At 67.4% G+C, this 55,697-nt stretch carries 58 protein-coding genes (2 of these 58 only partly in view); 31 read left to right on the top strand and 27 right to left on the bottom strand.

Translation table 11 applies throughout. The features are described from left to right. On the bottom strand, positions 1-1,561 hold the 5' portion of the coding sequence (locus tag ACIBH2_RS23040; protein WP_397120526.1) for a GAF domain-containing protein. Its footprint begins 161 nt before the window's first position; the window shows 1,561 of its 1,722 coding nt (coding positions 1-1,561); the start codon lies at positions 1,559-1,561; its stop codon lies beyond the left edge, outside the window. Positions 1,562-1,764: 203 nt separating this feature from the next. On the opposite strand from ACIBH2_RS23040, the gene ACIBH2_RS23045 reads away from it, so the two are divergent. Then, a complete protein-coding gene (locus ACIBH2_RS23045; RefSeq protein ID WP_397120529.1) occupies positions 1,765-2,565 on the top strand; it encodes a sigma 54 modulation/S30EA ribosomal C-terminal domain-containing protein in 801 nt (266 codons plus the stop codon). A 101-nt stretch (positions 2,566-2,666) separates the two neighbouring features. Continuing rightward, entirely contained in the window at positions 2,667-5,759 is a 3,093-nt protein-coding gene (uvrA, locus tag ACIBH2_RS23050) for an excinuclease ABC subunit UvrA (RefSeq protein WP_397120531.1), read from the top strand. A 138-nt stretch (positions 5,760-5,897) separates the two neighbouring features. Here the strand turns inward: uvrA and ACIBH2_RS23055 are convergent, their stop codons facing one another. Together ACIBH2_RS23055 and ACIBH2_RS23060 are read right to left on the bottom strand one after the other, a co-directional pair. Next, the gene (locus ACIBH2_RS23055) at positions 5,898-6,917 is read right to left on the bottom strand and encodes an Rpn family recombination-promoting nuclease/putative transposase (RefSeq protein WP_397120533.1); all 1,020 of its coding nucleotides are present in this window, start codon (positions 6,915-6,917) and stop codon (positions 5,898-5,900) included. A 127-nt stretch (positions 6,918-7,044) separates the two neighbouring features. Beyond that, positions 7,045-7,830 carry an SDR family NAD(P)-dependent oxidoreductase gene (locus tag ACIBH2_RS23060; RefSeq protein WP_397120536.1) on the bottom strand — a complete coding sequence of 262 codons (786 nt, stop codon included), beginning with the start codon at positions 7,828-7,830 and terminating at the stop codon, positions 7,045-7,047. A gap of 123 nt (positions 7,831-7,953) precedes the next feature. Here ACIBH2_RS23060 and ACIBH2_RS23065 point away from each other — a divergent pair, with 123 nt between their 5' ends. Further along, a complete protein-coding gene (locus ACIBH2_RS23065) occupies positions 7,954-8,808 on the top strand; it encodes a helix-turn-helix transcriptional regulator (RefSeq protein WP_397120539.1) in 855 nt (284 codons plus the stop codon). 61 nt (positions 8,809-8,869) lie between these two features. On the opposite strand, the gene ACIBH2_RS23070 is transcribed toward ACIBH2_RS23065, so the two are convergent. The 7 genes from ACIBH2_RS23070 to ACIBH2_RS23100 form a co-directional block, all read right to left on the bottom strand. Beyond that, positions 8,870-10,852, bottom strand: coding sequence for an ATP-binding cassette domain-containing protein (locus ACIBH2_RS23070; protein WP_397120541.1), 1,983 nt, complete (start codon positions 10,850-10,852; stop codon positions 8,870-8,872). Between the two features lie 35 nt (positions 10,853-10,887). After that, positions 10,888-12,063: a type III polyketide synthase gene (locus ACIBH2_RS23075; protein WP_397121003.1), complete on the bottom strand. Its 1,176-nt coding sequence runs from the start codon at positions 12,061-12,063 to the stop codon at positions 10,888-10,890. Positions 12,064-12,173: 110 nt separating this feature from the next. Continuing rightward, positions 12,174-13,634: a fatty acid desaturase gene (locus tag ACIBH2_RS23080; RefSeq protein WP_397120544.1), complete on the bottom strand. Its 1,461-nt coding sequence runs from the start codon at positions 13,632-13,634 to the stop codon at positions 12,174-12,176. A gap of 412 nt (positions 13,635-14,046) precedes the next feature. Next, positions 14,047-14,865 carry an LppX_LprAFG lipoprotein gene (locus ACIBH2_RS23085; protein WP_397120546.1) on the bottom strand — a complete coding sequence of 273 codons (819 nt, stop codon included), beginning with the start codon at positions 14,863-14,865 and terminating at the stop codon, positions 14,047-14,049. Positions 14,866-15,151: 286 nt separating this feature from the next. Further along, positions 15,152-15,874: an alpha/beta fold hydrolase gene (locus tag ACIBH2_RS23090; RefSeq protein ID WP_397120549.1), complete on the bottom strand. Its 723-nt coding sequence runs from the start codon at positions 15,872-15,874 to the stop codon at positions 15,152-15,154. Positions 15,875-15,981: 107 nt separating this feature from the next. Then, complete coding sequence (locus ACIBH2_RS23095; RefSeq protein ID WP_397120551.1) at positions 15,982-16,131, bottom strand: hypothetical protein; 150 nt, start codon at positions 16,129-16,131, stop codon at positions 15,982-15,984. Between the two features lie 166 nt (positions 16,132-16,297). Next, entirely contained in the window at positions 16,298-16,666 is a 369-nt protein-coding gene (locus tag ACIBH2_RS23100; RefSeq protein WP_397120554.1) for a DUF1844 domain-containing protein, read from the bottom strand. Between the two features lie 317 nt (positions 16,667-16,983). Between ACIBH2_RS23100 and infC the strand changes: the two genes are divergently transcribed. From infC to ACIBH2_RS23120, 4 genes are all read left to right on the top strand, one after another. Continuing rightward, a complete protein-coding gene (infC, locus tag ACIBH2_RS23105) occupies positions 16,984-17,667 on the top strand; it encodes a translation initiation factor IF-3 (RefSeq protein WP_397121005.1) in 684 nt (227 codons plus the stop codon). 71 nt (positions 17,668-17,738) lie between these two features. Beyond that, positions 17,739-17,933 (top strand): 50S ribosomal protein L35, encoded by a 195-nt coding sequence (gene rpmI / locus ACIBH2_RS23110; RefSeq protein ID WP_397120556.1) that lies wholly within the window; start codon positions 17,739-17,741, stop codon positions 17,931-17,933. A 97-nt stretch (positions 17,934-18,030) separates the two neighbouring features. Next, the gene (rplT, locus tag ACIBH2_RS23115; RefSeq protein ID WP_397120558.1) at positions 18,031-18,411 is read left to right on the top strand and encodes a 50S ribosomal protein L20; all 381 of its coding nucleotides are present in this window, start codon (positions 18,031-18,033) and stop codon (positions 18,409-18,411) included. A 34-nt stretch (positions 18,412-18,445) separates the two neighbouring features. Continuing rightward, positions 18,446-19,240: a TrmH family RNA methyltransferase gene (locus tag ACIBH2_RS23120; protein WP_397120560.1), complete on the top strand. Its 795-nt coding sequence runs from the start codon at positions 18,446-18,448 to the stop codon at positions 19,238-19,240. A gap of 12 nt (positions 19,241-19,252) precedes the next feature. Here ACIBH2_RS23120 and ACIBH2_RS23125 read toward each other — a convergent pair whose 3' ends face one another. Beyond that, positions 19,253-19,822, bottom strand: a complete 570-nt coding sequence (locus tag ACIBH2_RS23125; protein WP_397120562.1) for a TetR/AcrR family transcriptional regulator — start codon at positions 19,820-19,822, stop codon at positions 19,253-19,255. A gap of 102 nt (positions 19,823-19,924) precedes the next feature. On the opposite strand from ACIBH2_RS23125, the gene ACIBH2_RS23130 reads away from it, so the two are divergent. Both ACIBH2_RS23130 and ACIBH2_RS23135 read left to right on the top strand, forming a co-directional pair. Then, entirely contained in the window at positions 19,925-21,358 is a 1,434-nt protein-coding gene (locus ACIBH2_RS23130; RefSeq protein WP_397120564.1) for an MFS transporter, read from the top strand. A 21-nt stretch (positions 21,359-21,379) separates the two neighbouring features. Next, positions 21,380-21,895 carry a hypothetical protein gene (locus ACIBH2_RS23135; protein WP_397120566.1) on the top strand — a complete coding sequence of 172 codons (516 nt, stop codon included), beginning with the start codon at positions 21,380-21,382 and terminating at the stop codon, positions 21,893-21,895. Here ACIBH2_RS23135 and ACIBH2_RS23140 read toward each other — a convergent pair. Then, positions 21,858-22,235, bottom strand: a complete 378-nt coding sequence (locus tag ACIBH2_RS23140; RefSeq protein ID WP_397120568.1) for a winged helix-turn-helix transcriptional regulator — start codon at positions 22,233-22,235, stop codon at positions 21,858-21,860. The genes ACIBH2_RS23135 and ACIBH2_RS23140 overlap by 38 nt on opposite strands. A gap of 69 nt (positions 22,236-22,304) precedes the next feature. Here ACIBH2_RS23140 and ACIBH2_RS23145 point away from each other — a divergent pair, with 69 nt between their 5' ends. Then, on the top strand, positions 22,305-22,949 hold the full coding sequence (locus tag ACIBH2_RS23145; protein WP_397120570.1) for a nitroreductase family protein: 645 nt from the start codon (positions 22,305-22,307) through the stop codon (positions 22,947-22,949). Between the two features lie 39 nt (positions 22,950-22,988). On the opposite strand, the gene ACIBH2_RS23150 is transcribed toward ACIBH2_RS23145, so the two are convergent. The 6 genes from ACIBH2_RS23150 to ACIBH2_RS23175 are packed head-to-tail and all read right to left on the bottom strand — an operon-like array spanning position 22,989 to position 26,090. Beyond that, positions 22,989-23,375, bottom strand: coding sequence for a VOC family protein (locus ACIBH2_RS23150; protein WP_397120572.1), 387 nt, complete (start codon positions 23,373-23,375; stop codon positions 22,989-22,991). Further along, the gene (locus ACIBH2_RS23155) at positions 23,372-23,647 is read right to left on the bottom strand and encodes an ArsR/SmtB family transcription factor (RefSeq protein WP_397120574.1); all 276 of its coding nucleotides are present in this window, start codon (positions 23,645-23,647) and stop codon (positions 23,372-23,374) included. Before ACIBH2_RS23155 ends, ACIBH2_RS23150 begins: the two co-directional genes overlap by 4 nt. Before the next feature lie 45 nt (positions 23,648-23,692). Beyond that, on the bottom strand, positions 23,693-23,974 hold the full coding sequence (locus tag ACIBH2_RS23160; RefSeq protein ID WP_397120576.1) for a hypothetical protein: 282 nt from the start codon (positions 23,972-23,974) through the stop codon (positions 23,693-23,695). A 9-nt stretch (positions 23,975-23,983) separates the two neighbouring features. Continuing rightward, the gene (locus ACIBH2_RS23165) at positions 23,984-24,286 is read right to left on the bottom strand and encodes a hypothetical protein (RefSeq protein ID WP_397120578.1); all 303 of its coding nucleotides are present in this window, start codon (positions 24,284-24,286) and stop codon (positions 23,984-23,986) included. Continuing rightward, complete coding sequence (locus ACIBH2_RS23170) at positions 24,286-25,779, bottom strand: WXG100 family type VII secretion target (protein ID WP_397120580.1); 1,494 nt, start codon at positions 25,777-25,779, stop codon at positions 24,286-24,288. The genes ACIBH2_RS23165 and ACIBH2_RS23170 overlap by 1 nt, the downstream gene beginning before the upstream one ends. Continuing rightward, positions 25,779-26,090, bottom strand: a complete 312-nt coding sequence (locus tag ACIBH2_RS23175) for a hypothetical protein (RefSeq protein ID WP_397120582.1) — start codon at positions 26,088-26,090, stop codon at positions 25,779-25,781. The genes ACIBH2_RS23170 and ACIBH2_RS23175 overlap by 1 nt, the downstream gene beginning before the upstream one ends. A 254-nt stretch (positions 26,091-26,344) precedes the next feature. Here ACIBH2_RS23175 and pheS point away from each other — a divergent pair, with 254 nt between their 5' ends. The 4 genes from pheS to ACIBH2_RS23195 all read left to right on the top strand — a co-directional run bounded on the left by pheS (position 26,345) and on the right by ACIBH2_RS23195 (position 32,142). Next, positions 26,345-27,406, top strand: coding sequence for a phenylalanine--tRNA ligase subunit alpha (gene pheS, locus ACIBH2_RS23180; protein ID WP_397120584.1), 1,062 nt, complete (start codon positions 26,345-26,347; stop codon positions 27,404-27,406). A gap of 31 nt (positions 27,407-27,437) precedes the next feature. Further along, entirely contained in the window at positions 27,438-29,939 is a 2,502-nt protein-coding gene (gene pheT / locus ACIBH2_RS23185; protein WP_397120587.1) for a phenylalanine--tRNA ligase subunit beta, read from the top strand. A gap of 93 nt (positions 29,940-30,032) precedes the next feature. Then, the gene (locus tag ACIBH2_RS23190; RefSeq protein WP_397120589.1) at positions 30,033-31,337 is read left to right on the top strand and encodes an MFS transporter; all 1,305 of its coding nucleotides are present in this window, start codon (positions 30,033-30,035) and stop codon (positions 31,335-31,337) included. A gap of 13 nt (positions 31,338-31,350) precedes the next feature. Continuing rightward, entirely contained in the window at positions 31,351-32,142 is a 792-nt protein-coding gene (locus ACIBH2_RS23195) for an alpha/beta hydrolase (RefSeq protein ID WP_397120591.1), read from the top strand. A 50-nt stretch (positions 32,143-32,192) separates the two neighbouring features. On the opposite strand, the gene ACIBH2_RS23200 is transcribed toward ACIBH2_RS23195, so the two are convergent. From ACIBH2_RS23200 to ACIBH2_RS23210, 3 genes are read right to left on the bottom strand one after another with little or no spacing between them, the layout of a single operon-like run. Continuing rightward, on the bottom strand, positions 32,193-32,600 hold the full coding sequence (locus ACIBH2_RS23200) for a RidA family protein (protein WP_397120593.1): 408 nt from the start codon (positions 32,598-32,600) through the stop codon (positions 32,193-32,195). 17 nt (positions 32,601-32,617) lie between these two features. Then, a complete protein-coding gene (locus ACIBH2_RS23205; RefSeq protein ID WP_397120595.1) occupies positions 32,618-33,367 on the bottom strand; it encodes an IclR family transcriptional regulator in 750 nt (249 codons plus the stop codon). After that, entirely contained in the window at positions 33,364-34,389 is a 1,026-nt protein-coding gene (locus tag ACIBH2_RS23210; RefSeq protein WP_397120597.1) for a sugar kinase, read from the bottom strand. The genes ACIBH2_RS23205 and ACIBH2_RS23210 overlap by 4 nt, the downstream gene beginning before the upstream one ends. 159 nt (positions 34,390-34,548) lie before the next feature. On the opposite strand from ACIBH2_RS23210, the gene ACIBH2_RS23215 reads away from it, so the two are divergent. From ACIBH2_RS23215 to ACIBH2_RS23250, 8 genes are all read left to right on the top strand, one after another. Beyond that, positions 34,549-35,853, top strand: coding sequence for an amino acid deaminase (locus ACIBH2_RS23215; protein WP_397120599.1), 1,305 nt, complete (start codon positions 34,549-34,551; stop codon positions 35,851-35,853). Between the two features lie 11 nt (positions 35,854-35,864). Next, positions 35,865-37,472: an amidohydrolase family protein gene (locus ACIBH2_RS23220; RefSeq protein WP_397120601.1), complete on the top strand. Its 1,608-nt coding sequence runs from the start codon at positions 35,865-35,867 to the stop codon at positions 37,470-37,472. Positions 37,473-37,480: 8 nt separating this feature from the next. Next, entirely contained in the window at positions 37,481-38,089 is a 609-nt protein-coding gene (locus tag ACIBH2_RS23225) for a bifunctional 4-hydroxy-2-oxoglutarate aldolase/2-dehydro-3-deoxy-phosphogluconate aldolase (protein ID WP_397121007.1), read from the top strand. A 10-nt stretch (positions 38,090-38,099) separates the two neighbouring features. Continuing rightward, the gene (locus ACIBH2_RS23230; protein ID WP_397120603.1) at positions 38,100-39,536 is read left to right on the top strand and encodes a GntP family permease; all 1,437 of its coding nucleotides are present in this window, start codon (positions 38,100-38,102) and stop codon (positions 39,534-39,536) included. A 95-nt stretch (positions 39,537-39,631) separates the two neighbouring features. Continuing rightward, complete coding sequence (locus tag ACIBH2_RS23235; protein WP_397120605.1) at positions 39,632-40,138, top strand: hypothetical protein; 507 nt, start codon at positions 39,632-39,634, stop codon at positions 40,136-40,138. 42 nt (positions 40,139-40,180) lie between these two features. Continuing rightward, entirely contained in the window at positions 40,181-41,218 is a 1,038-nt protein-coding gene (locus ACIBH2_RS23240; protein ID WP_397120607.1) for a hypothetical protein, read from the top strand. A 124-nt stretch (positions 41,219-41,342) separates the two neighbouring features. Beyond that, positions 41,343-41,702, top strand: coding sequence for a DUF6188 family protein (locus ACIBH2_RS23245; protein WP_397120609.1), 360 nt, complete (start codon positions 41,343-41,345; stop codon positions 41,700-41,702). A 41-nt stretch (positions 41,703-41,743) separates the two neighbouring features. Further along, positions 41,744-42,493, top strand: a complete 750-nt coding sequence (locus ACIBH2_RS23250; RefSeq protein ID WP_397120611.1) for a hypothetical protein — start codon at positions 41,744-41,746, stop codon at positions 42,491-42,493. Between the two features lie 38 nt (positions 42,494-42,531). Here the strand turns inward: ACIBH2_RS23250 and ACIBH2_RS23255 are convergent, their stop codons facing one another. From ACIBH2_RS23255 to ACIBH2_RS23270, 4 genes are all read right to left on the bottom strand, one after another. Next, entirely contained in the window at positions 42,532-43,026 is a 495-nt protein-coding gene (locus ACIBH2_RS23255; protein ID WP_397120613.1) for a nitroreductase/quinone reductase family protein, read from the bottom strand. A gap of 24 nt (positions 43,027-43,050) precedes the next feature. Then, on the bottom strand, positions 43,051-43,479 hold the full coding sequence (locus ACIBH2_RS23260; RefSeq protein WP_397120615.1) for a hypothetical protein: 429 nt from the start codon (positions 43,477-43,479) through the stop codon (positions 43,051-43,053). A gap of 100 nt (positions 43,480-43,579) precedes the next feature. Further along, positions 43,580-44,248 (bottom strand): YdcF family protein, encoded by a 669-nt coding sequence (locus ACIBH2_RS23265; protein WP_397120617.1) that lies wholly within the window; start codon positions 44,246-44,248, stop codon positions 43,580-43,582. Between the two features lie 13 nt (positions 44,249-44,261). Beyond that, positions 44,262-44,528, bottom strand: coding sequence for a UTRA domain-containing protein (locus tag ACIBH2_RS23270; protein WP_397120619.1), 267 nt, complete (start codon positions 44,526-44,528; stop codon positions 44,262-44,264). Between the two features lie 97 nt (positions 44,529-44,625). On the opposite strand from ACIBH2_RS23270, the gene ACIBH2_RS23275 reads away from it, so the two are divergent. The 8 genes from ACIBH2_RS23275 (at position 44,626) to ACIBH2_RS23310 (ending at position 52,586) form a co-directional block, all read left to right on the top strand. Further along, positions 44,626-45,780 (top strand): alkaline phosphatase family protein, encoded by a 1,155-nt coding sequence (locus ACIBH2_RS23275; protein ID WP_397120621.1) that lies wholly within the window; start codon positions 44,626-44,628, stop codon positions 45,778-45,780. A 57-nt stretch (positions 45,781-45,837) separates the two neighbouring features. Continuing rightward, complete coding sequence (gene argC / locus ACIBH2_RS23280) at positions 45,838-46,896, top strand: N-acetyl-gamma-glutamyl-phosphate reductase (protein WP_397120623.1); 1,059 nt, start codon at positions 45,838-45,840, stop codon at positions 46,894-46,896. Next, positions 46,893-48,110 carry a bifunctional glutamate N-acetyltransferase/amino-acid acetyltransferase ArgJ gene (gene argJ, locus ACIBH2_RS23285; protein ID WP_397120625.1) on the top strand — a complete coding sequence of 406 codons (1,218 nt, stop codon included), beginning with the start codon at positions 46,893-46,895 and terminating at the stop codon, positions 48,108-48,110. Before argC ends, argJ begins: the two co-directional genes overlap by 4 nt. Continuing rightward, a complete protein-coding gene (argB, locus tag ACIBH2_RS23290; RefSeq protein ID WP_397120627.1) occupies positions 48,107-49,009 on the top strand; it encodes an acetylglutamate kinase in 903 nt (300 codons plus the stop codon). The genes argJ and argB overlap by 4 nt, the downstream gene beginning before the upstream one ends. Further along, positions 49,006-50,211 (top strand): acetylornithine transaminase, encoded by a 1,206-nt coding sequence (locus tag ACIBH2_RS23295; RefSeq protein WP_397120629.1) that lies wholly within the window; start codon positions 49,006-49,008, stop codon positions 50,209-50,211. Before argB ends, ACIBH2_RS23295 begins: the two co-directional genes overlap by 4 nt. After that, positions 50,208-51,155: an ornithine carbamoyltransferase gene (argF, locus tag ACIBH2_RS23300; protein WP_397120631.1), complete on the top strand. Its 948-nt coding sequence runs from the start codon at positions 50,208-50,210 to the stop codon at positions 51,153-51,155. The genes ACIBH2_RS23295 and argF overlap by 4 nt, the downstream gene beginning before the upstream one ends. After that, positions 51,145-51,666 carry an arginine repressor gene (locus tag ACIBH2_RS23305; protein WP_397120633.1) on the top strand — a complete coding sequence of 174 codons (522 nt, stop codon included), beginning with the start codon at positions 51,145-51,147 and terminating at the stop codon, positions 51,664-51,666. Before argF ends, ACIBH2_RS23305 begins: the two co-directional genes overlap by 11 nt. A 116-nt stretch (positions 51,667-51,782) precedes the next feature. Continuing rightward, positions 51,783-52,586 carry a maleylpyruvate isomerase family mycothiol-dependent enzyme gene (locus ACIBH2_RS23310; RefSeq protein ID WP_397120635.1) on the top strand — a complete coding sequence of 268 codons (804 nt, stop codon included), beginning with the start codon at positions 51,783-51,785 and terminating at the stop codon, positions 52,584-52,586. A gap of 76 nt (positions 52,587-52,662) precedes the next feature. Here ACIBH2_RS23310 and ACIBH2_RS23315 read toward each other — a convergent pair whose 3' ends face one another. Beyond that, on the bottom strand, positions 52,663-53,247 hold the full coding sequence (locus ACIBH2_RS23315; RefSeq protein ID WP_397120637.1) for a TetR/AcrR family transcriptional regulator: 585 nt from the start codon (positions 53,245-53,247) through the stop codon (positions 52,663-52,665). Positions 53,248-53,360: 113 nt separating this feature from the next. On the opposite strand from ACIBH2_RS23315, the gene ACIBH2_RS23320 reads away from it, so the two are divergent. Then, a complete protein-coding gene (locus ACIBH2_RS23320; RefSeq protein ID WP_397120639.1) occupies positions 53,361-54,647 on the top strand; it encodes a hypothetical protein in 1,287 nt (428 codons plus the stop codon). Between the two features lie 5 nt (positions 54,648-54,652). Here the strand turns inward: ACIBH2_RS23320 and ACIBH2_RS23325 are convergent, their stop codons facing one another. Next, on the bottom strand, positions 54,653-55,697 hold the final stretch of the coding sequence (locus ACIBH2_RS23325; RefSeq protein ID WP_397120641.1) for a VIT domain-containing protein. Its footprint extends 1,307 nt past the window's final position; the window shows 1,045 of its 2,352 coding nt (coding positions 1,308-2,352); the start codon falls outside the window, past its right edge; the stop codon is at positions 54,653-54,655.

A 55,697-nucleotide genomic window follows, 5' to 3' on the forward strand; every position in this document is an offset into this window, starting at 1 on the left:
CGATGGTGAGATCGTCGGCGACCCCGATATCGATGGTGATGGTGTCGCCGCCGGAGTGTCGCACCGCATTGCTCACCGCCTCGCGCACAACGGCTTCCGCGTGATCGGCCAGGGCGGGCTCCACCACCGACAGCGGTCCGGTGATGTGCATCATGGCGCGAATCGGGGTGTCGGCCGTCTGCTGTTTCACCGCGCGCTCGATGCGCTGGCGTAGTCGGGTGCTGTGCCCGTTGCCGCCGTGCAGGTCGAAGATCGACGTGCGAATCTCCTCCACCACATCCTGGAGATCGTTGATGGCGTCCGAAAGTCGTTGCCGCACTTCGGCCACCTGCGCCCTGGGCACGGTGCCCTGCAGCGACAGGCCGATGGCGAACAGTCGCTGGATGACGTGGTCGTGCAGATCGCGGGCGATGCGGTCGCGGTCGGTGAGAATGTCGAGCTCGCGCATGCGCCGCTGCGCCACCGCCAATTGCATGGCCAGCGCGGCCTGATCGGTGAAGGCCGCGATGAGCTCCACCAATTCGTCGGTGTAGGGCGCGGATTCGGCCGCGCGCAGCGTGATCAACACTCCCAGTGTGGAATCCGGCGTGTGCAACGGCAGTACCAGCGCGGGTCCGACATCGGTGACCGGGGTGCCGAGGTCGACGTGGCGGGCGTCGTCGAAGCGCAGGGGAGTGCGGGTGCTGAGCACCTCGCCGATGGCCGTGCCGAGGGTGCGCACGGTCGGGCTGCCCAGCGCGCCGCCGGGCCCGGACCATTGCGCCACAACGAGTTCGGTGTCCTCCTCCGGCACCGCCTCCGGATCGGTGACGATGGCCAGCACCGCGCGATCGGAGACGGTCAGCTCCCGCGCGTGCTCCACCACCTGCGCCAGCACCTGCCCGGGTTCGGTTCCGGCCAGGAACTCGGTGGCGATATCGCGGGTGGCCTCGATCCACGCCTGTCGGGTGCGCGCGGATTCGTAGAGCCGGGCGTTGTCCACGGCGATACCGGCCGCGGCGGCCAGGGCCTGCAACAGCACCTCGTCGTCCTCGTTGAACGCGTGGCCGTTGGCCTTCTCGGTGAGATAGAGGTTGCCGAATACCTCCCCGCGAATGCGCACCGGCACCCCGAGGAAGGTGCGCATGGGCGGATGGTGCGCCGGGAAGCCGACCGAGGCCGGATGGTGCGCCAGATTCTCCAGGCGAATGGGTTCGGGTTGGCTCAGCAGCAGGCCCAGCACCCCGTGGCCCTCGGGCAGATCGCCGATGAGCACGCGGGTGCGCTCATCGATGCCGCGATAGACGAATTGGGTGAGTTGATGATCGTGCCCGCGCACGCCGAGCGCGCCGTAGCGGGCGTCCACCAGACTGGTAGCCGCGTGCACGATGGTGCGCAGGGTGTCGTCGAGATCGAGTCCCGCGGTGACCGCGAGCATGGCCTCGACCAGTCCGTCGATGCGGTCGCGGGCATCGATGATCTGCTCGACCCGATCCTTCACCTCGGCGAGAAGTTCCCGTAATCGCAACTGCGACAGGGTATCTCGGACCGAGTAGGGAGTGGATCGGGCGGTGTCCGGCATGAGCAGTCCTACGGTCGCGAGCGCGCGTTATGGCGGAGCTTACGCGCGCTCGCGGGCGGGCTCGGGCGATCGCCACGGTTTTGCAGGAGATTTTTACCGAAATATGACCGAGAGGGGACTTTGGACCCTTACCGACCGTCTGGCCGCGTGTTGCCATTGAGGAGGGTTGCCGGGTCGAGATCACGAAGAAGGCGGGGTCGGCGATGGGCGAGTTCGAGGTGTGGTCGAGTGGAATCGATCCGGATTTCGTGGTGGCCACCCGTGGACCCGCTCCCGCCACCGAGGTGACCAGGGTGGTGCGCGGTCTGGACCGGATCCTGCGCAGGCATGGCGTCGAGGGCGCGGTGCGGGCGCGGTTGGAGTGGTCGGAATCGGACGAGGCGCCCACCCTGGTGCAGATAGCGGTACGCCCGGTAGGTCGGGTGTTCCGCGTTCAGGTCGCGGGTCCGGGAAGGTTCGCGGTGACCTTCGCGCTCGAACGACTCGATCTGCGACTCGGCTGCGCGCCGGAGGAGGCCTCGCGACCATGGCCCGATCCGGCGCGCCCCACCCTCGCCCTGGTGAGCGAGCCGCGCCCGATCGTGCGCCGCAAGGACCGTCGGCTCCAGATGCTCTCGGCCGCGGCGGCCGCGCGGGTGCTCGACGCCATGGACTACGACGCGCACCTGTTCACCGACGCGGAGACCCGCGCCGACGCGGTGGTGTGCTGGACCGGGCCGCTCGGCGTGCGGACCCTGCACCAGCACCGCGACGCCGTGCCCACGCTCACCGATGAGGAAGCGGCAGCCCGTTTGTGCCTGGGCGGGCTGCCGTACCTCTTCTTCACCGACCCCGACACCCAGCGCGGACGGCTGCTCTACCGCCGCTTCGACGGGGACCTCGGCCTGGTCGCGCCCGAGGGGCCTACCCTGGAGGAACCCCTGCGGGAGCGCATTGCCGCGCCACGGGTTGCCTCCTGTGTGCGGCGGTCGCTGCCGAGCGCGGTCGGAGTCCCCGGAACCTAGTGTGACCAGCGTTCCAGGCGCGCCAACGAAACTTGTCGGTGGGCGCGCCTAGCATGGCGTCGGGGGTAAGTCTGGATGCCGAAACGTTGGAAGGATGGCCGGTGGCGGATCGCCTGACGGTGCGTGGAGCGCGGGAACACAATCTCAAAGGGGTCGATCTCGACCTACCCCGCGACAGCCTCATCGTATTCACCGGCTTGTCCGGTTCCGGCAAGTCGTCGCTGGCGTTCGACACCATCTTCGCCGAGGGACAGCGGCGGTACGTGGAATCGCTGTCGGCGTACGCGCGCCAGTTCCTCGGTCAGATGGACAAGCCGGATGTGGACTTCATCGAGGGTCTGTCCCCGGCGGTCTCCATCGACCAGAAGTCGACCAACCGCAATCCGCGCTCCACGGTCGGCACCATCACCGAGGTCTACGACTACCTGCGCCTGCTCTACGCCCGCGCGGGCACCCCGCACTGCCCGGTCTGCGGGGAGCACATTCAGAAGCAGACGCCGCAGCAGATCGTGGACCAGGTGCTCGCCATGGACGAGGGCACCAAGTTCCAGGTGCTCGCACCGGTGGTGCGCACCCGCAAGGGCGAGTTCGTGGATTTGTTCGAATCGCTGAATTCCCAAGGCTATTCGCGTGTTCGCGTCGATGGCGTGGTGTACCCGCTCACCGATCCGCCCAAGCTGAAGAAGCAAGAGAAGCACGATGTCGAGGTGGTGGTCGACCGCCTCGCCGTGAAGCCCAGCTCCAAACAGCGGCTCACCGATTCCATCGAGACCGCGCTGCGGTTGGCCGATGGCATCGTGGTGCTCGACTTCGTGGATCGCGACGAGCACGCGCACGATCGTGAGCGCCGGTTCTCCGAGCGGCTCGCCTGCCCGAACGGCCACCCCCTCGATATCGAGGACCTCGAACCGAGGTCGTTCTCCTTCAACTCGCCCTACGGCGCGTGCCCGGACTGCACCGGCCTCGGAATCCGCAAGGAGGTGGACCCGGATCTGGTGGTGCCCGATCCGGAGCTGAGCCTCAACGAGGGCGCCATCGCGCCGTGGTCGCGCGGGCAGACCGCCGAATACTTCACCCGCCTGCTGTCGGGTCTGGCCTCGGCGCTCGGTTTCTCCATGGACACCGCCTGGCAGGATCTGCCGCTCAAGGCGCGCAAGGCCGTGCTGGAGGGCAGTTCCGAGCAGGTACACGTCTCCTATACGAATCGGTACGGCCGAAAGCGTTCGTACTACGCCGATTTCGAAGGTGTCATGCCGTTCCTGCAGCGGCGGATGGAGAACACCGAATCCGAGCAGATGAAGGAGCACTACGACGGGTACATGCGCGACGTGCCGTGCCCCGTCTGTGACGGCGCTCGACTGCGGCCGGAGATTCTCGCGGTCACGCTGAACTCCTCGGCGGGCCGCAAATCCATTGCCGAGCTGTCGGATCTGTCCATCGGTGACGCGGCGCGGTTCCTCAATTCGCTGCGCCTCGACGAGCGGCAGGCGGCCATCGCGGCGCAGGTGCTCAAGGAGATTCAGGCGCGGCTGGGCTTCCTGCTCGATGTCGGTCTGGAGTATCTGACGCTGTCGCGCGCGGCGGCCACCCTCTCCGGCGGTGAGGCACAGCGTATTCGGCTGGCCACACAGATCGGTTCCGGGCTCGTCGGCGTGCTGTACGTGCTCGACGAACCCTCCATCGGCCTGCATCAGCGCGACAACCGCCGCCTCATCGAAACCCTCACGCGGCTGCGGAATCTCGGCAATACGTTGATCGTGGTCGAGCACGACGAGGACACCATCCACTCCTCGGACTGGGTGGTCGACATCGGTCCGCTCGCCGGTGAGCACGGCGGCAAGGTGGTGTACTCCGGCCCGTATCCGGGTCTGCTGGAGGATCCGAATTCGCTGACGGGCGCGTACCTTTCGGGCCGTGAGCGCATCGAGGTGCCGATGGTGCGGCGGCCCGTCGACAAGAAGAAGCAGCTGACCGTCGTCGGCGCCACCGAGCACAATCTGCGCGGCATCGACGTGAGTTTCCCGTTGGGCGTGCTGACCTCGGTCACCGGCGTCTCCGGTTCCGGTAAGTCCACGCTGGTCAACGACATTCTCGCCACCGTGCTGGCCAACAAGCTCAATGGCGCGCGGCAGGTGCCCGGCCGTCACCAGCGCGTGAACGGACTCGACCACCTGGACAAGCTGGTGCAGGTGGACCAGTCGCCGATCGGCCGCACCCCGCGCTCCAATCCGGCGACCTACACCGGTGTCTTCGACAAGATCCGCACCCTGTTCGCCGCCACCACCGAGGCCAAGGTGCGTGGCTACCAGCCGGGCCGGTTCTCCTTCAATGTGAAGGGCGGGCGCTGCGAGGCGTGCTCGGGCGACGGCACGTTGAAGATCGAGATGAACTTCCTGCCGGACGTGTACGTCCCGTGCGAGGTCTGCCACGGTGCGCGCTACAACCGCGAAACCCTCGAGGTGCACTACAAGGGCAAGACCATCGCCGAGGTCCTCGATATGCCCATCGACGAGGCCGCCGAGTTCTTCGAACCGGTGACCTCCATCCACCGCTACCTCAAAACCCTCGTCGATGTCGGCCTCGGCTATGTCCGGCTCGGCCAGTCCGCGCCGACGCTGTCGGGTGGTGAGGCGCAGCGCGTGAAGCTCTCCGCCGAACTCCAGAAGCGCTCCACCGGCCGCACCGTCTACATCCTCGACGAGCCGACCACCGGTCTGCACTTCGAGGACATCCGCAAACTGCTCGGTGTCATCAACGGCCTCGTCGACAAGGGCAATACCGTCATCGTCATCGAGCACAACCTGGACGTCATCAAGACCTCCGACTGGGTCATCGACATGGGCCCCGAAGGCGGCTCCGGCGGCGGCATGGTCATCGCCCAGGGCACCCCCGAAGACGTTGCCGCCGTAGCGGAGAGCTACACCGGCCAATTCCTCCGCGAGGCCCTGGACGCCCCACCCCCCACCGCCCCGAAACGCGGCACCCCCGCGACCAACGGCGCGGCCACCAAGAAGTCCACCGCGAAATCGTCGACGGCCAAGGCGAAGTCGACCACGGAGGACGCCCCGGCAGCCAAAAAGTCCACCGCCAAAAAGGCACCGGCGAAATCCACCACCGCCAAGGCGACTCCGGAACAGCAGGCCGCCGCCAAGAAGGCCGCCGCCGCCCGCCGCAAGGCCGCCGCCCTACGCTGACCCCGATACGGCCGGTGACGCTTATTCGCGTCACCGGCCGTGGGTTGTCCCGCTCTGGAGGGCCCGTGCGACCGGCATACCTCTCGGCGTCGCCTTAGGTGCCGGGTCGTTCTGAGGTTGTCCTTCGAATTGGGTCCGTCATGCCTGGTCGACTTGGGGTTCGAAGACCTCGTCGAGACTGTTGGCGGTAAGCACTCGCGTGGACCACAGTCGCAGCTGTGAGGTGTCCGCAGAGTGGAGGGTGTCGGTGATCTCGGTGGGCAGCGGTCCGAACTTCGTTGTCAGCTGTTCGAGCAGGGTCGAGGCGCGGCCCTGTGCTTCGCCTTCCGCGCGCCCTCGGGCCTCACCACGCGCTTCGCCTTCAGCGCGGAGTCGTTCGGCTGTCGTCAAGATGACCTCCTTGGCTTGCGGACCGAGCCGGTCGAGGACACGTTCGAGATCGGTTTCGTTGGTTTCGCCGACAGTAAGAATGTACGTCACCAGGCACTCCAGGTCACGGGTGCCGCCGGGGGCGGCGAGTAGGGCTTGTAGGTCGTCCAACAGGGAGAGCAGGGCCGTATCAAGATGGTTGTTACCTGGGGCGACTTTCAGAAGTATCAGCATCAATCGCGTGGCGGGGGCCAGGGCTCGAGCGCGCAGGGTCGGGATGTCGTGGCTGGTCAGATCGTCCAGCAGGAATTGAAATCTGGGGAGGTGCTTGCCGAGTGCCTCTCGGGTGGCCGGGTCGATGTCGATCAGTTCTGCGAGTTCGGTGGGCGCGTTCCAGCCGCGGCCGTGCGGGCTGGCGTGTATGACCACAGGGACCACAGCGGGGAGGACGGTGGTGTCGGGGTGCTCGCGTACGTACCGGCTCCAGATGCCCGCCAGGTATTCGAGCATGCGCATCGGCATGAGTGGGTCGGGGCGGCTCTGGTGTTCGATCAGTAGGTAGATGTAGGCGTCGTGGCCGTCGATGCGGGCGCGGAAGAGTAGGTCGCTGTAGCGGGAGCGGAGTTGCGGGGAGAAGAAGCTGCACGACTGTGGGGCGAGGGTACTCCAATCCACCCGGGTGGCAACGGCTTTCGGTAGGACGGCGCGCAGCTCACCGGTGACTTCGGCGGGGCGGGACAGCACTTGGCGGAAGTAGGCGTCGTGCGGGTTCGATGGCGAGGGGGCCATGGATGGGCAACGTACCCGCAGAAAGGTTGTGACACGCAGGAATTCGTTGTTCCGGCTGCCACGACACGGGCGGCAGCCGGAACAGTGTGGGTAGGTTTGGATCCCTCGATGTAGCGATGTCGTGCGTTCAGACCATGGCGGCGGGGATGGCGGCGACCAAGCCGCCGTCGATGACGAGGTCTTGGCCGTTGATGTAGGAGGCTTCGTCGGAGGCCAGGTAGGCGACTGCTGTGGCGACCTCGTCGGGGGTGCCGGTGCGTCCGGCGGCTACTGCCGTGACGACGTTGGAGGCCGCTTCGGGGGTGACGTTGGCGTGGTACATGGGGGTTTCGATGTAGCCGGGGCTTACGGAGTTGACGCGGATTCCCTTGGGGGCCAGGTCGGCTGCGAGGGTGCGGGACAGGTTGTGGACGGCGGCCTTGGTGGCGGCGTAGAGCGCTCCGCCGGGCATGCCGCGGTGCAGGGTCCAGGAAGCGTTGATGACGATGGCCGCGCCGGGGGAGAGCAGCGGCAGGGCGCGTTGGATCGTGAAGAACACTCCCTTGAAGTTGATGTCCACCACGCGATCGAATTCGGCTTCGGTGATCTCCTCGGCGGGCTGGAACGAGGCGACACCGGCATTGGCGAAGACCACGTCGAGGCGGCCGTAGCGGGTGCGGATCGTCTCCACCAGGGCGTCGATATCGCCGAGGTCGGCGACGTCGCCGGGGACCGCGAGCAGGCGGTCGTCGAATTCGCCCGCCGCGCCGCGCAGTTCGGCGACGGCGGCGTCCAGGCGCGACTTGTCCCGGCCGGTGATGACCACGTGTGCGCCCTCGGTGAGCAGTCGTCGCGCGGTGGCCAGGCCCATACCGCTGCCGCCGCCGGTGACGAGGGCGATCTTGTTCTCGAATCGGAAGTTGCTGTGCGTCATGGAAACGAGTCTCGCGACGCGGCGCGGTCGCAAACAGTGCGCGCGCAACCTGGGTTTGTCAGCACCAGGCTGGGTGCCCGCGCCGCCAGGAGTAGCGGTGCGCTCAGTAGTGTTGTCACCGATATGGTCAGCGAATCCACGGCAGTGAAAGAGCAGCGGCGGGCACAGTTGCGCGACTTTCTGCGCACCCGACGGGCCCGCATCACCCCCGGTGACGTCGGCCTGATCACATCGGGACGGCGTCGCACCCCGGGGCTGCGCCGCGAAGAGGTGGCGCAGCTCGCCGGAGTCGGAGTGTCCTGGTACACCTGGCTCGAACAGGGTCGCGATATCAATGTCTCCGGCGAGGTCCTCGACGCCGTCAGCCGGGCCCTGCGGTTGACCGAGCCCGAACGCGCGCACCTGCATGTGCTGGCCGGGCTGCTGCCGCCCCGCGCACACGGCCCCGCCGCCGCGACGGTCGGCCCGGAATTGCGCCGACTCCTCGACTCGTGGACCCCGCGCCCGGCGATCCTGCGCGACCGGTACTGGAATATCTTGGGTATCAACGACGGAACCCGCGCGGTGTTCGGCTACGACGACGCCGACCACAATTGCCTGGTCACCTTCTTCACCAATTCCCGCTACCGCGATCTGCACACCGCCTGGACGGCGATCGCCCCCGATGTGGTGGCTGCCTACCGCGCCGACGCCGCCCACGCCCCCGGCGATCCGGGTTTCCACCGCGTGATCGACGAACTCGCCACCGCCAGTACCGAATTCGCCGAACTGTGGGCCCGCCACGATGTCGCCGCCCCCATGCAGTCGATCAAGGCCGTCCAACATCCACAGGTCGGCGAACTGACCTTCGACAAGACCACGCTGTCGGTCATCGACCACCCGGACTGGTATCTGGAGTTCTACAACCCTCGCCCAGCTACCGGCACCGAGCAGCGCCTGGCCACTCTGATGCGCGAAACCACCCTGTCTTCCGTCTGAACGACAGCGAAAACAGCTGCGCCCCAGGGGGATACCCTGGGGCGCAACGCGAGGGCTTCGCCTACTCCGCGGCCACCGCCGCCGGAGTCGACACCTCCACCACTCGACCGAAGTCCAGCTTCACCAGCTGATCGGCGAGATCGAAGTACCGGTCGTCGTGGGTGATGACGATGACCGTCTTGCCGCGCTCCTTGAGCTTGGCCAGGATCTCGCGGTAGAACACATCGCGGAACTTCGGCTCCTGATCAGCGGCCCACTCGTCGAACAGGTAGATCGCGCGGTCCTCGAGCAGAGCGGTCAACAGCGCCAACCGCTTTCGCTGACCCTGGGACAGGTCGATGGTGGACAGCCGCCCGTTCTCGACCGTCACCTTGTGCGCGATGCGCAGCTCCTCGAGGTAGTGGCGCACCTCGTCGTCGATGCCGGGGCGATCGAAGCCGAGATAGTCCTCGAACAGGTGGAAGTCGGTGAAGATGGCCGAGGAGTTCTGCCGGAACCACTCGATGTTCTCGTGGTTGATCTGCTCACCGTTGAGTTCCAGGAACCCCGTGCGCGGCACGTAGAGTCCCGTGATCAGTTTGGCGAGAGTCGATTTGCCACTGCCGTTACCACCCACGATGAAGGTGATCTGTCCCGGCTCGAAGACCAGGTCCACCGGGCCGAGGCTGAAACCGGAACCGTTGTCACCCTCGGGCGCGGGCGGCGGCATGTCGTCGAGGGGCATCGGCCGACCGTCGCCGCCGTGGGTGATTCGCTTGTTGCCGTTGACATCCGGCCGCAGGCCACCCCGATGCGCACCCGGCCCGCCGCCCAGCGGACCCGGCCCACCGGCGTGCGGACCGCCACCGGGCGGCGGACCACCCGGCGGGGGACCGGCGGGACGCTCACCGGGCGCACCCATGCGCGGGGCTCCCGGACGACCCGGCACCGGGCCGCCGCCCGGAATCGCGGGATGCCCACCGGGAGAAGCCTTTCCGCCCGGAGGCGGCGGCCCGTCCGCGCCCGGCGTCGGGAACAGCGGCGGCCGCTCGGCCACATAGCTGTAGCCCACGTTCACCAGCTCGAGCCGCGCCTCGGTGACGGGCGGACGGTCCGTGAACGGCAGATTCTCCTCGTTGTGCATGGTCTCCATGGACAGGTTCATGGAGCGGATCTTGGCCAGCGCCACATCACCGCGCAGCAGATCCGGAATCCGGTGCATGAAGTTCTGCATGGGCATGGACAGGAAGGTCGTCACCAGCACGTACCCGACCATGACATCCTGCGGCAGCTTCAGCGCCGAGGCCAGCACGAACAGGATCAGCGCCATGGTGCCGAGCTGCAAGGTCTGCCCGAGCCCCTGTGCGAGCGTGAATTTCGCGCCCGCGTCGACATTCTGGTCCCGCAGTGACCCCGCGGTGCCGAGCAGGTGCCGGTCCATGAAGTCCTTGCGCCGACCGCGGTGCAGCTTCAGCTCCTTGATACCCAGGGTCACCGCCTGGAAGGAGCGCAGCAGCGCGTCCTCGTTCTCGCGGGCCTCGCGGTAGATGGTGCGCACCCGCTTGAGGAAGGTCTCCACCGACGCGATACCGAGCAGCGTGCCCGCCACCGTCACCGCGAAGATCGGACCCGACACGATGAACAGGAAGATGAAGCAGCCGACAATGGTCGCGATATCGATGCAGATGCTCGGGATCGCGGTGACCGCCTGCGACAGTGAGCGCACATCCTCGGTGAGCGTCGCCATCAGGCGGTGCATGCCGAGGCGTTCCAGGTGCTCCAGCGGAGCGGCGACAATGCCGCCGCTCAGCTGCGCACGCAGTCGGTAGATGGCCTCTTGGGCGAGGCGGATCAGCAGCACCTGCGACAGCACGCCACTGACCAGAATGACCAGTCCGGTGGCCACGAAGGCCTGGACGGTGACTCCCGGATGCGGTTCCGGTGACACGACCCCCCGGATCAATGTCACCAGGTACGTATTGGCCGCGCCGCAGACGAGTCCGGCGGCGATGACGGCCGCGATCCGCATCCACGAGATCGAGATGAGGAATCTGATGAGTTGCATGGTGTTGCTGCGCTCTCTGAAAGGTGGCCGCCGCGTTACCGGCGAACGATGTCGAAGATGATGCCTTCGAGCGTGACCCCCGGCGCGAACGAGAACGCCACACCCGTCGAGATCGGCTTGTCGGACTCGGCCCGCTGAATCATCTGCTCCAGCACGAAGATCAGCGAAACACTCAGCATATTGCCGTGCTGGGCAAGGACTTCCCAGCTCAGCGCCGCCCGCTCCACCGGAATCCCCAGCGACTGCGCGGACTGCTCGATGATCTTCGGACCACCCGGGTGGATCGCCCACAGATCGATATCCGATTTGCGAAGGCCATTGCGCCCCAGCACTTCCGTCACCACGGGATCGACCCCGCGCAGAATGTACTGCGGCAGGCTCTCCGCCAGCTCGCAGGTGATGCCGTCGTCGTTGACGCGCAACACGATGCCGTCCTCGGCGTCGTCGAACAGCTGGGTGAAGCTGTCGCGAATGACGACCTTGCCCGGGGACAGGGGCTGGCGCACCTGGCTCGCGCCGATGACGACCGCCCCGCAGCCGTCGCCGAACAGGCTGTGAATGATCACGTCGTTCACATTGTCGTCGAACACGGCGTTCACCGAACTGAGTTCGATGCAGATGACCATGGCCTTCTTGTCCGGATGCGCCCGCACGTAATCGGTGGCGGTGCGCATACCGTTCATGGCCGCGGCGCAGCCCATGAAGTTCACCACGATCCGACCGACCGTGGGGGAGAGCCCCAGCTGCTTCACCACCGCGACGTCCACACCGGGCGCGATGAAACCGGTGCTGGTGACGAAGACCAGCAGCCCGATCTCGTTCGCCGGATCCTCGATGCCCGACAGCGCGCGCCCGGCCACATCCACGGCCAGCGGCACCGCGTGCTCGTAGAACAGGTCCATCCGCTCCCGAATGGTCGCGGGCTGGCGGCTGAATGCCAGGAACTCGTCCTCGAGCGGATCGACCGCCAAGCGGCGGGTGTCGATCCGGGTCTTCTGGTAGACCCGCGGAATGCGCACCCGCTGCGCCGGATCGGCGAACAGCGCGGCCACCTTCTCCGCCGCCTCGGCCTGCGAGTAGCGACCGAGCGGCGAACCGGTCGCGATGCCCTCGATCACGCCGACCGTGGTCGGCGGGGTCGGCGGTAGCTGCGCGAGGTCGTAGGCGTAGTCGCCCTCGACGGTGCGCCGGGCCGCCGCATTGGGCGTGATGCCCCCCTCATCAATGGTGATGGACACGAAATTCTCCCCTTCTTTCGGTATAAATTCGGCGACCGGCCACAGCGTGGGGTGTGGCCCGGTCCCCAATCAGCGGAATTGGTTCAGACCGTTCCGATTCCGGTGAATCCCTGGACCATGTAGACGCCGCAGGTCTTCAGGGCCGACGGCGAGAAGTGCTCGCGCATGAAGCCCCAATTCTTTTCCTTCGCCTCGTCCGACGCGGAAAGCACATAGGTGCGAATCTGTTTCGGGAAACGATCGGTGAAGAAGCTCTTGGCGGGCAGCCATTCGACGCCGAATTTCTCGGCCTCTTCACGCAGTACGTCCTCGGTCGCGATATTCGCGAATCCACTGCGCTGATACGGCAATACATGGTGCACCCGGTGCGAGCTCAGCCCCGCGGACAGGAAGCAGTCGACGTAGCGGTTGCCGACGACCTTCAGGTCGTAGGCCTGCTCCAGCTGGTTGATCGCCCAGTCCTCGGTATCGCTGTGCAGGTCCTCGGTGTCCACCTCGAAGTCGTGGCTGGCCACCACCAGGAAGGTGCTGATCCACAGGGTGATCACGAATTGCAGTGCCCAGGCCCAGAAATCGCCCATCACGGTGAAGACCACCAGCTCGGCGATGAGCAGGAAGCGCGCGCCGAACGAGCCGATGAAGTGCGGCAGCGCACCGCCCCAGGTGCCGTACATGTCCTGGATGCCCACCTTGCGGGTGAGGCGGCAGACGTCCAGGAGCCGAATGACCATGCCGGTCAGCGTGTGCCCGAACTTGTGGATGGTGTGCACGGGCACCCGGTACAGCCGCGGTACCTGCATCATCATGGTGAAGACGTTCTTCTTGATGTCGACTTCACTCTGGGTGTGCGGGTGGTGCAGCAGCGCGTGACCGTCGGCGGTGACGAATGCCAGTGCGACGTAATTGAAGTCGAAGGCATTCACGAAGATCTTGTTCATGCCCTTCTGGGCGCGATGGATGGCGTAGTGGCCGAAACCGGCCAGCGAGCTGCGCAGCAGCACCATCGCGATCACGAACACCGGCAGCGGCATCCAGCTGGTGTCCCACAGTCGCAGGCCCTGGACCGCGAAGTACGCGATGGCCAGTGCGATGACAACGATATTGAAGACCTTGTCCATCCGCTTGATGCGGGCGGCGAGTTCGGGCTCCTTGAGCCGCTTCTTCACCTGGTGCAGCAGGTCGTTCTTGTCGTCGAAGCGATACTTCGGCGTATCGCGCCAGCTGTCGAAACCCTCCTTGAACAGGAAGTCCGGCGCATTGGCCTTGGGATGGATATCCTCGGGCAGAGCCTCTCGGTTCAGCGCATACCGCTCGATGAGCTTCGCGATGCCCTCGGGGTTCTTGTGGTAAGAACCGATAATCGAGGTGATATCACGGTTTTTCGTACGGCCGATGAAGAACTCGCCGCCGGGATGCTTGGAAATCCAGTCGCTCAGGTCGTAGGCTTTGCCGTTGTAGACCCAGACGTTCGAGACCGGGGGTGGACCGGAGGGACTGGGAGGTCGACGGAATTCCCGCTCCTCCACATCCGGGCGGTCAGTCATCTCTTTCCTCCACACGCGCGCGCAAGATGTGAGCCTTGGGACCCTAGAGTCCTTGCCGCGCCTTGCAATTCACTGAACAATCTCTTACAGGTGGTTTCGGCGTCAGGTCCCCCCGATGCTTCGACAACAGCGAAGCAGGGACGCTCGACCGAAGTGTGTTCGGCGTCCGCCGAACCAGTCGGCGGTCACGCACCTTGATATCGCCCGCATCATCGAATGCGTAACCGGTGCGAGCGAATTGGTGACAACTCGGGGTATCGGAACCGTCGCCTGGTGCGAAACATGATCGTGTCCCGGCGTGCGGGACCGGATACCCCTGGAACGAAACCGGTCCGGGGCGATGGGCGACAATCGTTGCCGCCCTTGCGCTTCCCGGACCGGGTTCCCAGCGCGAGCCCGCAGGCTCGGCCTGTTAGCTGCCGGGCTTGGCCACGGTGACGGGGTCGCCCCACTTGGACAGGGTCACCTGGAAGTTGCCCGCGTCCTTGGTGACGACGGCGCGCACCAGGTTCGGGCCGTCACCGGTCGACGCGGCGGTCGAGGGCATCGCGACGGAGGTGGTCGGCGGCGCGACATCCTTGATGTACAGGGTGATCGGGAGGTTGCCCACGCCGTCACCGGCCTTGGGCACGATCGGGTCGATGACCGAACCGGCGATGGTGCCGGTCACCTTCACGACGTCGACGCCGTCGATCTTCTCGCGGCCCTCGGACTTCGGGTTCTGCACCTGGGCGATGACATTGGCGATGCCCTTGTCCTTGTCCAGGATGACGCCCGGGTCGTACATCTTCTCGGCATCGCCGACGGGCTTGTAGCTCACGCCGTCCGGGGCCGAGTAGAGGGTCTTGTCGACGACCAGGAACTTGGTCTCGATGAAGGGGTCGTTCTCCTTGAGGCGAACCTTGGCCGAACCCGCGGCCTGGCCGGAGCCCTGCGGCTGGTTGGTCACATCTGCGTCCACCTTCTCCACGGGGAGATTCGGGATATTGGTGACCACCAGGTTGAGGTGCACCGACTGCAGGGTCTGGGTGGTGCGCGAGCTCTCCTGGACGAGCTGGGCGCCCTCGGGCAGCTCCGCGGGCGGCGGCGTGGAGGTGGTGGCGGTATCGGAATCGTTGCTGCTGCAACCCGTTACGAGTGCGGCGAAGACCGACGCGGCCATGACGGCGGGGACGAGGCCCTTGCGCGCCGGGCGCGGTCGGCGCGAGGTGCGCGTTATCAGTTCAAACATGTTCAACCCCCGTTGAGAGTTTCTCGGTAGACCCAGTCGTGCGGGCAGCGGCCGCTGCCCGACGTAGTATGCAGCACCTTGATCAGGCACGGCGTATACCGGGCATGATCATAGGCCGCGCAGGACATTACGCATCTTGTGCCCTCGACGCAGCGAGAATTCCAGGGGCACAGGGCCATCCGGTACCGCGTGTCGAGCGTCGGCGCGCCGGATGGCTAATAGTTGGCAACGAATTGCCCGCGCCATCCGACTCGCTATCGAACAATCGAATCCCTTGCCCGCGGCGTTAATCCGCGAGTGGTCGGTTGGCGATCTCGTGGAGCGATTCGGCGAGTTCCACCGGACGCGAGAACATCGGCCAATGCCCCGTCGGCAGATCGATGTAGTCGGCGTCGATTCGCGCCAGTTCATCGAAGAGGCTCACCTCGGGGGCGTCGCGCAACTGCTGGGCTACCGCCGCGGTGAAACTCGAGCAGATCACCGTGGACGGGATGGCCAACCGGTCGGTGCGATCGCTGAGCTTCAGCGGCACCGCCGCGATGGTCGCCGGTTCCGAGACCGCCCCCGCTCGAAATCGCGCCAGCGCGGCCTCGTCCAGTCCGTCCAGCAGCCCCGGCTCCTGCGCCTCGAACTCCGCCCAGTCCGGTAGCTCCCACTCCCGCAGCTCCGGATCGAGTTCCGGATTGACCGCGAACCCCTCCCATCCCGGCGCGGTGTCCACATAGATGACCCGCTCGAACCGCTCCGGCGCGATATCGGTAGCGAGGTACCCCGTCACCCCAGCTCCGCTGTGCAACACCAGAACCCGCGTCTCCCCCTCGGGCACCGCCTCGACGATCCCCCGAGCCTGCTCCTCCAAGGTCACCGACAGTCGATCGGCATCCCCCGGATCCACTCCCCGAGGCGTCACCGCCGCAACCTCATCCCCGAGCGCCCGCAGCCGCCCAGCGACGTCATCCCACGCCCACGCCCCGAGCCAGAACCCAGGAACCAGCAGTATCCGCGCCATGCCCCGACAATGACACACCCCACCGACACTTTCCGCCCGATCCGGCTGACGGGTGAAACCGCCTGCGCCCCAACACCAGTCAGCCCGGTCGGTATGCGCCCGAAGAGTCAGCTGGCGGCCGCGATGGCGATGGCGGGGTACATGCACGAGGCGTAGTGGTCGCTCGCGCCGAGTTCGCATGCGGTCCTGATGAATTCGTCGAGGATCCACAGCGCGGCACGCCCGAAGGATTCGCCGCCGACGAGCAGCTCCGCCACCCAGGTGGTGATCGCGGTGGGGGTGGCGATTGGGTGGCGGTGGCGGTCGCGGTGGCGATGTCGATCTCGCGCTACGGGCGGCGGCGGGCGCGCGTTCCTCTTCTCTCTCCCCCTACTCGTGCCCGTTGCGTCAGCAACGGGCACGAGATCCCAGAGTGGGGAACCCTCAGTAGACGGGCCCGGTGTACTTCTCGCCCGGGCCCGCGCCCGGTGCGTCCGGGTGCTGCGACGCTTCGCGGAAGGCGCGCTGCAAGGACTGGAGACCGTCGCGGATCGGTCCGGCGTGCGGGCCGAGGTACTCCACGGACGCGGTCACCAGGCCCGCGAGGGCGGTGATGACGCGGCGGGCCTCGTCGAGGTCCAGATGCGGGCTCTGGGAGGGGTCGGCCTCGCCGAGGCCGAGCTTCTCCGCCGCCGAGCTCATCAGCATGACGGCGGCGCGGCTGATGACCTCCACGGCCGGGATCTCGGCGAGTTCGCGCACGACCTCGCCCTCGATGAGGTCCGAATCCTGGTTCGCAGTAGCCTCGCTCATGATCCAAAGCATGGCATCGAGCGGGTTGTCAATGGTCGAGGGGGCACCGATTCGGAGGATCGGCCCCCAGCTGTTAGACTGACCTGCGACGACCGCCCCGGACAGGTTCCTGCGACCGACTCGGGGCTGCAAGTGGAGCCCGACTCCCACCGTCAACCGGTCAAGACCAGGTTGAACGGTCCGGTCGCCCATCTTTTTCTGATGGGATCCTCGTGTGGGTTCGCCCTGCACAGGTGCGATGCGAGTTGTTTGCGTCGTGGATCGGTCGACTCGGGCCCCGTGTTGGAGAAATACCAACCCGGGGCTTTCGTGTTGGAATTGGGGTTGCAGTTTTAGCGTGCGGTCGTTGGACGACACCGCTTGACCTAGGAGGCCCCATCAGCACTGAGACCCGCATCAACGATCGCATCCGCGTTCCCGAGGTTCGCCTTATCGGACCCAGCGGCGAGCAGGTTGGGATCGTGCGTGTTGAAGATGCACTACGCGTCGCCATGGAGGCTGATCTCGATCTCGTCGAGGTCGCACCGGACGCGCGCCCGCCGGTCTGCAAGATCATGGATTACGGCAAGTTCAAGTACGAGACGGCGCAGAAGGCGCGCGAGTCTCGGAAGAACCAGGTGCAAACCGTGATCAAGGAGCAGAAGCTCCGCCCGAAGATCGACGACCACGACTACGCCACCAAGCGGGGCCACGTGATGCGGTTCCTCGAGGCAGGCTCGAAGGTCAAGGTCACGATCATGTTCCGCGGTCGTGAGCAGTCGCGACCCGAACTCGGGTACCGCCTCTTGCAGCGGCTGGCCGCCGACGTCGCCGATCTCGGTTTCGTCGAGACCTCGGCCAAGCAGGACGGCCGGAACATGACCATGGTCCTCGCCCCGCACAAGGGCGCGAAGACGCGGATCCAGGCGCAGAAGACGGCCAACCCCGCGCCCGCCGCACAGCCCAGCGCGCCTGCGGCCGCTGCCGACGCGCCCCCGGCGCAGCCGGACAGTCCGCAGTAACGAACGAACAGGTAGCACCGGCGGGACACTTCTGTGTGTTTCGCCGGTACGAGACAAGAATTGAGATATCCATGCCGAAGATGAAGAGCCACAGCGGCGCATCGAAGCGCTTCAAGGTGTCGGGCAAGGGCAAGCTGCTCCGCCAGCAGGCGAATCGCCGCCACCTGCTCGAGCACAAGCCCACCCGTCGGACTCGTCGTCTGGACGGCACGGAGGTCGTCGCCAAGGCGGACGTCGCCCGTGTGAAGAAGCTCCTGGGTCTGTAAGTCCCCGGGTTTCCGACTCATCTGGCGCTCGCCGCCATCCCCCGACCAACTCCCGGGCGCTCCGCATGCGCCCCACTATTTACGCAAGGACTGACAAGTGGCACGCGTCAAAAGGGCCGTCAACGCTCAGAAGAAGCGCCGTTCCATCCTCGAGGCCTCCAAGGGCTACCGCGGTCAGCGGTCGCGCCTGTACCGCAAGGCCAAGGAACAGCAGCTGCACTCGCTCACCTACGCCTACCGGGATCGCCGGGCGCGCAAGGGTGACTTCCGCAAGCTGTGGATCGCTCGTATCAACGCCGCCGCGCGTCTGAACGACATGACCTACAACCGCTTCATGCAGGGCCTCAAGGCCGCGGGCATCGAGGTGGACCGCAAGATCCTGGCCGAGCTCGCCGTCTCCGACGCCGAGGCCTTCGCCCAGCTGGTGGCCGCCGCCAAGGCCGCGCTGCCCGCCGACGTCAACGCTCCGGCCGCCTGATTCGGCCTGCGTGACAACGCATTCGGAACGACCCGTGGACGCGCTCTCCGAGCGCAATCCGCGGGTCGTTTCCGCTGTCAAGCTCCACCGCGCCCCCACCCGCCGCAAATCCGGACTCTTCCTCGCCGAGGGAGCCAATTCGGTGGCGGCGGCGCTGGATACCGAGCGCGTCGAGGAGCTCTTCTACTCCTCCAAGGCCGCCGGGCGGGAGCACGAACTCGTCGCCGGGGCCGCCGCCATGGGTGTGCGCACCACGCTGGTGAGCGATCGCGCGGCGGAGATGCTGGGGGAGACCGTCACTCCGCCCGGACTGGTCGCGGTGTGCCGTCAGGTCGATGTTGCCCTCGATGCCGTGCTGGAGACCTCCCCGCGCATGCTGGCGGTGCCGGTGGAGATGAACGACCCGGGCAACGCGGGCACCCTGATTCGCGTGGCGGACGCCGTCGGCGCGGATGGTGTGGTGCTGGCCGGTGATTCGGTGGACCCGCACAATGGCAAATGCGTACGCGCCTGTGCCGGAAGCCTTTTCCACGTGCCCGTCGCCCGTGAACGCGATATCGACGCCACCCTGTCGGCACTGGAGCGGGCGGGTATCGCCATTCTCGCCACCACGGCCCGCGGCGAGGTCGACCTCGACGATGCCGATGAGATTCTGCGCGGTCCGGTCGCCTGGCTGTTCGGCAATGAGGCGCACGGCCTGGACGCCGCCATCGCCCGCCGCGCCACCCATCGGATCCGCATTCCCATTCACGGCCGGGCCGAGAGCCTGAATCTCGCCGCGGCGGCGGCGATCTGCCTCTACGCCGGGTCCCGCGTCCAGCACGCGTAGCGGGGCGAGCCGCTAGTCGTCGCTCTTCTCGAGGTCGTCGAGCATTTCGGCGGCCCACCGCGCGTCGACCGGTTGGGGGCCGAAGACTCGCATGGCCGACATGACGGTGAGCAGCATGCCGGTGGACATGAAGCGGCGCACCTGGTCGACCGGCGCGCCGCTGAGTTCGCCGATGAGGTCGTACATGCGGCCGAACCGATCGCGCACCTGATCGCCGATGACCGGATCCGCCGACGCCGAGAAGCCGTGCAGCAGCACCAGCGGCAGATCCTGTTCGGTGAGGAAGACGTTGTAGCCCTGGCCCATCTCGCCGAGGATCTCCTCCGGACTCGACCCGGGCGCGGCGCGTCCGGCGGCTTCCCGGAACACCTCGTCGATGCGATCGCAGACCCGCTGCACGGCCGCCGAGAACAGCTGCTGTTTGGTGCCGAACAGGCGGATGACATACGGCTGCGAGACTCCGGCGCGGCGCGCGATCTCATCGGTTTTCGTTGCCGCGTAACCGGATTCGGCGAAGGCGCTGACGGCGGCCTGGAGTACCTGTTCGCCGCGTTCCTGGGCCGTCATCCGGGTCCTGGTCATGACCGGGTTCTCCTCACGTCGCTGTATGCCTTGACATGTTATCAGCCGATGCATACTCTTCTGGCATCAAGTTATCAGTCGATAACAACAAAGGATTTTCGCATGACCTCCACCCTTCCCGCCGCACCGGCGACACCACGCCCGCTCGCGGCAGTGCTCGCGGCCGTTGGCATTCCGATGTTCATGGTGACCCTGGACAACCTGGTCGTGACCAACGCCCTGCCGGTGATCAAGACCGAGCTGGGCGCGTCCCTGACCGATCTGCAATGGTTCGTGAACGCCTACACGCTGTCGTTCGCCTCCCTGATCCTCACCGCGTCCGCGCTCGGCGACCGGTTGGGTCGCCGCCGGATGTTCCTGGGCGGTATCGCCCTGTTCACCCTGGCCTCGGCGGCGTGCGCGCTGGCCACCGAACCGTGGATGCTCATCGCCGCCCGCGCGGTCCAGGGCGTCGGCGGCGCGGCCGTGCTGCCGCTATCGCTGCCGCTGCTGTCGGCGGCGGTGCCCGAGAAGATGCGCAGCGCCGCCATCGGCGTGTGGGGCGGTATCGCCGGGCTCGGCGTGGCGCTCGGTCCGGTGGTCGGCGGTGCGGTGGTCGACGGATTGAGCTGGCAGTGGATCTTCTGGCTCAATGTGCCGATCGGGCTGATCGCGATACCGCTGGCGGCCCGGGTGCTGGACGAATCCTTCGGTGGCGCACGGCGTTTGGACATTCTCGGGCTGGTGTTGTCGGCGGGCGGCGTGCTCGCGGTGGTCTGGGGTGTGGTGCACGGCGCCGACGACGGGTGGACCTCCGCGCCCGTGCTCACCGGATTGATCGGCGGTGCGGTGCTGTTGGCCGCGTTCATCGGCTGGGAGCGGCGCGCGGTGGAGCCCATGCTGCCGCTGCGGCTGTTCCGGGTGCGCGCGTTCAGCTCGATCAACACGGTGATGTTCACCTTCTCGATGGGCGCGTTCGGCGCGATCTTCCTGCTGGCGCAGTTCTTCCAGGTGGTGCAGGGGTACACGCCGCTCGAATCGGGGGTGCGCACGCTGCCGTGGACGCTCGCGCCGATGGTGGTCGCGCCGCTGGCCGGTCTCGTCATCGACCGGGTGGGCGCGCGGCTGCTGGTCACCGCCGGGCAGGTGCTGCTCGCGGCGGCGCTGGCGTGGATGGCGCTCATCACCAGCGTCGAGGTGTCCTACGGGTCCTTCGTCCTTCCGTTCATCCTGGGTGGCATCGGTATGGGACTGACCCTCGCGCCCTCCGCGACCGTGGTCATGTCCAGTGCCGCACCGGACGATCAGGGCATGGCGTCGGGGACCAACAGCACCATTCGTGAGGTCGGCGTGGCCATGGGGGTCGCGGTGCTGGCCTCGGTCTTCGCCTCACACGGGTCGTACATGAGTCCGCAGCACTATGTCGACGGGCTGGTGCCCGCCGTGTGGGTGGGTGCGGCGACCGTCATCGTCGGCGCGTTCGTGGCGCTGCTGCTGCCGGGCCGGAGTCCGGTCGGGGCCGACACCGACAGCCGCACACCGGTATTCGCTCACTGAGCCGTCTTTCGGAGATCCGTTATGTTCCAGACCCTGCTTCTGCTTCTCGTTCCCGCCCTGGCCTTCCGGCTGCTCGGTGTGCTGGGTGTCCGTCGATTCGCTTCGTGGCGAGTGTCTTTCGCGCACGGGCTCGCGGTGATGCTGGTGTTCACCGGTAGTGCGCACTTTCTGCCCGACACCGTCAGTGCCGCACCGAGTCACGATGATCTGACGGCCATGGTCCCCTCGTATGTGCCGTTCCCCGGTTTCATGGTCTACCTGACCGGGGTGCTGGAGCTGCTCGGTGCGCTGGGCCTCGTGGTGCATCGCACGCGAGCGGTGGCCGGTATCGCCTTGGCGGTGTTGTTCGTGCTCATGCTGCCCGCGAATATCCATGCGGCCCTGGAGGATATCCCGCTCAACGGCGAGGAGCCGACGCCGCTGTGGTTCCGGGTGCCGGAGCAGATCGTGTTCATCGCGGTCGCGCTGTGGGCGGCCGGGGTGCGCGTCCCGGCAAGTGTCAGCGCGCGGCGCGGCGTGCCTGCTCGATCTCGTTGATATGCAGCTCGGCCCAGTGTCGCAGTGCCGAAATCGGTTCCGCGAGACTGCGGCCGAGCTCCGTCAGTTCGTAGTCGACGCGCGGTGGAATGGTGGGATGCACTGTGCGGGTGAGGAAACCGTCGCCCTCCAGGCTGCGCAGCGTCTGGGTGAGCATCTTCTGCGAGACGCCGCCGATGCGTCGGCTCAGATCGGTGTAGCGCATGGTGCCCTGCTCCATGAGGGCGTCCACGATGAGGACCGTCCACTTGCCCGCGATGTGGTCGAGGACCTGGCGGGTAGGGCATTTCGCGGAGTAGCAGTCGGCGGCCAGGCCGGAGGATTCGACGATCGTTGTCACCCCAATGAGAGTAACGCACCAATTAGTGCCTACTTCCCAATGGAGGCTTACTCTCCAATAGTGAGTGACATGAACACGATGTCTGTCGCCACCGCCATTCGCACCCGGCGTACCGTTCGCCACTACCTCCCCACCGAGGTTTCCTCGGCCCACCTCGACATGCTGATGGAACTAGCCATGGAGGCTCCCTCCAGCTGGAATCTCCAGGACCGTTCGATCGTGATGATCACCGATCCCGAAGTCCGAGAAGGGATTACCTGGGCCACCGGCGGTCAACCGCAGCCTCGGGAAGCGCCCGTCATGTTGGCCTTCGTCGCGGAACCCCGGGCGTGGGAACAGGATCGCTCGGATATCTACGATCTGGCTCGGGCCAACCAGGCCTGGAACGACGAATTCATCACCGGCTTCTCCGCCGCCTCGACGCTGTTCCAGCGCGACCTCGCCGACCGAGACCTGTTGCGCGAGTACGCGGTCAAGGACGCCATGATCGCGGCCACCTACGTCATGCTCGCCGCCACGGAGTTGGGGTTGGCCACCTCGCCGATGAACGGCTGGGACGAGACGAAGGTCAAGAAGGTCCTCGGCATCGAGCACCGCGACGACCTGGCCATCGCCCTGCTGATGTCATTGGGCTACCCCGCCGAGCAGCGCCGCCACCCAGGCCGTCGACCGCTGGCCCGCACCGTCTTTCGCGACCGCTACCCGGCGGTGTAGTTGTCCTGGGGCCCCGATTGTCCCGGGGCCCCAGGCTTTTCAGTTCATGCTGGCGATCTGGATGAGATTGCCGCAGGTGTCGTCGAAGACTGCGGTGGTGACCGGACCCATCGCGAGCGGCTGCTGCGTGAAGCGCACACCGAGCCCGCTCAGCCGCTCGCACTCCTTGGCCGCGTCGTCGACGGCGAAACTCGCCGCGGGAATCCCGTCGGCCACGAGTGCGTCCTTGTACGGCTTCACCGCCGGATGCCCGTCCGGCTCCAGCAGCAGCTCGGTGCCGTTCGGCTCCTCGGGCGAGACGACGGTGAGCCACCGCGCCTCACCCACCGGAACGTCCTCCTTCTTCACGAATCCCAGCACGTCGGTGTAGAACGCCAACGCCTTCGCCTGATCGTCGACGAACACACTGGTGATATTGATTCTCACGGTTTCTCCTTCAGCCAGCGCTCATGGATCTCGCGCAAGGGAGCGGTATCGAGGTCATGGAATTTGTAGCGCCCATCCCTGCGCACCCGAACCAGCCCCGCCGCTTCGAGCACATCGAGATGCTGAGAAATCGCCTGCCGAGTAGACCCGAGCCCATGCTTCCCACTGAGCCGAGCACACAACTCGAACAAGGTCTGCCCATCCTGCTCGGTCAATTCATCGAGAATCGTCCGCCGAGTCGCATCGGCCAACGCCTTGAAGACGTCTCCCATGCGCCCACTATAGGCAAGTAACTACTTGCCTATCAACCATACCCCTCATATCTGGCTGGCTGCCACGGCCATTGCGACGCACAGGGCCGTGCCCACCAGTGCGACCGCGAGGCCGCTGCCGACCTGGCGAGATCGGCCACCGGCGAACCACAGAATCACGGTGACGACGAGTTCGACCAGATAGAGGATCGAGAGAAGGAATACCAGTGAAGGAACGAGGGTGAGGGGAAATACATTGATGGACAACGCACTCGCGGCCGCCACCATCGAGAGCGATCCGAACCGATTGGTTGTGTGCCCCGCGCGAACAATATTCTGGTTCACCATCATTCGCCCCTATTTCGCCAAGAGATGAAGCAGGCCAACCGCGAGCGCCGCGCAAGCCCACAGGGACGCGACAACCACGGCAGCCAGTGCCACCGCGCGCACCACACCACGCGCCCTCCACTGCAACAGTGCCGCGACCACGGTCGAAACACCGGCGGCGACGAAATAGGCCGCCGGGGGAAGGTCTCGGGCATTCGAGTCGATCGCGTTGCCCGCGATGACGAGCACCGCGATGTTCACCGCGAACCACGCCGCGATACTCCACGTTGCCACCATCCAGTAGCGACGGTCGCCGACGGCCGTGCTGGTCATCAAATCATTCCCTTCGGGAGTGGAACGCCGGGCGGATCGGCAACCGGACCAAATGGTGTGGACGGCTTCGGATTGCCGGGTACGTCATAGTCGTAGTTCCAGTCGTGGAATTTGGGGAACGCGTTGTCCGGATTGCCGATGTCGTGGTGGAACGGAAGGTTCACCGCCGGTCCCCAGGAGCGTCCAGTGACCGCCGGATCGACGGCGATGGTGCGAGTACTGCCGTCGGGCCGATCTTGATACGCCTCGAGCGACGGGTAATCGGTCCGGGTGCCGTTGATCGTCACTCCGTCTCTGCCCGGTGTGAACACCAGGTCGCCGTTCACGGTCAGTTTGTGGTCGCCGGTATCGAGAGTTGTGTTGTCGCTGTTGAGGATCGGCGGGTCGGCCGCCAATTCCGGCGCGAACGGATTGCCCGCGTTGTACTTGACACGGACCGAACCGTCATCGGCCTGCCAGACCTCGCCGTCCGGAGCCGCGACGCGGACCTCGCCGGGGCTGCCGTCGGCATTCTGAACCACCGACGGGTTCTGGCGCATGACCACGATGCCGTTCTCGTAGTCGACATATGTTGTGACCCGGGCATGTTCGGGATCGAAATGCGGATCGGCACCGCGATCGTCGCCCCGGTCGCGGCCCAACGGATTGTTCCACTGCGGATTGCTGACATCGCGTTGCTCGATGAAGTGCGAGGTCCGCACCAAGCCCTGGCCCGGCTGCGGCTGGATTTTGACCACTCGAATTTCGGGCGGGAGCCCTTGGTACTTCGGGTCGTAACTATTGGGATTGAGCGATTTCGCGGTCGCCCAGTCGATATCGGTGACCGGCGGGCGGCCGAACATCCCTTCGAAGGCCGCGGCCGATGCGACGGTGCGGGCCTCGGAGCTGCCCGGGGCGGGGATCACGGTGCCGGGTACAACCGGCGCGTCCACGCCGTCGCCGAAGTTGCTGCCCGCGTCGCGAATCTGTTGGGCGGCGGTGCGAATGGCCTGATCGAATTGGGCCGCGGCGTCGCGAAGGCTGTAGAAGGCGGAGTTGACGAGTCCTTGTTCGCTGGCTACTCGGTCGTCGATTTTCCGACGGTCGTCGGCGGTGACCTTGGGTGGGTAGGTGGCGGTGACCTTCCAGACGTCGCTGACCGTCAGGGTTTCGCCCGCGATGGTGAAGGCGGGGTCTTCGGCGTCGGCGACTTTGCCCAGCAGGACCGACTTTTCGGTGGCCAGGCGGCTTGCGGCTTGGTTCAAGAGGTCGACCAGGTCGGTGACCTCTTCCTTGATCTTCTTCGCCTGCCAGTGGTCTTCGCCGACCCGGTTGTAGGCGGCGTCGTAGGCGCGGCCCGACCAAGCGCCGTTCAGGTTGGCGAAATGCTGTGGGCCCCGGTCGATCTGGTACTCGTAGGTCGCGTTGCCGCCGACTATGGCTCCGGCCAGGTCGGCGAGGGCGGTGGCGTTCCAGGCGGTCACGTTCGCGCGGGTGAGGGCCCAGCCCGACATCAACGGCCTCCGGTGTGGAACTTCAGGCCGTCGAGGCGCTGGCGGAAGGTGTCGTCGGTGGCGGTGACGTCGGCGGCCACGGCGGTCATGGCCGTGCCGAGTTGGGCGGTGCGCTGGGAGACCCGCAGCCACGCGCCCTCGGTGTACTCCGTCGCCTGGGCGCAGGCCGCGCCGAGGGGTGTGCCGGGCAATGCCGCGGCAATCGCTTGGGCGGGGGTACGGACGTCGATGGCGTCGATCTGGGCGGACACGTCGGCGAGGGTCCGCGCGAGCGCGGTGATCTGGTCGATGTCGGCCTGGAACAGGGCCACGGGTTCACCCCTTCGAGGTGGATCGTCACGAATATCCGAAGCGTCACCATAGCGGGTGGGTATGAGCTGTGTGTTTGCTGGTCGGGGTGGGTGCGCCCGTGTGGGCACGGCTGGCGGGGGTGGGGCGACGGTTGCCCCGCGTGCACCGGGGAAATGGGTGTGAACCGGGCTGAGTGCATCGCCTACGATTCGACCAGCAAGAATGTTCGTGGGCATCCGCCCTACTCGTACCAGCCAGGGGAGAGACGACCATCGTGGCCGACGACATCGACCGTGCCGAGCAGAGCGCGGCATTGAGCGAGGAATCGCTTGCCGCTGCCGCGGAAGCAGCCGAGAAGGCGTTCGCGGCGGCCGCCGACCTGGACGCCCTCGCCGCCGCGAAGACCGAGTTCATGGGTGGTAAGTCGCCTATCGCGCTGGCGCAGCGGTCGCTGGGCACCCTGCCCAAGGAAGAGAAGGCGGACGCGGGTAAGCGCGTCAATGTCGCTCGGCAGCGGGTGTCGCAGGCTTTCGAGGCGCGCCAGCAGGAGTTGCTCGCCGAGCGCGATGCCGCTGTCCTGGTCGCCGAGACCATCGACGTGACGCTGCCCGCGCGGCGCGGCGCCGTCGGTGCCCGCCACCCCATCAGCGTGCTGTCCGAGCGCGTCGCGGATGTCTTCGTCGGCATGGGCTGGGAGGTCGCCGAGGGCCCGGAGGTCGAGACCGAGCACTTCAATTTCGACGCCCTGAACTTCCTGCCGGACCATCCGGCGCGCACCATGCAGGACACCTTCCACATCGCGCCGGAGGGCTCGCGGCAGGTGCTGCGCACGCACACCTCCCCGGTGCAGGTGCGCACCATGCTCTCGCGCGAGCTGCCCATCTACGTGGTGTGCCCGGGACGGACCTTCCGCACCGACGAACTCGACGCCACGCACACCCCGGTGTTCTCGCAGGTCGAGGGCCTGGCCGTGGACAAGGGCCTCACCATGGCGCACCTGAAGGGCACCCTGGACGCCTTCGCGCGCGCCCTGTTCGGCCCCAACACCACCACTCGCATGCGGCCCAGCTTCTTCCCCTTCACCGAACCCTCCGCCGAGGTGGACGTGTGGTTCGAGGACAAGAAGGGCGGCCCGGGCTGGGTCGAGTGGGGCGGCTGCGGCATGGTGAACCCGAAGGTGCTCATCGCCTCCGGCATCGACCCCGAGGTGTACAGCGGTTTCGCGTTCGGCATGGGCCTGGAGCGGACCCTGCAATTCCGCAATGGCCTGCCCGATATGCGCGACATCGTCGAGGGCGACGTGCGGTTCACGCTGCCCTTCGGCATCCAGTCCTGACCCGAATCCAACGAGGAAAGCGAAACGTCAAGTGCGAGTAGCGCAGTCCTGGCTGACGGAAATCCTGCAGCGCACCACCCCCGACTGGTCGGTGACGCCGGAGGAGCTCGACGCCGGGTTCGTCCGGGTCGGTCTGGAGGTCGAAGAGGTCGACCGGTTGCAGCGGGTCGAGGGCGATATCGACCACCCCCTGGTGGTGGGCCGGGTCGCCGAGATCACCGAACTGACCGAATTCAAGAAGCCCATCCGCTTCTGCAAGGTAGATGTCGGCAATCCCGAGCTCCAAGAAATCGTCTGTGGCGCACGGAATTTCGCCGTGGGCGATCTGGTGGTCGTGGTGCTGCCCGGTGGTGTGCTGCCCGGCGGCTTCAAGATCTCCTCGCGAAAGACGTACGGGCACACCAGCAATGGCATGATCTGCTCGGTCGCCGAACTGGGAATCGGTAAGGACCACAACGGCATCCTGGTCCTCGAGCCCGGCACCGCCGAGCCGGGCGCGGACGCCAACGAGCTGCTGGGCCTCGACGACACCGTCATCGAACTGGCCATCACCCCCGACCGCGGCTACGCCTTCTCGGCGCGGGGTCTGTCCCGGGAACTGGCCTGCGGCTTCGATCTGGAGTACGCCGATCCGGCCGTGCGCCTGCTGCCCGACGACGAGGACACCGCCTGGTCGGTGAAGGTCGAACCCGAATCCCGGTGCACGCGTTTCGCCGTGCGCCGCGTGACCGGCATCGACCCCAAGGCCGTCAGCCCCTGGTGGTTGCAGCGCCGCCTGCTGCTCTCGGGTGTGCGCCCGATCTCCCCGGCCGTCGACGTCACCAATTACGTGATGCTCGAACTCGGCCAGCCGCTGCACGCCTTCGACGCCGAGAAGGTCACCGGCACGCTCGTGGTGCGCCGCGCCAACAAGGGCGAGACGCTGCGCACCCTCGACGATGTCGAGCGCGTCCTCGACGCCGAAGACGTTGTGATCGCGGATGATTCGGGCGTCATCTCGCTGGCGGGCACCATGGGTGGCGCGAGCACCGAGGTGGGCGACGAGACCACCGATGTGCTGCTCGAGGCCGCGACCTGGAATCCGGTCGCCATCGCCCGCACCGTGCGCCGCCACAAGCTCTCCTCCGAGGCGAGCCGTCGCTTCGAGCGCATCGTCGATCCGGAGATCAATATCGCCGCGCTCGACCGCGCCGCCACGCTGCTGGCCGAAATCGCCGGTGGCACCGTCGAATCCGTGCTCACCGACGTGCGGGTGCCGGTCGCGCCGGTCGCGCCCATCGCCATGGATCTCGATCTGGCCGACCGCACCGCGGGCGTGCAGTACGCCCCGGGCACCTCCGCACGCCGCCTCCAGCAGGTCGGCTGTGTGGTGGAGATCGACGTCAGCGAGGCCGGACACGGGCAGCTGGTCGTCACCCCGCCGAGCTGGCGGCCCGACCTGGTGCAGCCCGCCGACCTGGTGGAGGAGGTGCTGCGCCTGGAGGGCCTGGACAAGATCCCGTCGGTACTGCCCACCGCCCCCGCCGGACGCGGTCTCAGCGCCGAACAGCGCCGCCGACGCGCGGTGAGCAAAGCCCTGGCCTTCTCCGGCGCCGTCGAGGTGCCGCCGCCGGTCTTCATGTCCGCCACCGTCTTCGACACCTGGGGCCTGGACGCCGACGACCCGCGCCGCAACACCTTGAAGGTGCTCAACCCCCTGGACGTGGAGCGCCCCGACCTGGCGTCGACCCTGCTGCCCGGTCTCCTGGAGGTGGCGGCCCGCAATATCTCCCGTGGCGAACGCGATCTCGCCATCTACGGCATTGCCCAGGTGGTCCTGCCCAGCAGCGAGACCGGCGCCGTCGAGCCGCTGCCCGTGGACCGTCGCCCCACCCAGGACGAGATCGACACCCTGCTGCGTTCGCTGCCCGAGCAGCCGACGCATATTGCCGCCGTGCTGACCGGTAAGCGCGAACCGCGCGGACCGTGGGGCCAGGGCCGCCAGGTCGAGGCGGCCGACGCCTTCGCCCTGGTCGACGCCATCGCCGCGGCGGCGGGCGTCGATATCGAGCGGCGCTCGGCGGCGCACCTGCCGTGGCATCCGGGCCGCTGCGCCGAACTGGTGGTGGACGGCGCTGTCGTCGGCCACGCGGGCGAACTGCACCCGGCCGTGCTGGAGCGCTCCGGCCTGCCGCCGCGCACCTGCGCCGTCGAACTCGACCTGGACGCGCTGCCGCTGCGCGAAAACCGCCCCGCCCCTATGGTTTCCGCCTTCCCGGCGGTGCTGCAGGACGTGTCGGTGAGTGTCGAGAAGGATATCCCCGCCGCCTCGGTGGAGTCCGCGCTGCGCACCGGCGCGGGGGAGCTCCTCGAGAGCATCGCCCTGTTCGACGTCTACGAGGGCGCGCAGGCCGGTGAGGGTCGCAAATCCCTCACCTACGCCCTGCGTTTCCGCGCCCTCGACCGCACCCTGACCGAGGACGAGGCCAGTGCGGCCCGCGACGCCGCGGTGGCCTCGGCCGCCAGCGCCGTCGGAGCCGTCCTGCGCGGCTGAGCGACACTGCGAAAGCCCTGGAATCCGCTCGGGTTCCAGGGCTTTCGGCTATCCGAATGCCACCCGACAGCCGTGGTGTCGGAGAATGCGGGAATGGTCGTTTCCGCCGATGTGCCCGCCGCGACGATGCGGAAGGTCACCCTGCGCCTGGTGCCCTTCCTCGGGCTGCTGTATTTCATCAACTATCTGGACCGGGTGAATATCGGCTTCGCCGCACCCAATGGCATGAAGGTCGATCTCGGTCTCACCGAGACCGCGTTCGGATTCGCCTCGGGCATCTTCTTTCTCGGCTATCTCGTGCTGGAGGTGCCCAGCAATCTCGCCCTGCACAAGTTCGGTGCGCGCCGGTGGATCGCGCGCATTCTGTTGAGTTGGGGCATTGTCGCCACGGCCATGGCGTTCGTGCCCAATGCCACCGTGCTCTACATTCTGCGTTTCGCCCTCGGTGTCGCCGAGGCCGGATTCTTCCCGGGCATCCTGCTGTATCTGACCTATTGGTTCCCGCAGCATCAGCGGGCGCGGATCGTGGCGCTGTTCATGACCGCCGTCCCGATTTCCACCGCCCTCGGCGCGACGGTGTCGAGCCTCATTCTGGAGTACGGCGACGGCGTGTTCGGGCTCAGCGGTTGGCGTTTCATGTTCCTGGTGGAGGGACTGCCCGCCGTCGGGCTGGCCTTCGTGACCTGGTTCTATCTGACCGACCGGCCGGAGAAGGCCGGATGGCTGGCTCCGGCCGAAAGGCAATGGCTGGCGGACGAATTGGCGGCCGAACAGGCGAAGCTGGAGAAGGCCGAGCACTGGACGGTACGCAGGGCGCTCACCCATCCCCGAGTGCTCGGATTGGCGCTGGTCTACGGCGGCATCGTGTACGGCCTGTACGCGCTGGGCTTCTTCCTGCCGACCATCATCAAGGGCTTCCAGGAGCAGTACGGCACCGATTTCTCGGTGGTCGAGCGTGGACTCATCAACGCGGTGCCGTATGTGATCGGCGCGGTGGTGATGGTGTGGTGGGCGCGCCACGGCGACCGCACCGCCGAGCGCGCCTGGCATGTGGCCTTGCCCGCCGGTATCGGCGGACTCGCCATTCCGGTGACGCTGTATCTGGGAAATCCCTTCGCCGCCATGGTCGCGGTCACCGTGTGCGCGGTCGGGGTTTTGGCCGCCCTGCCCACATTCTGGGCATTGCCGAGTACATTCCTGTCCGGTGCGGCCGCGGCGGGCGGCATCGCGCTGATCAATTCCATCGGCAATATCAGCGGTTTCGCGGCACCGTATGTGACGGGCTGGCTGAAGGACGCCACCGGCACCCAGCGGGCCGGATTGTGGGTGGTCGGCGCGTGTATGGTGGCGGCGGCCGGGGGAGTGCTCGCGCTACAGCGGCGCGCGCGTGCGAGCTGAGAGGACAGACGATATGCGGCATCCCGCACGGCCCATTCTCAATCTGTTGACCTTCATGCCGCAGGAGCGTCGAATCGTCATGACGCCCGCGCATTTCGGCGTCGACTACGAGGAACTGCGGCTGCCCACGGCGGACGGGGAGACCGTGGACGCCTGGTTCGTGCGCGCGCACGGGCAGCCGGTCGGGCATATTCTGTTCGCGCACGGCAATGGCGGCAATATCGGCGATCGCGCGCCGATTCTGGCCCTGTTGGCGAAGGCCGGATTCGATGTGCTGATCTTCGACTATCGCGGATACGGGCGCAGTTCCGGTCGCCCCAGCGAGGAGGGGACCTACCTGGACGCGCGGGCGGCCCGGACGGCGCTGCTCGCCCGGCCCGGCGTCGACGCGAACAAGATTGTGTACCTGGGGAAGTCGCTGGGCGGCGCGGTGCTGCTGGAACTGGCGATCGCCCATCCACCGGCGGCGCTGGTGCTCATCTCCACCTTCACCGGCCTGCGGGACGCGGCGACCGCCGTCTACCCGTTCCTGCCGAAACTGTTCATTCCCCAGGCGTATCCGAGTCTGCGCCGCATCCGGAAGCTGACCGCGCCGGTACTGATCATGCACGGCGACAACGACGAACTGTTGCCGTTCCGGATGGGGGAGGAGCTCTACGCCGCCGCACCCGAACCCAAGAAGTTCGTGGCCTTCCCGGGCGCGGGTCACAATGACGTAGTGGCGCAACCGGAATGGCCCGTAGCCCTCACCGCATGGCTGACGGCCACGCTGTCGGTCCGCGACCAAGCGTCGGCCAGCGACTAGCCGCACCGGGGCACGACTACTCCGAGACGCGGGCTACTCCGACACGCGGGCTACTCGGAAACGATGGCGACCGCGTCGATCTCGACGAGCATCTCCTCGCGCGGCAGACCGGTGAAGACAGTGGTGCGCGAAGGCAGCACATCGCCCTGGGTGTGCTTGCCGACGAACTCGCCGTAGGCCTCATTCATGAGACCGAAATCCTCGCGCTTGGTGAGATATACGCGCAACATCACCACATCGTCGAAGCTCGCGCCGCTGGCCTCCACGATCGCCTTCACATTCTCCAGCGTCCGAACGGTCTGGGCGGCAACATCTCCCGGGTACAGGTACTCGTTGGTGACCGGGTCGACCGGACCCTGACCCGAAACCTGTACGAACGGACCCTTGCGCACGCCCTGCGAGAACGTGTGCGCGGGTGCGGGGGCGGCGGTGGTGCGGACGGCGATCTTCTCGCTCATGGTGAACCTTTCGGGGGTTAGGGGCTGGGGCTCCAGCCGAGTTCGGCGGATATCGCCTCGGCGGTGGCGCGCACCCTCGGGAGCAGGGCGAGCACCTGATCGTGGTCGAGCAGCATGTCGGGCACCGACATGGACAGGGCGGCCACCACCGCCCCGGTGCCGTCGCGGACCGGGACGCCCACGCAGTTCACGAAGGTCTCGTGCTCCTCGTGGTCCTCCGCATAGCCTTGCGCGGCAACGCGTTCCAGCTCCGCGACATAGGCGTCCGGATCGGCGATGGTGCGGTCGGTGAACTTCTTGTACTCGATGCCCTCGGCAATGCCACGCCACTGGCTCCTCGGCAGCGCCGAGACCAGCACCTTGCCGACCGCGGTGCAGTGCAGCGGCGCGGGCCGACCGACCCGCGAATACATGCGGACACTCTGTGTCGCATCGAGTTTGTCGATGTAGATGGCCTCCCCGGATTCGAGGACCGCCAGATGGATGGTCTGCTTGGTGAGCGCGTTGAGCTCGGCCAGATACGGCCGGGCCACCGTCCGGATATCGCGTCCTTCCAGGGACCGGTTGGCCAGCTCGAAGAGCTTGGAGCCCAGGCGATACCGATGCTGACTGTCGTGGGTGACGAAGCGCTGCGCCTCCATGGTCTGCAACAGCCGCAGCACCGTGGACTTGTGCACGCCCAGCCGAGTGGCCAACTCGTCCAACGATTTCGAGTCCTCGCCCAATTCGGTGAGGATGGTCAGCGCGCGCTGCAAGCTCTGGCTCATGAGCCCACATTCTCGGTCACGGCCGCCGGATAGCGCAGGGCAGCCCAGTCGGCGGCGGAGATGGCGGCGAGGGATTCGACGAGCGGCAGGGGCGGCAGCTCGGCCCCGTCGCCCACCCCGGTGAGCGCCGCGGCCGCGCAGAGGTGACCGAAGCGCAACAGCTGCTCGTGTGGTCGGCTCTGGAGCAGCGCGGCCAGGTACCCGCCCGCGAAAGCGTCACCCGCGCCGATGCGTTCGGTCACGGTCAGCGCGAGGGCGGGCACCTCGACCCGATCGGAACCGAGGAAGCCGATCACCGCGTGCGCGTCGTTCTTGACCACCAGATGCCGGGGCTGTGGGAACAGCGCGCGCAGCGAATCCGGGTCACCGGTACCGAACACCGCCTCGGCCTCATCGGAGCCGAGGAACACCACATCGCAGCCGCGCACATGCCGGGCGAGTACCTCGGCGGCATCCACCTCGCGCCGATCCCACAGCGCCGGACGGTAATTCAGATCGAAGCTGACGAGGCGGCCGCCGCGCGGCATATCCACCAGGGTCTCGGTGAGCGCGGTCGCCGACTCGGACAACGCGGTGGTGATTCCGGTGAAGTGGACGAGTTCGCAGCCCTCCAGCAGCGTGGTCGCCGCACCCAGATCGACCGGGGACAGGGCGCTCGCGGCGGATCCGGTGCGGTAGTACAGCATTCGGCTCGCACCCGCCGCCAGATCGGTCGGACCGCCCGACCCGCCGCCGCGTTCCTTCACGTACACCGCCGTCGGGCGGGTCGCATCCACCGCCACGGCGGAGACGTCCACGCCGCGCTCGGCCAGATGCCGCACCAGGTACCGGCCGAAGCCGTCATCGCCGACCCGCGAGATCCACGCCGTCTCGACCCCGAGCTGGGTGAGCACGGCGGCCACATTCGCCTCGGCCCCACCCGCGCCGCGATCGAAGCTGCGCGAATCCTCCAGGGGGCCCGGCTGCGCGACGAGGACGGCGAGCCCCTCCCCGACAGTGACCGCCCGCGGACGGGCTGGCATCGGCCAGATCACACGAACTCCCTTCGAATGCTTGCGGCTATCGGACATCACGTGCAGAATAACCACCGGAAACACGATACGCAACAAGCGTTGCAGAATGTGCAATGCCATACGGCTATCACGGAGTCGAGCGAAGCGCGAATATTCGAAGGGAGCGTCGTGGCCATCGACAAGGGCGTCGTCGCCGCATTGGGCGATCGCGAGCTGGGACCGGAACACAAATCCCTGCCGCCCGCCGCATGGGGGCTGACCGTGCGTGAATTCCTGGCCACCGCACCACATCTCGACGATTTCGAGACACCCGTGCTGACCGTCGACCGCGCGGCCGTCGACGACAATCTCGCGGTCATGGCCGATTGGGCGCGCGGCGCGGGCGTCCTGCTCGCCCCGCACGGCAAGACCACCATGTCGCCGCAGCTGTGGGCCGAGCAGTTGGACGCGGGCGCGTGGGCCATTACCCTGGCCACCGGCTGGCAGGCCCAGGTGGCGCGGTCCTTCGGCGTCGCCCGCATCCTGCTCGCCAATGCCCTGGTCGATCCGGTCGCGCTGCACTGGCTGGCCGCGGAGCTGGATCGCGATCCGGAGTTCGAATTCCTGTGCTGGGCAGACAGTGTCGCCACGGTCGAACTCATGGACGAACACCTCGCGACCGCGCCGGGTACCGCGAAGATCACGGTCCTGGTCGAACTCGGCGGCGCGCACGGACGCACCGGCGCCCGATCCGTCGGGGCCGCCCGCGAGATCGCCACGGCCATCACGCGGTCGCGGCGCCTGCGGCTCGGCGGCGTCGGCGGGTACGAGGGCGCGCTGGCGCACGACCGCACCCCGGAGGCCCTGGTCGCCGTGCGCGGGTATCTCGACGAACTGGCCCGCCTGCATCGCGAGATCGCCGCCGCCGGACAGTATTCCGGTCCGGCGGTCATCACCGCGGGCGGCAGCGCCTACCCGGACCTGGTGGTGGAGCGACTCGCTGGACTGGCGGACGACGAAGGGGCACAGGGCGTTCCGACCTCGGTGGTATTGCGCTCGGGCGCGTACCTGATTCACGACGACGGCTTCTACGCGGGCATCTCGCCGCTGACCGCCGCACACACCGAGCGCCCGCTGCGCTCGGCCATGCACGGCTGGGCGCGCGCCGTCTCCCGGCCGGAACCGGAGTTGGCGCTGCTCGATGCCGGTAAGCGCGATCTCCCGTTCGATGAGGGGCTGCCGGTCCCGCAACTGATCGCGGGACCGGCGGCGCATGAACTGCCCACCGGGGCAACGGTTTCGGCGCTCAACGACCAGCACACCTTCCTGCGGCTGCCCGGCGGTGCACCCGCCGACGTACCGGTGGGCAGTGTGGTGCGGCTCGGCCTCTCCCACCCCTGCACCGCCTTCGACAAATGGCGGCTCATCCCCGTGATCGACAGCGCCGACGCCGAGCGGCCGCGCGTGGTCGATCTGCTGCACACGTTCTTCTGAGACGGGACATCATGGCCGACTTGCTCTTTCGCGATATCGACATCGTCGACGGCACCGGCGCGCCGCGCCAGCGCGGCGACGTGGTGGTGGACGCGGGCCGTATCGCCACCATCGCCGCACCGAACACCATCAGCGGGGCCGACCGCATTGTGGACGGCGGCACGTCGGTGCTCGCGCCCGGCTTCATCGATATGCACGCGCACTCCGATCTGCACCTGATCACCGAGCCGGGCCACTTCCCGAAGCTCAGCCAGGGCGTCACCACCGAGGTGATCGGACAGGACGGGCTGTCCTACGCGCCCATCGACGCACCCACCCTGGCGGTGGTGCGCCGCCAGATCGCCGGATGGAACGGCAATCCCGACCTCGACTTCGAGTGGCGCACGGTCGGCGAGTACCTGGACCGGCTCGACCGAGGCATCACCCCCAATGCCGCGTACCTGGTTCCGCAGGGCACTCTGCGGCTGCTCGTGGTCGGGTCCGAGCAGCGCGAGGCCACGCCCCACGAGATCGACCTCATGCGCGAACTGTTGCGCGAGGGCCTCGCCCAAGGCGCGGTGGGCATGTCCAGCGGACTCACCTACACGCCCGGAATGTACGCCGACACCGGCGAATTGGCGGCGCTGTGCGAGGTGGTGGCCGAGGCGGGCGGCTTCTACGCGCCGCACACCCGCTCCTACGGCAAGGGCGCGCTCGACGCGTACGCCGAGATGATCGGCCTCGCCCGGAGCGCCGGGTGCGCGGTGCACCTCACGCACGCCACCATGAACTTCGGCGAGAACCGTGGGCGCGCACCGGAACTCCTCGACATGATCGACGCCGCCCTCGCCGACGGCTGCGATATCACCCTCGACACCTACCCGTACCTGCCCGGCTCCACCACCCTGTCGGCGCTGCTGCCGAGCTGGGCCATGTCCGGCGGTCCGGACGCGGCACTGGCGCGGATCGCCGATCCCGAAGAGCGGGTGCGCATCTCGGCCGACGTCAATCTGCACGGCTCCGACGGCTGTCACGGCGTCACCGTCGACTGGGACACCATCCAGATCAGCGGCGTCGGCAACGACGAGCTCGCCCCGTACGTCGGCCGCACCATCACCGAGATCGCCGTCGACCGCGATATGCCGCCGGTCGCCGTCTTCTTCGAGCTGCTCGCCCGAGATCAGTTGGCCACCACCATCCTTCAGCACGTCGGCCACGAGGAGAATGTGCGCGCCATCATGCGCCACTCCCGGCACATGGGCGGCAGTGACGGGCTGCTCGTGGGTGAGCGACCGCATCCGCGCGCGTGGGGCACCTTCCCGCGCTACCTCGGCCATTACGTCCGTGAGCTCGGACACCTCGGTCTCGAAGACTGCGTCAATCACCTCACCGGCCGCCCCGCGCAACGGCTGCGGTTGCGCGATCGCGGACTCGTGCGCGAGGGCTACGCCGCCGATCTGGTCGTCTTCGACCCGGCGACCATCACCGACACCGCCACCTTCGACAACCCGAAACAGCAGGCGCGCGGCATATCCCACGTCCTCGTCAACGGCGCGCTCGCCCTCGACGACGGCGAGCCCACCGGCGCCTTGGCCGGACGCGCGCTGCGCATGAACCCCGAGCGGAAGGAGACCCGTTGACCACCGCCATGCAGGTGATCCGCGACGACCGCGTGCTCCAGGTGGTGCGCGCCCCCGAGATCCCCGACCCGGTGGCGCTCGCGGAAGCCTTGGCCGGAGCGGGAATTCGCGCCCTGGAGCTCACCTTCACCACGCCCGGCGTGCTGGACTGCCTGCGCGAGGTCGCCGACTCCGGTCGCGGCGTGGTGGGCGCGGGCACGGTGCTCACCGCCGAACAGGCCGAGGCCGCCATCGACAGCGGCGCGCGCTTCCTGGTGACGCCGGGCCTGCGCGAAGCCGTCGCCGCCGTCGCCGTGCGGCGCGACATCCCGGTCGTCATGGGCGCTTTCACACCCAGTGAGGTGATGCGCGCCCTCGACCTCGGCGCGGCCGCGATCAAGATCTTCCCGGCGCGCGCCCTCGGCCCCGGCTATCTGAAGGACCTGCGCGGCCCCTTCCCCGATATCGATCTCATCCCCTCCGGCGGCGTCAACGCGGGCAATGCCGCCGAATTCCTCGCGCACGGCGCGGTGGCCGTCACGGCGGGCACCGATGTCGTCGCGCCCGCCGATGTCGCCGCGGGCCGATGGTCCGATATCGCCGCGCGCGCCGCATCTTTCGTTGGATCCATGAAGTGAGAGGTACCCCATGAGCGCAACAGTCGACTGGCTGCGCACCACCACCCCCGGGCTGCTGGTGCTGTGCGGACTCGCCATCGCCGTGCTGCTGCTCGCGATCATTCGGTTCAAACTCGAACCGTTCATCGCCCTGCTGCTCACCGGACTCGGGCTGGCCCTGGCCGCCGGACTTCCGGTCTCCAAGATCGTCGGTACCCCGCTGAAAGCCGGTGAATCCCTGCTCGAAACGGGATTCGGCAGCATTCTCGGCCATATCGCGGTGATCATCGGCCTCGGTACCGTCCTGGGTGCCATCCTCGAACGCTCCGGTGGCGCGGATGTGCTCACCGCCAAACTGCTGAGACTCTTCGGCGACAAGGGCGCTCCCGTCGCCATGGGCATCCTGGGCCTCATCTTCGGCATCCCCGTCTTCTTCGACGTCGGCATCTTCGTCCTCGCGCCGCTGGTGTACGTGGCCGCCAAACGCGGCGGGCGTTCGCTGGTGCTCTACGCCATGCCCATGCTCGCCGGGCTGTCCATGACCCACGCCTTCCTGCCACCGCACCCCGGCCCCGTGGCGCTCGGCGGCCTGCTCGGCGTGAGCCTGGGCTGGCTGATTCTCATGGGATTCGTCTGCGGCCTGCCGGGATTCGTCGCGGCGGGCATTGTCTGGGGCGGCTGGATCGGCAAGCGGGTGCACGTGGAGGTGCCGGAGGACTTCCTGGTCCGCCCCGAGCGCACGACCCCCGGTGACGGCCCCGGCACACCGAAAACCACGGTGCTGGAACAGAAAGCGCCCTCGGTGGCGCTCATCGGCGGCATCATCGCCATCCCTTTGCTGCTCATTCTCGGCGCGACCTTCGGCAGCCAGATCCTGGAGGAGAACTCCAAACCCCTTGCCGTGCTGACCTTCCTCGGCACCCCCGCCGTCGCCCTGCTGGTGGCCGTGCTCATCGCCTTCTACGTGCTCGGCATTCGGCGCGGCTCCAGCGTGCAGGAGCTCAGCACGCTCACCGGTGAATCGCTGCGGCCCATCGGCATGCTGCTGCTCGTCGTCGGCGCGGGCGCGTTCTTCGGAAAGGTCATCTCCGCCACCGGAATCGGCACGGCGCTCGCCGAAACCATGTCCGCGGCCGGACTTCCCGTCATCGTGCTGGCCTACCTCATCAGCTGCGGGCTGCGCGTGGCACAGGGCTCGGCGACCGTCGCCATCGTCACCACCGGCGGAATCGTCGCCCCGTTGCTGGAGGGGCAGGGCTATTCGCAAATGGCGCTCGCCCTCATCGCCATGGCCATCGCCGCCGGGTCCATCATCCTCAGCCACGTCAACGACGGTGGCTTCTGGATCATCGCGAAGTACTTCAACCTGACCGTCAAACAGACATTGCAAACCTGGACGGTGCTGGAAACCGTGCTGTCGGTGGTGAGCTTCGCGGTCGCGGCGCTGCTGTTCGCCATCGTCGCCTGACCATCGGGTCGCCGAGGAATTGCCGTAGCGGCGGGGCCATGCCCCGCCGCTATCACTGTCGGGTCGACCGTTCCCGCGGTGCGTAGCCTGGCCATATGACTGATGCCGGTGAACTCGCGCGAGCGTTGGCGGCCCTGTCCGACGCGGAATTGGCCGCCGTTGTGGAGACCGCCACCGACGGCCGCGCCGCCTTGGGCGCACTGCACGAGGTAGCGGCCTCGCTGGCCGCCACCACGAGTCATGTGCCCATCGCCGTCACTGTGAGTCCGGACACGCAATTGGGCGCGAACTATCCCCAACCCGATGCTCCCGGTGCGTTCGGGCAGGTCGGAGCCGCCCCTGTGACCTCCGGCATACCGGTACCGCCACCCGGTATCGGCGAGGCCACCGGGTACACCTCGGAAGGAGTCCCTACTTTCGAGTCAGTTCGCGATAAGGTCGAGCAGCGCTACGGCACCGCCCGGGGGATGGGCGAACTCGACCAGCAGACACCAGTGGGCCGCAGCGTCGAGGAACAGTGGGATGCGCGGGCGAAAGCCGCGCGGGAACGCCTGGAACAGATCCGGAAATCGGTGCACGACGAGGATGCCGATCGACCGTAGTCTGCGCTCGGCGGGCCCAAATTATCTGATGGGTGGAATGCCATGACCGAGCCCCGCGAGATCGCCGAACGACTACTGGACGCGCAGGTCGAATACATTGTCGGCGAGGTGTCCGGCGACCGGTTCGCCGAAGTCGTGGTCCGCGATACCGAGGCCGTGCTCGGCGTCGCCGACACCATCGTCTTCCGCGATGTGGTGAATATCGACGAGGCCAAGCAGACGGTCGCCAATGTCATCGACCTGATCGGTGGCAGCCCGGTACTGCGCGATCTGGTGAGCGTCTTCGCCGATTCGATCTACGACAATATCGCCGCCAACAACGAGTACACCCTCGGTGATGTGGTGGAGCGCGAGCCGGTCGAGGCGTTGCTGGAGAAGATATTCGGCATGCACCAGGCGCAGGAGCGAATTCTGGAGCGGCTCACCGAGAGTCCGCTCATCGCGACCGTCGCCTCCAAATTCGTGGACAAGCTCATCTCCGATTTCATGGAGAGCAACCGGCAGATGGCGGGCAAGATACCGGGCGTGGGATCGCTTGTCTCCCTGGGAACCTCGGCCGCCAAACAGGCCCGCAAGGCCGCCGAGCGGGCCACCGGCGACGGCACCTTCCTCGGCGAGATGGCCGGGAAGGGAGCGCAATTCGCGCTCAAGCGCACCAACAACGCCATTCGTGAGATGCTGCGGGACGCGCCCGTGCACGACGCCGCCATGGAGTTCTGGGATCTGCACGCCGGGGAACCGGTGAGCGGACTGCGCGAGTACCTCTCGCAGCAGGAACTGCGCGAGCTGGCCGTGATCATCTATCAGATCGCCTACACCACCCGCGAGAAGGAGTACTTCGGCCTGCTCGTCGACGAATGCGTGGAGGTGTTCTACGCCAAGTACGGCGACCACAGCCTCGCGGCCATGCTGCCCGAACTGGGTCTGTCCGGTGCGGATATCGCCAAGGAGATCCTGCGCTACGGGCCCGCCGTCATCGAACAGGCCAAGCGCAACGGCGTGCTCGACAAGCTGGTGCGCGAGCGCCTCGAGCCGTTCTTCCTCTCCGACGCGGTGCTCGGAATTCTCGCCGACGCCTGACCGGTCACCTTCTCGGCAGCCTGTGAGGCTGCCCACGAGCCGGTTCGCCGACGCCGCGCGTCGCGGCGAACCGGCTCGCGATTCGGGCACTCTGGACAGATAGTCCCGAATCGGAGGGAAGACCATGGAACTACCGATTGCCGGTGAGCAGCTGTGCGTACTGTCCGTGGAGCCGCTGCTCGCCATTGGCGTGGGGGAGTACGAACTGCACATCGGCGGCGAATTGACCGTCGAGACGTCCAACGGCGTGGAGCATTTCGTGGTGGGGGATTCCGCGCGCGGGAACGGTGACCTCGTGGTCGCGCTGGACGGCAAGGTCGTCTCGGCCTCGGTGAACGACGCCGGAGGTCTGCGCGTCGGCCTGGACTCCGGGCGCTGGGTGGTGGTGGACGCCGACCCCTATTACGAGGCGTGGTCGGTGACCGGGCCCAACTATCTGGTGGTCTCCATGCCGGGCGGGGAGCTGGCCACCTGGTCGGCGTGAATCGCGTTGCGGGAGTGGGGGAGTGCGGTTAGCGTCGCGGCGTGACTGAAACGGACGTATCGGATGGCGAACGGTTCTCCTCGGAGACCGGCAGCCTCCTGGACGGGGTGTGGGGACAGTGGGGCCGGGTCGATCCGGAGCTCTGCGCGGAGCGGTACCACTCGCGGTTCATCCCGGAGGAGATCTGGCGGACCATGGGGGTGCAGGAGGCCGAACCGCCGAGTGTGGAGTACCCGAGCTTCCGCGTGGTGCGGCGGCAGTACGGGGCGGTGGTGACCAGCTACGGGCTGTCCTTCCCCGATCAGTGGTCCGACGAGGACCTCACCAACGGCGTGGGCGTCGAGGTCTACGCGGCGGGTCTGGGGGTGCCGCGCGACTGGCGGCCCAATGAGATGGTCACCGACACCTGGCTCGGGCAGATGGTGTGGTCGGTCGCCAAGAACGTGTCGGCGGGCGGCGCGCAGTTCCTCGGCGCGCTGGAACACTACGGCACGCTCTCGATGTCGTTGCCGGGCTTGACCTTTCCCGACGAGGCACGCGGGAGTTTCGTGGCCGACAATGGCGATGTGGCGGTCCTGATCGGCATGCGCGGTGACGGATTCCCGGATGTCGTCACCGGCCCGCTGGGGCCGATTCGCCTGGTCAATATCAAGCTGCTGAGTCTGGCCGAACTCGACTTCTGCCTGTCGGGCACCACCGGGGTCGCCACCGCCCGCGACGACCTGGCCCAGCGCTTCGCCGCGCGACCCGAACCCTTGTGGTCCAGCCTCACCCGCGAGTCGGTGGTCTGATCAACCTGTGCCCGACCGGGTTTCGATCCGGTCGGGTCTTACTCCGCAGCCCGGCTCAGCACCGCGATCGGGAACTTCCTGGGGCTCAGCGCCTGATAGGTCTCGAAGTCCGGATACCCGGCAACCAGTGTGCGCCAATGCTTTTCGTATTCGGCCGGATCCTCCACCTGCCGCACCGACACGGGCCACGTCTGCTTCCCGACGCGCACCTCCCCCCGCCCCGCCGCCGCCAGGTTCTTCCACCAGTTGGGCAACCCGGGATGCCCACCATTGGACCCGCACACCAGCAGATCGTCCCCGTCACGCACCAACATCAACATGACCGGCCGCGGCTCACCCGACTTACGCCCCACCACGGTCAGCCGAAACACCGGCTTCCCCTGCAACCTCGTGAACCGCGTCCCCCCGAACCGGTCGTAAAGCCTGCGATGCAGCCGAGCATAGAACCGCGCCACGCCACCCAGGTAGGTGCTCGAATAGTGATTGAACCGCCCACTCAGCGTCAGCCGCGCCGCCCCGGAATTACCAGCCATGCCATGACCCTAACGAATGCTCGGTCAGTCGTCAGCCGCAACAATCAGCGCGACTTCCCCGAGAGTCCGGTCGACAGTGACGAATTCATGAAACTCGCAATGAACCTGCCCGTACTCGACCACAGCATCGTCCTCCAACTCGCGCAGCACGAACACCTCACCCGCATTCCGAAACCGGGCCAACACCTCCCGTTCGAGTTCCCCAGCCAAATCCGGCGACACCGTCCCGAACTGCCCCGCCCACTCCTCGACCACCCCCACCGCCAATTCCGGATCGATCCGCTCATAGCTGTCGACCCCCACGCACTCCAGCCGATACGGCCCATGCTCGGCGTTCCCCGCCCCCGGCCCACCCCCGATATAACCGTCCCTGAACTGCTCATGCGCGATCAGCGCCCGCAATACATCCACCTCGTGGTCCGCGGCCTCCAGCCCGAACGTCTTGATATCCACCCACCGATACGCATGGTTCCGCGGATCCGGCCACGCGAAATGCCGAAAGTTGATCAAGCTCGACTTCCGGAACCGAAGAGAATCCGACATTTCGCCCAAACTAGCCGATCGGCAGCAGCCGACCGGTGAACCCCGCGTCCACGAGCCGCTCGTACGCCGCTCGTACCTCTCGGGGCACCTCCTGTTCGATCGCCCACCCCCGATCGGCATAGACCCAGATCCGCTGCGTATCGCCAACGAGCATGGTGATAACCCGGTCGACGTCTCCGATATCGGCGACATAGTCGTCCAGTGGCAGCGGCCGGGATCCACAGATGACATCGACCTCGGGCCACCGTTTTCGGCAGATGGCGTAGCTGCGACGCTGCTGGTACGGGCGGCAGATGAGCAATACCGATCGCACCGCGCAGTGTCCCCGCTCCTGGAGCAGGTCGCGGCTGAAATGGATGTTCTCGCCAGTATTGGTGGCACGTGGTTCGACGAGTATGGCCTCGTCCGGCACGCCGAGTTCGAGGGCATGCTCGCGAAAGTGCACCGCTTCGCCTCGCGGGAACGCTGCGACGGTGGATGGCGCGTTCGCGCCGGTGAACACGACCAACGGAAACATGCCCTGCCGGTAGAGGTCCGCTGCGTGCGTAGCCACGCCGAGATCATGGCTACCCAACCCGATTCCGACATCCACCGGCCGCATCTCGTGATGCAATTGTGTGTATTCCCAGAGGATTTCGACCTCGGGGCGCAGGCTTTCGGGCAAGGTCGTTGCCGCCATCCACTGAGTCCTTCTAATCGGGAAGTGTGAAGTCGTAGGTCCAAGAGAATCGCGAAGCGGCGTGAACCCCTCGCGCGAATTCGACGATGACATCGTCGATGGTGTAGGTCCGGCGTTTGAGAACCATCACAGGTTCACCAACTGGAAGCTGAAGCATCTCAACCTCGTCCGGTGGTTTCGATGTTGACTCCGAACCGCGCTGCCAACTCGTCTTGTCTGGTCGAGGTGGCCCCGGGGGCTTACTCGCCTCGTTGGATAGCGTCTCGCAGATGCCCCGCAAGCTCGAATCCGAGGCTCAGGCGCGGAGGCTGGAGTCCGCGCCTGCTGAACGAAAGTCCTCGGCGTGAATGCTCTTGCCCGGCATCCGTGATCTTGAGATGGTGGGAAGCGTGTTCACGGTGCCGCGGTATGGGCGGGAATCTCTGGCGGATCTGTTTCCTTCGGTCTTGGCTGGGTTGGGGGTGGCTGGTGAGACGGACCGGCTTGGGTTGGGGCTGAGTGCGCGGCGGGTGTGTGTGCTGCTGGTGGATGGGTTGGGGGCGGAGCAGTTGGCTGAGCATGCTGATGTCGCGCCGTTTCTGGCCGGTGCTGAGCCGAGGGTGTTGACTGCGGGGTTTCCGACGACGACTACCACCAGTTTGACCTCGCTCGGGGTGGGGGTGCCGCCGGGGGAGCACGGGTTGGTGGGGTATTTGCTGCGGGTGCCGGGGCAGGAGCGGTTGATGAGTCCGCTCAAGTGGCGGCTGCATGGGGCGGGGCCGAAGGTCGATCTGCTGAAAGAGCTGGTGCCGGAGGAGTTTCAGCCTCGGGCGACGGTGTTCGAGCGGGCCGCGGCGGAAGGTATCGCCGTGACCCAGGTCGCGCCGCTGATGCAGGCGGGGTCGGGGTTGACGCGAGCGGTGTTCCGGGGCAGCGAGTTTCGGTTCGACGTGTCCATGGGTGACCTGGTGGACGGTGCGGTCACCGCACTGCGGCAGGGGGATCGGTCGCTGGTGTACGCCTACCACGCGGATCTGGATACGACCGGGCACGTGCGCGGGCCGGGGTCGCAGGCGTGGCAGCTGGAGTTGGCCAATGTCGATCGGGCGGTGCGGGCGATCGCCGAACGGCTGCCCGCCGACGGCGCGCTGGTGGTGACCGCCGATCACGGCATGGTGGAGTTGGACGATCGCGTCGACTTCGACACCGATCCCGTGCTGAGCGACGGCGTCACCGAGCTCGGCGGGGAACCCCGGGCACGCCACGTCTATACCCTCGACGGTGCCGCGAAGGACGTCGAGGCCGCGTGGCGTGAGGTGCTCGGCGAGCGTTTCGAGGTGCTGCTGCGCGACGACGCCGTCGACCTCGGCTGGTTCGGCCCGACGGTATCCGCCGAGAGCCTGGCCCGCATCGGCGATCTCGTCGTGGTGGCGCGCAATCGCGGCGGCGTCATCCGCTCCGCGGTCGAACCGCTGCAATCGAGCCTCGTCGGCCATCACGGCAGCCTGACCTCGGCGGAGATGCACGTTCCGCTGCTGGTCTTCCAGCCCTGAGCAGGGGATCGAACACCCACTCGTGAATGAGCTTGCACGTTCGTGCATAATCATCACATGGTGGAAACCTCGGGTGGGCCCACGGTACGGGTCGCGGTGGCGGGTGCGAGCGGGTACGCGGGCGGCGAAGTATTGCGATTGCTGCTCGGGCATCCGGCCTACCGTGCCGGGCGTCTCGAGATCGGGGCGCTGACCGCGGGCGCGAACGCCGGGACGCCGCTCGGGGAGCTCCAGCCGCATCTGCTGCCGCTCGCGGACCGGGTGCTCGCGCCCACCGCCGTCGAGGAACTGGCCGGGCACGATGTCGTCTTCCTCGGCCTGCCGCACGGACAGTCGGCCGCGCTCGCCAAGGAACTGCCCGCATCGACGGTCATCATCGACTGTGGCGCGGACTTCCGGCTCACCGACGCCGCGGCCTGGGAGAAGTACTACGGCAGCGCGCACGCGGGTAGCTGGCCCTACGGCCTGCCGGAGTTGCCCGGCGGCCGCGACGCCCTGCGCGGCGCGACCCGGATCGCGGTGCCGGGCTGCTACCCGACGGTGGCGAGCCTGGCCCTCGCCCCGGCCATCGCCGCCGGAATCATCGAACCGACCGTGCACGTGGTCGCCGTCAGCGGCACCTCGGGCGCGGGCCGCAAACTCGATGTCGGTCTGCTCGGCTCCGAGGTGATGGGCTCGGCCCGCGCCTACAACATCGCGGGCGCGCACCGGCACACCCCGGAGATCGCGCAGAACCTGAAGGCCGCGGGCGGCGTCGACGTGAAGGTCTCCTTCACCCCCGTGCTCGCCCCCATGGCGCGCGGGATTCTCGCCACCTGCACCGCTCCGATCACCGTCGACGCCGAGCAGGCCCGCGCCGTCTACGAGAAAGCCTATGCCGACGAACCTTTCGTGCACCTGCTGCCGGAAGGCCAACTGCCGCAGACCGGTTCGGTGCTCGGCTCCAATGCCGTCACCCTCCAGGTGCGGGTGGACGCCGACGCCGGACTGCTCGTGGTCATCGGCGCGATCGACAATTTGACCAAGGGCACCGCGGGGGCCGCGGTGCAATCCATGAATCTGGCCGTCGGATTCGACGAGACCGCAGGACTTTCCACCGTAGGAGTGGCACCGTGACGACATTCGACAACGAGAGCGGCAAGCTCGTCCGGACCCAGGGCGTCACCGCGCCGCTCGGGTTCCGGGCCGCCGGTATCGCGGCGGGTATCAAGGTCAGCGGAAAGCCGGATCTGGCACTGGTCTTCAGCGAAGGCCCGGAGTACGCCGCTGCGGGCGTGTTCACCCGCAACAAGGTGAAGGCCGCGCCGGTGTTGTGGTCGCAGCAGGTGCTCACCGGCGGCCGCCTGCGCGCGGTCATCCTGAATTCCGGTGGCGCGAACGCGTGTACCGGTCCGGGTGGCTTCCAGGACACCCACGCCACCGCCGAGGAACTCGCGAAAGCGCTGAGCAACTGGGGAACCGAGACCGGAGCGGGCGAGATCGCGGTCTGCTCAACGGGTCTCATCGGTGACCGGCTGCCGATGGACAAGCTCATTCCGGCGGTCACCGAGATCGTGCACGAGATGGGCGGCGGCCTGTCCGGCGGCGCGGAGGCCGCGCGCGCCATCATGACCACCGACACCGTGCCGAAAGAGGCCGCCTTCCACCACCGCGACAAGTGGAATGTGGGCGGTATGGCCAAGGGCGCGGGCATGCTCGCCCCCTCGCTGGCCACCATGCTCGTGGTGCTCACCACCGACGCGCAGGCCACCCCGGAACAGCTCGACCAGGCGCTGCGCAATGCCACCGCCCGCACCTTCGACCGCCTCGACGTGGACGGCTCCTGCTCCACCAACGACACCGTGCTGCTGCTCGCCAATGGCGCGAGCGAGGTCACGCCGTCGCAGGAGGAGCTGAACGCCGCCGTGCTGGCCGTCTGCGACGATCTCGCCAGCCAGCTCATGGCCGATGCCGAGGGCGTCACCAAGCGGGTGCTGGTCACCGTGAAGGGCGCGGTGAGCGAGGACGAGGCGCTTATCGGCGCGCGCGCCATCGCCCGCGACAGCCTGGTCAAGACCGCGTTCTTCGGCTCCGACCCGAACTGGGGGCGGGTGCTCGCCGCCATCGGCATCGCGCCGATCGAGCTGGACCCCAACCTCATCACGGTGTCGTTCAATGGAAATCCGGTGTGCGTCAACGGCACCGGCGCTCCGGGCGCGCGTGAGGTGGACCTTTCCGGCATGGATATCCACGTGGTCGTCGAACTCGGCGTGGGCGACGGTGAGGCCACCATTCGCACCACCGACCTCTCGCACGGCTACGTCGAAGAGAATTCGGCCTACAGCTCATGAGCAGCCCACTGCACGAACAGCTTTCGGCCCTGGACAAGGCGCACGTCCTCGCCGACGCGCTGCCCTGGCTGCAGAAGTTCCGCGACAAGATCGTGGTCGTCAAGTACGGCGGCAATGCCATGGTCGACGAGGAACTCAAGCGCGCCTTCGCCGCCGATATGGCCTTCCTGCGCACCGTCGGCGTCCACCCCGTCGTGGTGCACGGCGGCGGCCCGCAGATCAGCGCCATGCTGAAAAGGCTTGGCCTGCAAGGCGAATTCCGCGGCGGCTTCCGGGTAACCACCCCCGAGGTGATGGATGTCGTGCGCATGGTGCTGTTCGGCCAGGTCGGCCGCGAACTCGTCGGGCTGATCAACGCCCACGGCCCCTACGCCGTCGGCATCTCCGGTGAGGACGCGCACCTGTTCACCGCCACCCGCCGCACCGTCCACGTGGACGGCATCGCCACCGATATCGGCCTGGTCGGCGATGTCACCGAGGTGAATCCCGAAGCCGTCCTGGACCTCATCGGCGCGGGCCGCATTCCGGTGGTGTCCACCATCGCCCCGGACTCGAACGGCGTGGTGCACAACATCAATGCCGATACCGCCGCCGCCGCGCTCGCCGAGGGCATCGGCGCGGAGAAGCTGGTGGTGCTCACCGATGTCGAAGGCCTGTACACCGATTGGCCCGACCGGTCCTCGCTGACCACCCGCATCGATACCGACGAACTCGAGAAGTTGCTGCCCAGTCTCGACGCGGGCATGGTGCCCAAGATGGAAGCCTGCCTGCGCGCCGTGCTCGGCGGCGTCCCGACCGCGCATGTGATCGACGGCCGGGTGCCGCATTCGGTGCTGCTGGAACTATTCACGGGGGAGGGCATCGGCACGATGGTCACCCCGGCTCAGGAGTATGTATGACCAACACGGCCGACCTTCAGCAGCGGTGGTCCACCGCCCTGATGAACAACTACGGCACCCCCAAGGTGGCGCTGGTGCGCGGTGCGGGCGCGGTGCTCTACGACGCCGACGGCAAGCGCTACGTGGACTTCCTCGGCGGTATCGCGGTCAACAGCCTCGGCCACGCGCATCCGGCCATTCTGGAGGCGGTGACCCAGCAGCTCGGCACCCTCGGGCACGTCTCGAATCTCTATGCGAGCGAACCGGTTCTGGAGCTGGCCGAGAAGCTGCTCGCGCACTTCGGTGACGGGCACGGCCGGGCGTTCTTCTGCAACTCCGGCACCGAGGCCAACGAGGCCGCGTTCAAGATCGCGCGCCTGACCGGCAAAATCAAGATCGTCGCCTGTGAGGAGGCCTTCCACGGCCGCACCATGGGCGCGCTGGCGCTGACCGGGCAGCCGTCCAAGCGGGCCCCGTTCGAACCCATGCCGCCCGGCGTGGTGCACGTGCCCTACGGTGACGCAGACGCCCTCGCCGCCGCCATCGACGGTGAGACCGCCGCGGTGTTCCTCGAACCCATCATGGGCGAGAGCGGTGTCGTGGTGCCCCCGGCCGACTACCTGGCCAAGGCCCGCGCCCTCACCAAAGAGCATGGCGCACTGCTGATCCTGGACGAGGTGCAGACGGGTATCGGCCGCACCGGCCATATGTTCGCGCACCAGGCCGCCGGAATCGTGCCCGATGTCATCACCCTGGCCAAGGGCCTCGGCGGCGGCCTGCCCATCGGCGCGGTGCTGGCCCAGGGCGCGGCGGCGGAGCTGCTCACCCCGGGTCTGCACGGCACCACCTTCGGCGGCAATCCCGTCTGTGCCGCAGCGGCTTTGGCGGTGTTGCGCACCATCGACGAGCAGGATCTGCTCGGCCATGTCGAAACCCTCGGCAAGACCCTGGTCGACGGGATCGCCGACCTCGGGCACCCGCTCGTGGACCACGTCCGGGGTGCCGGACTGCTCATCGGGATCCAGCTCACCGCCGATGCCTCCGCCCAGGTCGACGAGGCCGCCCGCGAGGCCGGATATCTGCTGAATCCCGCCAAGCCCAACGTGATTCGACTCGCGCCGCCGCTGGTGCTCACCGAGAACCAGGCCGAGAATTTCCTGCACGACCTGCCCGGCATTCTCGATGCCGCGCAGGCCGCCGCGGAGAAGGGGACCTCCAAGTGACCATTCGACACTTCCTGCGCGACGACGATGTGACGCCCGCCGAACAGGCCGAAATCCTGGCCATCGCCGCGGAATTGAAGAAAGCGCCGCTCTCCCGCAAACCCCTCGAAGGCCCGCGCGGCGTGGCGGTCATGTTCGAGAAGAACTCCACCCGTACCCGCTTCTCCTTCGAAATGGGTATCGCCCAGCTCGGCGGGCACGCCGTGGTTGTGGACGGCCGCGACACCCAGTTGGGCCGCGAGGAGACCCTCGCCGACACCGGGCGGGTGCTCTCCCGGTACGTGGACGCCATCGTGTGGCGCACCTTCGAACAGACCCGCCTGGACGAGATGGCTTCGGCCGCAACGGTTCCGGTGGTGAACGCGCTGTCCAACGAATTCCACCCGTGTCAGGTGCTGGCGGACCTGCAAACGCTGAAGGAGCGCAAGGGCAATCTGTCCGGCCGCAATCTCACCTACCTTGGCGACGGGGCCAACAATATGGCGCACTCGTTGCTGCTCGGTGGCGTCACCGCGGGGCTGAATGTCACCATCGCCGCCCCCGAGGGCTTCGAGCCGCTGCCGTGGATCGTGGAGTTGGCGCGCGCCCGCGCCGCCGAGACCGGCGCGAAGATCGCCTTCACCAAGGACCCCCAAGCGGCCGCCGAGGGCGCCGACGCGCTGGTCACCGACACCTGGATGTCGATGGGCCAGGAGAACGACGGCCGCGACCGCGTCGCGCCGTTCCGGCCCTTCCAGGTCAATGCCGATCTGCTCGGCCGCGCCGCCCCCGATGTGACCGTGCTGCACTGCCTTCCGGCGCACCGCGGTGAGGAGATCACCGACGAGGTCATCGACGGCCCGCACAGCGCGGTCTGGGACGAGGCCGAGAACCGGTTGCACGCGCAGAAGGCGCTGCTGGTGTGGCTGCTCGACAAACACCTGGCGGTGCCGAGTGAGCGGTGAGCGACGCCCGGCCGCATCCGCGAAATCGGGTGCGGCCATTGCCCGTACGCGCGCCGGACGGCAGGCGCGCATCATCGCGATCCTGTCCCAGCACGAGGTGCGCAGCCAGACCGAACTGGCCGCGCTGCTCTCCGGGGAGGGCATCGACACCACCCAGGCCACCCTCTCGCGCGACCTGGACGAACTCGGCGCGGTGAAGTTGCGCGCCCCCGACGGCGGCGCGGGCGTCTACGTGGTGCCCGAGGACGGCAGCCCGGTGCGCGGTGTCACCGGCGGTACCGAGCGCCTCTCGAAACTGCTCGGCGACCTGCTGGTCTCCACCGACGCCAGCGGCAATATCGCGGTCCTGCGCACCCCGCCCGGCGCGGCGCACTTCCTGGCCAGCGCCCTGGACCGGGCGGCACTGCCGGAGATAGTCGGCACCATCGCCGGTGACGACACCATCGCCGTCATCGCCCGCGAACCCATGACCGGGGCCGAACTCGCCACGAAGATCGAACAGCTGGCCTGAATCTGGCACGCGCGTGGCGTCCCCGGTCAGCGCCGCCGCGGCGAGGCCCACGAATGCCTGAATCTCGCGCGCGCGTGGCGTCCCCTGGTGTCCGCGCGGTTCGCTACCGTTGCTCCATGGCCTTGCCCTTCGATCGCTATGTCATGGAGATCGTCACCCAGACCGACCTGTTGCGGGCGGTCCTGCAGGACGCCGATCTCACGACCGCGGTGCCGACCTGCCCCGGCTGGAATGTCGGCCAGTTGGCGCATCATGTCGGCGGCGGGCAGCTGTGGGCCGCGGCGGCCGTGCAGCGCCGAGTCCAGGAACCGTTGCCGGAGGACGAATTCGGATTCCGCGAACCGTCCGGCCATCCGGTCGAGGACCCCGCCGACCTCGACTTCTGGCTGGGCGCGAGCGCCGCGAAACTGAGCGGGGCCCTGGCCGCCGCCGGTCCCGAACTGCCCCTGTGGACGCCCCTGCCCACCACCCCCACCTCGGACTACTACGCGCGCCGCTGCACCCATGAGGCGCTCGTCCACCGCACCGACGCCACCCTCGCCCTGGGGCGCGAAGCGGACCTCTCGGTGGACCCCGTCGTGGCGGCCGACGCCATCGACGAATGGCTCGAATTCGTCTCGCTGCCAGTGCTGTTCGAGCACTACCCGGAGGCCAGGGAGGTGTTGGGCGAAGGGCGGACGTTGCACTTCCATGCGACGGACACTCCGGAAGATCTCCATGCCGAGTGGGTCGTCGATCTCACCGGCGACACGATCACGTGGCGTCGCGCCCATGAGAAGGCCGCCGTCGCGGCGCGTGGGCCGCTCACCGAACTGTTGCTGGTCATATACCGGCGTCGCCCGCTGGCCGAGGCGAATGTCGAGGTCCTCGGGGAGGGGGAGTTGTTGGAGCTCTGGTTGGAGCGGGTCAGGTTCGGGTGAGGTGGCGTTAGGCCTGAGCGGTCGAGAATCGGTCTGAAGCGCCGGATTTCGTCATGTGGGTGGAGATTTCGACCGGTCAGGCTAATTCCCCCCGTACCCGCTCCTGAGCCAGCACCCCCGCCACCCCGCGCAACCCAGCCATCAGCCGCTCGGCAGAAGGCGCCGCCGCGGGATCGAGCAACCACTGCACCAACAGCCCATCCAGCAGCGTGAGCAGCAGCGCTCCCACATCGTCGTCCGGTTCGTCGTCCCCCGGTTGCAGCATGACCGCCAACGATCGGCGCGCATCCTGTTGCCGCGCCGACATCTCGGTCCGCAGCTCCCCGAAATGCAGTGCCTGCGCGAGGCTTTCGATATTCGCGGCCCACAGGGCCCGATCCTCGACGAATGTCACCGTCAGCCGTCGCAGGAACGCCTCCAGTCGCTCGTCGGCCGTGCCGCCGGGAGCCTCCGCGAACCCATCCAGAATCCGTTGTACGGCCGCGGTGGTGGATTCGAGCATGGCCTGACTCAACAGTGCGTCGCGCGTGCCGAAGTGATAGTTGATCGCCGCCAGATTGCTCCCCGAGGCCGCCACGATGTCACGCACGGTCGTCCGCGCGTACCCGCGCTCGGCCAGGCAATTCTTGGCCGCCGCCAACAAATCCTCACGAGTTCCCACGTCAGCAGGGTAGCAAGGGTGCGCTGACGTGTGTTTCAAACGTTTGTTTGTGACAACTGTTTGAAACGCTTGTATGGTCGGGCTGTAGGTCCGATTCGTCCGAGAGGTGCAGCATGAGCTCGCAGCGTTCGATTTCGCCGTTCGAACTTCCGTTCTTCCAAGTCGATGCCCGTTTCGGGTCGGTGCCCACGGGTGGGATGCCGCTCTATATCGGGTCGACGGTCGAGGGGGAGGTGAATGTCGACGTGCTCCGCGCTGTCGTGAGGGAGTTGGCTGGCATGCATCCGCTGTTGCGGGCCCGGCCGGAGTGGGACCACGGGGCGGTGTTGCGAGTCGTGGACGGGTTCTCGCCGACGGTGACGGTGGAGGAGGGCGGGGAGGCGGCGTACCTGCGGTTGGTGAACGAGGTGCGCGATTTCGCGCAGGGATTGTTCGAGGCGCGGGTGCTGCGGGATGGGGAGCGCACTCGCGTGGTATTGGTGCTGCACCACGGAATCGCCGATGGGCGTTCGGGATTCGCGCTGTTGGGGGAGATGTGGCGTCGATATACCGCGCGGCTGGCGGGCCACCCGCTGCCGGTTCCGCCTGGCGAGCTGCCGGGGGCCGTGGATGAGCGGTTGGCCGAGGAGATTTCGGCGGCCGAGGTCGAAGAGCTGCTCGAGCGGATGCGCGGGATGATCGGGGAGCCGCCGGTTCGATTGCCTGTCGACGGGGCGGCCGGGGATCCGCTGGGACGGTTCGCCGTCGAGCGAATCATGTTGGATGCCAGTGAGACCGCGGATTTCACGGCGGTGGCGCGGGCCGCGGGTATCAGCGTCAACAGTCTGCTCAGCGGGTGTGCGGTGGCCGCGTTTCGGGCGCAGTTCGATACGTTCGAGGAGCTGCCCATGGTCTGCGGGTTCGCGGCCGATCTGCGGTCGGTGTTCGCGCCGCGCATACCCGAGAGCACCGTGCTCAATGCCGCGTCCGGATGGGGGACAGCGCTGTCGGTCGGCGCGGCGAGTGATCCCATCGTGCTCGGGCGCATTGTCGAGGCGGATGTGCGGGCCGCCGTCGCGCGTCGAGATCCGGCGCGAATGGCGCTGGTGGGCCGCCATATTCGCGATGCGGACACCGCCGCGATGGTGTCGAGTCAGCCCACCTTCGCCATCTCGAACATCGGGCGGATACCGCGCCACGAAATGCCCGCCGGGGTGCGCGCGCTCGGCGACCACGTGCTCGCCATGGGGCCGGGTATGCCGCCCAAGCTCACGGCTTTCACCGTCGGTGACCGACTCACCGTGCAGGTCGAGTACGACACCGCCGAGCACAGTTGCCAACAGATGAGCGGTGTGCGGCGGGCACTGGCCGACTCCCTGCGGCGCACCGCCGACCGGTGCGAAGGTGTCGCCGCAGGGTAGCCGGGCTAGGTCCAGAAGCCTCGACGGTGGGTCTTATTCGTTGGCGCGGAGGACAGTTCGGGACGCAGGCGGCGGATATCGGCTACCGCCGTGTCGATGGCGGTACGGTCACCGGCCGTCAGCGCCACGGCCAGACGGCGCAGCGCGTCGACCAGATCTCGTGGGCCGCCGACGGAATCGAGGTCATCGGCCAACGCGGTCGCCTCGGCGGCCTCGGGGCGAGCAAGCAGGGCACGGAGGCGATCCGTGAACGGGGCCACGATGTCCACGGCGGGAATATCGTTCCCCGCGTCGCGCTTTCGTGCCCTGCGGCGCACGAACCGCCTGGCGGACGTCGGCATGGAACCCATTTCCCAGGCGGGCTGCACGGTCTCCGGCGCGGGCGACCCGGGAGCCGTGGGTGCCGCCATACCGTAGGCCCCTCCCGGAGCTGGCGGGGGAGTGAAGGAGCGGTGCACCGCCATCGGAGCGGCCGCGAAGGAAGCCGGGGCCGCCATATCCCATCCGGAAGCGGATTCGACAGGCTGCACCACCGTCAGCGCCTCACCCTCGGTCTTGCGGCTGTGATCGACGGCGAGGAAGGCCGTGAACCGGCTCAACACACCATGTTCCAGGGAGAAGGCGACAATCTGCTTATCGGTCACCGTGCCGGTACGGGCGGCGAACGCGTCCTCCAGATCGCGTATGCGCGCCCGCGCCCACACGGCACGCACCGCCTTGTCTTCGGTGCGGGTGGGCGTGAGCGTGGTCGACCACGGCGCTCCGGCGGCATCGCGACCCTTGACCACCACGCTGCCGACCGCACCGCTGACCCGCCCGCCCAACAGCAGCGGCACGCCCTCGAAGAGATCACTGTGCGCGGGGGCCGGATCGGTGACGGCCTGCCCGTCGACCTCGACCACCACATCGGTCAGCACCGGCGGCGCGATGCGGCGGTGAATGGTAGTGAGCACCTCGTCCAGGCGGTCCTCGGTCTCGACCAGCTCGCAGCGACCCGCGCCCGTCGCGGCGAGGCGTTGCAGGAACCCCGCGTTCACGGCCCGGTCGATG

Source organism: Nocardia sp. NPDC050406 (assembly GCF_044459025.1).
In the GTDB taxonomy this organism is placed as follows: domain Bacteria; phylum Actinomycetota; class Actinomycetes; order Mycobacteriales; family Mycobacteriaceae; genus Nocardia.

Bases quoted from the DNA above. Each gene is read 5' to 3' on its own strand.
- ACIBH2_RS23295 (WP_397120629.1), top strand. From the start codon at position 49,006: ATGACCAACACGGCCGACCTTCAGCAGCGGTGGTCCACCGCCCTGATG.
- ACIBH2_RS23275 (WP_397120621.1), top strand. From the start codon at position 44,626: ATGGTGGGAAGCGTGTTCACGGTGCCGCGGTATGGGCGGGAATCTCTG.
- ACIBH2_RS23230 (WP_397120603.1), top strand. From the start codon at position 38,100: ATGAGCGCAACAGTCGACTGGCTGCGCACCACCACCCCCGGGCTGCTG.
- ACIBH2_RS23210 (WP_397120597.1), bottom strand. From the start codon at position 34,389: ATGCCAGCCCGTCCGCGGGCGGTCACTGTCGGGGAGGGGCTCGCCGTC.
- ACIBH2_RS23100 (WP_397120554.1), bottom strand. From the start codon at position 16,666: ATGAGCGAGGCTACTGCGAACCAGGATTCGGACCTCATCGAGGGCGAG.
- ACIBH2_RS23045 (WP_397120529.1), top strand. From the start codon at position 1,765: ATGGGCGAGTTCGAGGTGTGGTCGAGTGGAATCGATCCGGATTTCGTG.
- argC (WP_397120623.1), top strand. From the start codon at position 45,838: ATGGTGGAAACCTCGGGTGGGCCCACGGTACGGGTCGCGGTGGCGGGT.
- ACIBH2_RS23245 (WP_397120609.1), top strand. From the start codon at position 41,343: ATGGAACTACCGATTGCCGGTGAGCAGCTGTGCGTACTGTCCGTGGAG.
- ACIBH2_RS23205 (WP_397120595.1), bottom strand. From the start codon at position 33,367: ATGAGCCAGAGCTTGCAGCGCGCGCTGACCATCCTCACCGAATTGGGC.
- ACIBH2_RS23125 (WP_397120562.1), bottom strand. From the start codon at position 19,822: ATGACCAGGACCCGGATGACGGCCCAGGAACGCGGCGAACAGGTACTC.
- ACIBH2_RS23065 (WP_397120539.1), top strand. From the start codon at position 7,954: ATGGTCAGCGAATCCACGGCAGTGAAAGAGCAGCGGCGGGCACAGTTG.
- ACIBH2_RS23055 (WP_397120533.1), bottom strand. From the start codon at position 6,917: ATGGCCCCCTCGCCATCGAACCCGCACGACGCCTACTTCCGCCAAGTG.
- ACIBH2_RS23085 (WP_397120546.1), bottom strand. From the start codon at position 14,865: ATGTTTGAACTGATAACGCGCACCTCGCGCCGACCGCGCCCGGCGCGC.
- ACIBH2_RS23080 (WP_397120544.1), bottom strand. From the start codon at position 13,634: ATGACTGACCGCCCGGATGTGGAGGAGCGGGAATTCCGTCGACCTCCC.
- ACIBH2_RS23160 (WP_397120576.1), bottom strand. From the start codon at position 23,974: ATGGTGAACCAGAATATTGTTCGCGCGGGGCACACAACCAATCGGTTC.
- ACIBH2_RS23320 (WP_397120639.1), top strand. From the start codon at position 53,361: ATGAGCTCGCAGCGTTCGATTTCGCCGTTCGAACTTCCGTTCTTCCAA.
- argB (WP_397120627.1), top strand. From the start codon at position 48,107: ATGAGCAGCCCACTGCACGAACAGCTTTCGGCCCTGGACAAGGCGCAC.
- ACIBH2_RS23195 (WP_397120591.1), top strand. From the start codon at position 31,351: ATGCGGCATCCCGCACGGCCCATTCTCAATCTGTTGACCTTCATGCCG.
- ACIBH2_RS23130 (WP_397120564.1), top strand. From the start codon at position 19,925: ATGACCTCCACCCTTCCCGCCGCACCGGCGACACCACGCCCGCTCGCG.
- ACIBH2_RS23225 (WP_397121007.1), top strand. From the start codon at position 37,481: ATGCAGGTGATCCGCGACGACCGCGTGCTCCAGGTGGTGCGCGCCCCC.
- rpmI (WP_397120556.1), top strand. From the start codon at position 17,739: ATGCCGAAGATGAAGAGCCACAGCGGCGCATCGAAGCGCTTCAAGGTG.
- ACIBH2_RS23145 (WP_397120570.1), top strand. From the start codon at position 22,305: ATGAACACGATGTCTGTCGCCACCGCCATTCGCACCCGGCGTACCGTT.
- ACIBH2_RS23220 (WP_397120601.1), top strand. From the start codon at position 35,865: ATGGCCGACTTGCTCTTTCGCGATATCGACATCGTCGACGGCACCGGC.
- ACIBH2_RS23090 (WP_397120549.1), bottom strand. From the start codon at position 15,874: ATGGCGCGGATACTGCTGGTTCCTGGGTTCTGGCTCGGGGCGTGGGCG.
- ACIBH2_RS23200 (WP_397120593.1), bottom strand. From the start codon at position 32,600: ATGAGCGAGAAGATCGCCGTCCGCACCACCGCCGCCCCCGCACCCGCG.
- ACIBH2_RS23070 (WP_397120541.1), bottom strand. From the start codon at position 10,852: ATGCAACTCATCAGATTCCTCATCTCGATCTCGTGGATGCGGATCGCG.
- ACIBH2_RS23155 (WP_397120574.1), bottom strand. From the start codon at position 23,647: ATGGGAGACGTCTTCAAGGCGTTGGCCGATGCGACTCGGCGGACGATT.
- ACIBH2_RS23135 (WP_397120566.1), top strand. From the start codon at position 21,380: ATGTTCCAGACCCTGCTTCTGCTTCTCGTTCCCGCCCTGGCCTTCCGG.
- ACIBH2_RS23170 (WP_397120580.1), bottom strand. From the start codon at position 25,779: ATGTCGGGCTGGGCCCTCACCCGCGCGAACGTGACCGCCTGGAACGCC.
- ACIBH2_RS23240 (WP_397120607.1), top strand. From the start codon at position 40,181: ATGACCGAGCCCCGCGAGATCGCCGAACGACTACTGGACGCGCAGGTC.
- ACIBH2_RS23265 (WP_397120617.1), bottom strand. From the start codon at position 44,248: ATGGCGGCAACGACCTTGCCCGAAAGCCTGCGCCCCGAGGTCGAAATC.
- ACIBH2_RS23310 (WP_397120635.1), top strand. From the start codon at position 51,783: ATGGCCTTGCCCTTCGATCGCTATGTCATGGAGATCGTCACCCAGACC.
- ACIBH2_RS23060 (WP_397120536.1), bottom strand. From the start codon at position 7,830: ATGACGCACAGCAACTTCCGATTCGAGAACAAGATCGCCCTCGTCACC.
- ACIBH2_RS23235 (WP_397120605.1), top strand. From the start codon at position 39,632: ATGACTGATGCCGGTGAACTCGCGCGAGCGTTGGCGGCCCTGTCCGAC.
- ACIBH2_RS23190 (WP_397120589.1), top strand. From the start codon at position 30,033: ATGGTCGTTTCCGCCGATGTGCCCGCCGCGACGATGCGGAAGGTCACC.
- ACIBH2_RS23255 (WP_397120613.1), bottom strand. From the start codon at position 43,026: ATGGCTGGTAATTCCGGGGCGGCGCGGCTGACGCTGAGTGGGCGGTTC.
- ACIBH2_RS23165 (WP_397120578.1), bottom strand. From the start codon at position 24,286: ATGACCAGCACGGCCGTCGGCGACCGTCGCTACTGGATGGTGGCAACG.